Below are 57,671 nucleotides of genomic sequence, written 5' to 3' on the forward strand. Positions count from 1 at the left end.
CCAGAGCGGAGGCCGGCCCAGGAGCGGGGGCGCACCGTCGGCGAGCCGATGCGCTTAAGTCGCTGGATCCCTACCGGGCGGCTGCGGGCCGGCTAGCCCCGACAGTCAAAGGCGGTCATGACGGATCGGAGTAGCGGCAAGAACCGGTGCCCGCCGCGATGCGCGAGCTAGCCGAGCCGTTCGCGATGTGCCCCTCGGCCCATGCATGGCGAACCCGCGTCTTCGCCCCAAAATGCCGGCTCATCCGCTCTTGCGGCCCGGTCGTTGCCGGCTGCGATGCATGCGCGCGGAAAAACAAAAGGCCGGCAATCGCTTGCCGGCCTTTTGCTTTCTTATAAGTGGCGCGCCCGGAGAGATTCGAACTCCCGACCACCAAGTTCGTAGCCTGGTGCTCTATCCAGCTGAGCTACGGGCGCGCAGTCGAAGAAGTATGACGGAACCGCTGCAAATCGTCAAACCTTTCGATGCGTTTTCTGCATCCGATTTCGTCGTCGAAACCACCGAACGGCGAAACCATCCGCAGACAAAAGCCGCCCCAGGGCGGCCTTCGTTGCAACTGGCGGAGACTGAGGGATTCGAACCCTCGATGGAGCTTTTGACCCCATACTCCCTTAGCAGGGGAGCCCCTTCGGCCTCTCGGGCAAGTCTCCGCGGAAACACGTACAGCCTTTGCGGGCGGGAAGCATAACGGCTCGTCCCGCGCGCGGCAAACTTTTTTATCAGCCTGCCGCGTTTTTGCCCGAATCGTCGGCCGGTTCTTCGCCGCGCTGGATGCGCTGGTAGATCTCTTCGCGATGCACAGCGACATCTTTCGGTGCGGTAATACCGATACGCACCTGGTTGCCCTTGACGCCGAGCACGGTGACGGTCACCGAGTCGCCGATCATCAGGGTCTCACCGACGCGACGCGTCAGGATCAGCATTGGAAAACCTCCTCGTGCCGGCAATTCGTTTGCCGGCGTTGGCGACATTCCGCACGAACCATCACGGAAAGCGCTTACAGTTTTGTACACAAACGTGAACCATCTTAGCCAGCGGCCAAAATCGGCCGCAAGCGATAGAAGTCACTGTTCGCCGTTCAGATTAACCTACTCTCAACCCAGCCCGCGACACCAGCCAGGGCCTGAGACAAGGCCGGACCGTCATCTCCGCCGCCCTGCGCCATGTCGGCGCGGCCGCCGCCCTTGCCGTTGATCTGACCGGCAACGTGGGCGAGCAGTTCCCCCGCCTTGACCTTGCCGGTCGCGCTTCCATTCACTCCTGCGACCAAAGCCGCCTTCCCCTCGCTGGCACCCGCCAGCAGGATCACCGCGTCGCCCAGCTGCTGCTTGAGGCGGTCGACCGCCTCGCGCAGGGCCTTGGCGTCGAAGCCTTCCAGGCGGGTCGCGATGACTTTGACCCCCTGGATCTCGGCCGCCGAGGCGGCCAGGTCGGAGGCGGCCCCGGAGGCCGCCTTCGCCTTGATGGCTTCGAGTTCGCGCTCGAGTTTCTTCTGCCGGTCCAACAGCGACCGCAGCTTGTCGGACAGGTCCGACGGGTTGCCGCCGAGCAGGCGAGCGGCCTCTTCCAGGCGCTGCTCCTCCTCGGCGACGTGGTCCAGGGCGCCCTGCCCGGTCAGCGCCTCGATCCGGCGCACGCCGGCCGATACGCCGCCCTCGGCGAGGATCTTGAACAGGCCGATGTCGCCGGTGCGCGACACATGGGTGCCGCCGCACAGCTCGGTCGAGGTCTGGCCCATGCGCAGCACGCGCACGCGGTCGCCGTACTTCTCGCCGAACAGCGCCAGGGCGCCGAAGTCCAGGGCCTCCTGCATGCCCATCTGGTGCACTTCGGCCTCGTGGTTGCCGCGCACTTCGGCATTGACCCGGCGCTCGATCTCGGCCAGTTCGGCGTCGGTCAGGGGCTGGAAATGGGCGAAGTCGAAGCGCAGGCGGTCGGGCGCGACCAGCGAACCCTTTTGAACCACATGGTCGCCCAGCACCTGGCGCAGCGCGGCGTGCAGCAGGTGGGTGGCGGAATGGTTGAGCACGGTGGCGGCGCGGCGCGGGGCGTCGACGGCGCCGAGCACGCGGTCGCCGCGGCGCAGGGTGCCGGCGCTCAGGCGGCCGACATGGCCGTGGAACTGGCCGGCGAACTTCTGGGTGTCGCGGACCGCGAAGCGGGTGCCGGCCTCGTCCAGCTCGCCGGCGTCGCCGACCTGGCCGCCGCTTTCGGCGTAGAACGGGGTGCGGTCGAGGATCACCACCGCCTCGTCGCCGGCCTCGATCAGCTCGACCGGGCGGCCGTCCTTGAGCAGGGCCACGACCTCCAGGCCGCCTTCGGTCAGGCGCTCGTAGCCCAGGAACTGGGTCGGCGCCAGCTGCGCGGCCAGTTCGGCCGGCATGGTGGTGGCGTTGCCGAACTTGCCGGCCTCGCGCGCGCGGCGCTTTTGTTCTTCCATGGCGGCGTCGAAGCCGGCCATGTCCACCGACAGGCCGCGCTCGCGCGCGATGTCGGCCGTCAGGTCGACCGGGAAGCCGTAGGTGTCGTACAGGCGGAACGCGTCGGCGCCCGGGATCGCGTCCTGGGAGCGCGCGGCGACCTCGTCGAAGATGCGCATGCCCGAGTCCAGGGTCTCGGCGAAACGCTCTTCCTCGGCCTGCAGGGCGCGCTCGACCAGCTCGCGCTTGGCCGGCAGTTCCGGATAGGCCTCGCCCATCACTTCGACCAGGGCGGCGACCATGCGATGGAAGAAGGGCTGCTTCTGGCCCAGCATCCAGCCGTGGCGCAGGGCGCGGCGGATGATACGGCGCAGCACGTAGCCGCGGCCTTCGTTGGAGGGCAGCACGCCGTCGACGATCAGGAACGCGCAGGCGCGGATGTGATCGGCGATCACCCGCAGCGACTTGTTGTCGAGATCGGTGGTGGAGGTGAACTCCGCGGCGGCCTGGATCAGGCGGCGGAACAGGTCGATTTCGTAGTTGCTGTGCGCGTGCTGCAGCACCGCGGCCAGACGCTCCAGGCCCATGCCGGTGTCGACGCAGGGCGCCGGCAGCGGCACCAGGCTGCCGTCGGGCTGGCGGTCGAACTGCATGAAGACCAGGTTCCAGATCTCGATGTAGCGATCGCCGTCCTCGTCGGGCGAACCCGGCGGGCCGCCGGCGATGTGCTCGCCGTGGTCGTAGAAGATCTCGGTGCAGGGGCCGCAGGGGCCGGTGTCGGCCATCTGCCAGAAATTGTCGGAAGCGTACGGCGCGCCCTTGTTGTCGCCGATGCGCACGATGCGATCGGCGGGCACGCCGATCTTCTTGTTCCAGATATCGAAGGCTTCGTCGTCGGTGTGGTAGACCGTGACCAGCAGGCGCTCGGGCGCCAGGCCCCAGACGCCGGTCAGCAGTTCCCAGGCCCAGGCGATCGCGTCTTCCTTGAAATAGTCGCCGAACGACCAGTTGCCCAGCATCTCGAAGAAGGTGTGGTGGCGCGCGGTGTAGCCGACCTGGTCGAGGTCGTTGTGCTTGCCGCCGGCACGCAAGCAGCGCTGGACGTCGGCCGCGCGCACGTAGCCGAGCTTCTCGCTGCCGAGAAACACGTTCTTGAACTGGACCATGCCCGAGTTGGTGAACAGCAAGGTCGGGTCGTTGGCCGGCACCAGGGGTGCAGACGGAACGATGGTGTGAGCCTTGCTGCGGAAGAACTCGAGGAAATCGCTACGGATTTCGTTGGTGGTTTTCATGCCTGACGCGCGAACTCGATAGGACCGGGCCGGACTGGCGGTCCAGGGCCTCTGCCCTCACGATGGGGGCGTCGACTGGAACAGGCAACCCAAAACCCGAAAGCCGCGTAGCCTAACAGGCTCCGGGCCCGGTTGCGCGGGGTCCGCAGGCGATTTGGGCTTGCGTTCAGTCGTCCGGATCGAAACGAGTCGCTTTTCGCACCCGTTCGCCGTCGAAACCGCGGCGCATCAGGAAGTCGGCGGCCTTGCGGCGCAGGGCCAGATCCCCGTCCAGAGCGGCCCCGAAGCGGCGCCGGACCAGGTCGCGGGCGTTTTCCAGCCAATCGCCCTCATAGCTGTCCAGCGCGCGGGCTATGGCCTCGCCGTCCAGGCCGTGGGTGGCCAGCTCGGCGCGGACCCGGACCGGGCCGTAGCCGCCGCTGGCCCGGCTGCGGACCAGGCTTTCGGCGAACCGGGCGTCGTTCTGCCAGCCCAGGCCCGACAAGGCCTCGATGGCGGTCTCGACCTCGGCGGCGTCCATGCCGCGCGAGGTGAGTTTGCGTTGCAACTCCTTCCTGGAATGCTCGCGCCGGGTCAGCAGACCCAGGGCGCGTTGGGTCGGGCTCTGCTCGCGAGCGCCGCGGCGACGCCCGGCGCGGCCGCCCTCGGGGCGGTCGGCATCGGCGGGGCCGGAGTCGGGCTCCCGATCCTGCGGCGGTTCCTCGTGCATGTCCGCTGGCTCTCAAGCGCGCGGCGCCGGCGTCGGCCGCCGGCGCCCGCTGTTTCAGTCGTCCAGGCCTTCGGTGTCGGCCTCGTCGCGCTTGACGTCGGTCGGCACGAACTTCTCGCGCAGGGCGGCTTCCAGGCGGGTCGCGACCTCGGGGTTCTCCTTGAGGTACTGGCGGGCGTTTTCCTTGCCCTGGCCGATACGCTCGTCGCCGCAGCTGTACCAGGCGCCGGACTTCTCGACCAGCTTGGCTTCCACGCCCATATCGATCAGTTCGCCCTCGCGCGAGATGCCTTCGCCGTAGAGGATTTCGGTGACGATCTGCTTGAACGGGGGCGCGAGCTTGTTCTTGACGACCTTGATCTTGGTCTGGTTGCCGATGATCTCGTCGCCCTTCTTGATCGCGCCGATACGGCGGATGTCCAGGCGGATCGAGGCATAGAACTTGAGCGCGTTGCCGCCGGTGGTGGTTTCCGGGCTCTGGCCGGGCATCATCACGCCGATCTTCATGCGCAGCTGGTTGATGAAGACCACCAGGGTGCCGGAGCGCTTGATGTTGCCGGTGAGCTTGCGCAGCGCCTGCGACATCAGGCGGGCCTGCAGGCCCGGCAGCTGGTCGCCCATCTCGCCTTCGATTTCGGCCTTGGGGGTCAACGCGGCGACCGAGTCGATCACGACGATGTCCACCGCCGCCGAACGCACCAGCATGTCGGCGATCTCGAGCGCCTGCTCGCCGGTATCGGGCTGCGACAGCAGCAGGTCGTCGACGTTGACGCCAAGCTTGGCGGCATAGATCGGGTCCAGCGCGTGCTCGGCGTCGATGAAGGCGGCGGTGCCGCCCTTCTTCTGGCACTCGGCGATGGCCTGCAGGGTCAGGGTGGTCTTGCCCGAGGATTCCGGGCCGTAGATCTCGACCACGCGGCCCTTGGGCAGGCCGCCGATGCCCAGGGCGATGTCGAGCATCAGCGAGCCGGTGCCGATGACCTCGGCGACTTCGACCGCACGGTCGCCCATGCGCATTACCGAGCCCTTGCCGAACTGCTTCTCGATCTGGCCCAGGGCGGCCGACAGGGCGCGCTTCTTGTTCTCGTCCATCTTGGTGTCCTTCAAAGGGTCGGTGTCGTGTTGGAAGTCAATGTAGAGGACGCGGATCGCATGGATTGAGACCGTCGCGCCTTCGATGGAAATTTATTTCGCCGGACCGGGCCGGCGCAGCCGGGCGACCGCCCATGCGTCTGTCGGATTTCTCCGCATGCGCCGGCAGGGAATCCCGACGCGGCGATCCGGGGGCGGCGGCGCGGCGGATGCGAGCGATCATCGCGGCGCGCTCAGCGGTTGGGCCGGACCAGGCCGCAGTACAAGCCCTCGATCGCGAAATCCTGATCGGGCTGGACCTCGATCGGCGCGTAATCGGGATTGCGCGGCAGCAGGCGGATGCGGTCCTTGCCGATCTTCAGCAGCTTCACCGTGATCTCGTCGTCGATGCGCGCGACCACGATCTGGCCCGAGCGCGCGTCGCCGGTGCGGTGCACGCCGATCAGGTCGCCGTCGAAGATGCCCTCGTCGCGCATCGAATCGCCCTTGACCTTGAGCAGGTAGTCCGGCGACGGGAAGAACATGTTGCGGTCGAGCAGCACGTAATTGTCGGCGTCGAGCTGGGCGCCGGAGCCGATCGGCCGGCCGGCCGCGACCTGGCCCAGCACCGGCAGACGCAGGGCCTCGTCGTTGGCGGCCGCCAGGGCCAGCCGGCCCTGCTGCGTGGGCGGCGGCTGCAGCACCCGGATGCCGCGCGCGCGGCCCGGGGTGCGCTCGATCGCGCCCGCGGCCTCCAGCGCCTCCAGGTGGTACTGCGCGGCGCGCACGCCCTTGAACCCGAACGCCTTGGCGATCTCGGTCTGGGACGGCGGCAACCCCTCGGCTTCGATCCGTTCCGCGATCAGCGCGAGCATGGCTTGCTGGGTATCGGTCAGGTCCATGGTTAGCAGTATTACTACTAACAACCCCTGCGGGCAAGACCGCTTATCCGGATTTTATTTGACTAAGTCAAATATATTGCCGACATTGCAGACGCCCCCCCCTACCCACTTGCCCGCCATGGCCGCCGAGGTCGAAACCGCCCAAGTCGATGCCGTCCGCGCCTTCAACCGCTTCTACACGCGCCAGATCGACGTGTTGCGGGAGGACCTGCTGGACAGCCCCTACTCGCTGACCCAGGCGCGGGTGCTGTTCGAACTCGCGCAGCGCGAACCGGTGGCCGCGCGCGTCATCGGCGAGACCCTGGGCCTGGACCCGGGCTACCTGAGCCGGATTCTGCAAGGCTTCGCCGAGGCCGGGCTGGTGGAGAAGACACGCTCCGAGCAGGACGCGCGCAGTTTCGTGCTCACCCTGTCGGCGCTGGGCCGGCAGACCTACGCCGGGCTCGACCGCAGCTCCCACCAGGCCACCGCGGACATGCTGGCGGCCCTGTCGCCGCTGCAGCGCGACCGCCTGCTGCAGGCGATCGGCGAAACCGAGCGGGCGCTGTCGCCGCAGGCGCTGCCGCCCGCGCAACGGGTGTCGATCCGCGAGCGGCGCATCGGCGACATCGGTTGGGCGATCGAGCGCCATGCCCGCCTGTACGCGGACGAGTACGGCTGGAACAGCGAGTTCGAAGCGCTGGTCGCCCAGTTGTTCGCGGGCTTCGCCGGCGAGCACGATCCGCGCCGGGAGCGCTGCTGGATCGCCGAACTCGACGGCGAACGGATCGGCTGCGTGTTCGTGGTGCGCAACCAGGACCAGGCCGATACCGCGCAGCTGCGCTGCCTGCTGGTCGATCCGCGCGCGCGCGGGCTCGGGGTCGGCCGGCGCCTGGTCGACACCTGCCTGGCGTTCGCGCGCGCGGCCGGCTACGCGCGCATGCGCCTGTGGACCAACGACGTGCTGAGTTCGGCGCGCAGGATCTACGAGGGCAGCGGCTTCCGCCTGATCGAGCAGTACCCGCACCGCAGCTTCGGCCACGACCTGGTCGGCCAGGTGTGGGAGCGCGATCTGGATTGAGCGGGAACCGGCGCATGCGGCGCCGGTCGGGTGCCGCGGGCCCGCAGGCTCAGCTCGCCAGCGCCAGCATGCCCTGCAGCGACGCGGCCACGGTCTGGCGGCGCACCGCCTCGCGGTCGCCGGCGAAGTGGAAGACCTCGGCCTGCGGGTAGCCGCCGCGGCGTTTCCAGGCGATCCAGACCGTGCCCACCGGCTTGTCCTCGGTGCCGCCGCCGGGTCCGGCGATGCCGGTGACCGCTACGGCGAGGGTGGCGCCGGTGTTGGCCAGGGCGCCGGAGACCATCTCGATCACGGTCTCGCGGCTGACCGCGCCGAACTGCTCCAGGGTCTGCGGGCGCACGCTCAGCAGCGACTGCTTGGCCTCGTAGCTGTAGGCGGCCATGCCGCATTCGAACCAGCCCGAGGAGCCGGCGATGTCGGTCAGGGTCTTGGCGATCCAGCCGCCGGTGCAGCTTTCGGCGGTGACCAGCATGTGGTGGTGGCTGCGGGCGGCCTCGCCGACCTGTTCGGCGAGGTCTTGCAGGGCGGCATCGGAGACGTCGGTCATGCGCGCACTATAACGGCCCGCCGCGGCCGTGCTTTGCGCGATCGGGCAACGCTGGGTCGCGTGCCTGGAACGGCGCAGGGTGCGGAGTGCGGGCCATCGCAGCCGCCGCTCCCACAGAAGGCATCTGTCGCGCTGCCTTACTGAAGGGCGTCGCTTCCAATCCCACCGAAGGCATCGTCGCCCCGCCCCATAGAAGGAGGGGCGCTTCTATCCCACGGAAAGCGTCGTCGCCCCTGCCCATAGAAGGCTTCGCCCCATCCCACAGAAGGCGTCGCGCCTGCCCCACGGCAGGCTCGGGCGCCCCGGAAACGACGACGCGCGGACCTTGCGGCCCGCGCGTCGCGGTGTGCGCCCAGCTTCCGGCCGGCGCTGCGCCGGCGCGAAAAACGCTGCTGACTCAGTAAGACACCCGGAAGGTCACGCCGTAGGTGCGCGGCGCGCCGAGGAAGGCGTTGAACGAGTTGAAGGCGTTGTTGGGCAGCGGCGACACGTTCTGCAGCGGCGCGTCGAAGCCGACCTGGGCGTATTCCTCGTCGAACAGGTTCTGGCCCCACAGTTCGATCATCCAGCGGCGGTCGCGGCGGCCGATGGCCACGCGTGCGTTGACCACCGTGAACGCGCCCTGGTCCTTCTCCGGGTCCAGATCGGAGCCGGTGTTGTAGTCGGACATGTACTTGGCGCCGACGTTGAAGCGCGCGACCAGGTCGCTGGCGAAATTCCAGTCGTAGGTGATCGAGGCCGAGCCGGACCAGTACGGCGCGAAACTGACCTGGCTGCCGGGCAGCTTGTACAGCGCGCCGGCCGGCGCGGTACCGCCCGGGGCGATGAAGTCGCCGCCGGGACGCTCGTCGCCGTAGCGGGTGTCGGCATAGGTCAGGCCGCCCTGGATCATCAGGCCCTTCTGCGGCTGCCACAGCACTTCGGTGTCGATGCCCTGGGAGATCACTTCCGGGATCGAGCGCACCACGAAGCTGGTGCCGAGGAAGCTGTTGAGCTGGAAGTCCGAATAGGTCTGGTGGAACAGGGTCGCGTTGAGCAGCAGGTTGCCGTCGGCCCAGGTGGTCTTGGCGCCCAGCTCGAAGCTGTTGACGAACTCGCCCGGGAACGAGGTGTCGTTGACCGGCACGATGCCCTGCCCCGCGCTGGACAGGCCGTTGGACGACTGCACGCGATCGAGGTTGAAACCGCCGGCCTTGTAGCCGCGCGCGCCCGAGGCGTAGGTCATGACGTGCTCGTTCCAGCGGTAGGCGACCTTCAGCGTGCCCGACCACTCTTTCTCTTCGCTCTCCTGATGGGTCGCGCGGCCGTTGTGCAGCGGGTTGGCCCAGGGCAGGCAGCTGAAGCCGACGATGTTGCTGATGATCGCGGCCTGCTGCGCGGGCGGCAGCGAGGCAAACGGCAAGCCGCGCCCGGTCAAGGCCGCGGCGATGCGGCCCTGCGCGGCCGGACTGACCTGGCCGTTGGGACCGAAGTAGGAAGCGCAGCCGATGCTGCCGTTGGGATTGCTGTAGCGCGAATCCAGTTCCTTGTCTTCCTGGGTGTAGCGCAGGCCCATGGTGATATCGAGCGCGTCGGTCGCGTGCCAGGTGTTGTTGGTGAAGAAGGCCTTGCTCTTGGCGTTCTGGCGGTACTTGTCGTCGGCGCCGAAGCCGGCGAAGGCGGTGCCGAACGGACGCCCGGTGGTCTGCGACAGGAAGGTCGCCGCGGTCGGCGACTGCGCCAGGGCCGGGTTGATCAGGGCCAGCAGCGCGGTCGACAGATAGGGCTCGTAGGCATTGCCGATGCGGTAGGTCTCGTTGCGGTTCAGGTCTTCGTCGGAGAAGAACAGGCCGAACATCCAGTCGATCTTGTCGGTGGACCCGGTCAGGCGGAACTCCTGGCTGAAGGTCTTGAACTCGGTCAGCGATTCGTCTTCGTCGGCGTTGCGATACAGCAGGTCGGCGCTGGTGAAGTCGAAGTCCAGGCCGTTGATCGCACGCCACTCGCGCTTGGCGGTGATCGAGGTCAGGGTGGCGTTGTTGAACCAGGGCGTGATCCAGTTGACCTCGGCCGAGACGCCCTTGTCCTTCATGTCCTGCTCGGTGCTGCGGTTGCTGTAGGCCACGCGCGCGAACGGGTCGGCGACCGGGGCCACGCCCGAGTCCGGCGACAGCGCATCGATGATCGCGCCGGTGGCGCCGCGCACCGTGGTCACGGCGGCGCAGCAGTTCTCTTCGCGGCTGGTGAAATCGCCGATCAGGTTGATGTCGAGGTTCTCGGTCGGCTCCAGCAGCAGCTGCGCGCGCAGGGTGTGGAAGTTCTGGTCGAAGTCCTCCTTCTCCAGGCGCGGGCCGGCGCCCGTGCGCACGTCGATGAAACCGTCGCGCTCGCGCTGGGCGCCGTAGATGCGGAACGCGGCGTTGTCGCCGATCGGCGTGTTGAACGCGCCGGCCAGGCCGAGCGCACCGTAATTGCCGACGGTGAGCTCGCCCTCGACGCTGGTGTTGTAGTCGGGGCGGCGGGTGATGACGTTGATCACGCCGGCCGAGGTGTTCTTGCCGAATACCGTGCCCTGCGGGCCCTTGAGCACTTCGATGCGCTCGATCTCGCCCAGGTCGCCGAAGCCGACGCCGTTGCGCGGGCGGTAGACGCCGTCGATCACGATGCCCACCGACGACTCCAGGCCGGCGTTGTCGCCGACGGTGCCGATGCCGCGGATGCGCGCGGTGGTCTGGGCCTCGCTCTGGGTGCTGGTCACGGTCAGGCCCGGCACCAGCACCTGCAGGTCCTTGACGTCGCGCACGCCGGTGTCCTGCAGCAGCTGCTCGGGCAAGGCGGTGATCGCGATGGGCACGTCCTGCAACGCTTCCTCGCGCTTCTGCGCGGTCACGGTGAGGCCGGACAGCGTGGTCGCCTCTTCCTCGTCCTTGGCGCCCGCGTCGGGCGGCGTCTGCTGCGCGTACACCGGCACCGCGGTCATCGCCGCCAACGCGGCGGCTACCGCAAAAGCGAGACGCCGACGCCCATGGTTCCGTGTTCCCTGGCTAGCCGACTTGCGTGCACTCATCGCGACCTCCCCTGACATTGTTAAACCGCCGGCACCTGCCGGCGGAGACCTGGCCCTGCGAATTGAAGACCTGCGCGACTCGGCGCGGCGCGCCCCTAGCACGCCCCCCCTGTGCGGCCCAGCGTCAACGGCGTCGCGGTTACGACATACGCCGGATCATTGACGCTGCGCACAATAAAGAAAGATAGCGGAAGCTAGCACGCCCGTCGCCACCGTCATGCGGCGGAGCAGCAATCGCACGACCGTTCGTCCAACAACCGCGAGCAAGGCCGCGGACACGCCATCGGACTCGGCACGGGCGGTCGCAGGAACACCACCAAGGGCGCTGAGACGCAGGTGCTTCGGCCCGGGACGGTCGTTCATTGCCGCTGCGCGCCGCCCGGCGCGCAGCCATCGCGCCGCGCATCGCATCGCATCGCAGGGCGGGGCCGAACGGCGAACCCGCCATCTGCCATCGCCGCAGCAAGCGGCACCCGACCGCGAGGAACCGGCGCCGTCGGGTTCGCCGACATCGGACACGCGCGGGCGATCGCCCGCGCAGCGACTTGAGCGCCGCTGCGCTCCGCTCGGATCGGACTGGGTTCGTCGATGGCGACCCCGCCCCATGCGCATCCGGGGCGGCCTGCCGGCCCGGTCGAAGCCGTCGATCCGGCCAGGCTGATTGAGCAATTCAAGTCATTGTTTTTTGGGACTCCAGCGCTGGCGACTTCAGCTTCCCCGCCGGTCGTTGGTAGCCATCGGGATTTGCCGACTGCCACCGCCACGCATCGCGGCACATGGCATGCAGGTCCAGGCGCGTCCGCCATCCGAGCAGGCGATGCGCGAGCGACGGATCCGCATAGACCTGCGCGACGTCGCCCTGGCGACGCCCCACGATTTCGTAGGGGATGCGGCATCCGGATGCCCGTTCGAAGGCGTGCACGAGTTCCAGCACGCTGATTCCGCGGCCGGTACCCAGGTTGACGGTCAGGTTGCCTTCGCCACGCATCAGGTAGTCCAGCGCGACCACATGGGCCTGCGCCAGGTCCAGGACGTGTATGTAGTCGCGGATGCCGGTGCCGTCGGGGGTCGGGTAGTCGTCGCCGAAGATGCTCAGCTTGCTGCGCCGCCCCGCGGCGACCTGGCAGATATAGGGCATCAGGTTATTGGGAATGCCCAAGGGATCCTCGCCGATCAGGCCCGAAGGATGCGCGCCGACGGGATTGAAGTAGCGCAGGCTGGCGGCGCGGAAGCTGGCGTCCGTGTGGCACAGGTCGCCGATCAACTGCTCCATCACCAGCTTGGTGCGGCCATAGGGGTTGGTCACGTCCAACCGGGCCTGCTCGTCGATCGGAACCCTCTGCGGATCGCCATAGACGGTGGCGGACGAGCTGAACACCAGCCGTGCCACGCCTGCCTCCCGCATGGCCCCCAGCAGGTTGATCGTGCCGCAGATGTTGTTGTCGAAGTACGCCAGCGGCCGCGCAAACGACTCGCCGACGGCCTTGAGCGCGGCGAAGTGCATCACCGCATCGAAGCGATGACGCCTGAACAATCGGCTCACGGCGGACCGGTTGCGCAAGTCCAGGCGTTCGCACTCGACCGGTGCGCCGATGATGCGCTGCAAGCGCAACAGGACGCGCGGCGAACTGTTCGAAAAGTTGTCGGCGACGACGACGCGATGCCCATGCTCCGCCAGCGCAACGCAGGCGTGGCTGCCGATGTAGCCGGCGCCACCGCACACCAGGACGCACATCGATGTCTGGCCGGCCATCTGGGTTCGCCTTCGCTGCCCTGGTTTCGGGGACAACGCGGAACACGGGTCCGGGCGTCCAGCCTTGCGATCGCCCGCCCCGGCGCCCCCGCGCTCGTCGCCCTTTGTCCGCGATGGCGCCCGGCTAGCGTTAACCACTAGACCGGATACCCCAGCACGGGCTCGGTAGTCGACCATCAGGGGAGGTCTGCTTGGCAAGCAATGCCCCATTGGCCTCGCCGGACGAGGCCCGCATCGCGATACTCGGCTTGGGCTACGTGGGCCTGCCGCTGGCCGTGGCGTTCGGCAAGCGGTTCCCGACCGTCGGCTTCGACATCGACACCGCGCGCGTGGCCGAACTGCAGGCCTATCGCGACCACACCCGCGAGGTCACGGCGGAAGAGCTGCGCGAGGCATCGCTGCTGACGTTCGACAGCGATCCGTCGGCGCTGGCCGGCTGCAACGTGTTCATCGTGACCGTGCCGACGCCCATCGACGAGTACAAGCGTCCCGACCTGCGTCCGCTGGAGTCGGCCAGCCGGACGGTGGGCCGGGCGATCGGACGCGGCGGCATCGTGATCTACGAGTCGACGGTGTATCCCGGGGCGACGGAGGAGATCTGCGTCCCGATCGTCGAACGCGAGTCGAAGCTGGCGTTCAACCAGGACTTCTATGCCGGCTACAGCCCGGAACGCATCAATCCGGGCGACCCGCAGCACCGCCTGGAAACCATCATGAAGGTCACCTCGGGCTCGACGCCGGAGGCCGCCGCGCTGGTCGACACCCTGTATGGGCGGATCATCAAGGCGGGTACCCACCGGGCCTCCAGCATCCGCGTCGCCGAGGCGGCAAAGGTCATCGAGAACATCCAGCGCGACGTCAACATCGCCCTGATCAACGAACTGGCCCTGCTTTTTCATCGTCTCGACATCGACACCCACGAGGTGCTCGAAGCGGCCGGCACCAAGTGGAACTTCCTGCCGTTCCGTCCCGGCCTGGTAGGCGGCCACTGCATCGGCGTGGATCCCTATTACCTCACCCACAAGGCCCAGCAGATCGGCTACCACCCCGACATGATCCTCGCCGGGCGCCGCATCAACGACGGCATGGGCAGCCATGTCGCGCGCCGGGTGGTGAAGCTGATGCGCCAGCGCAACCATGACATGACCCGGGCACGGGTGCTGGTTCTGGGCCTGGCTTTCAAGGAGAACTGCCCGGACCTTCGCAATACCAAGGTGGTCGACATCGTCCGCGAACTTCATTGCTACAACGCCCAGGTCGACGTTCACGACCCCTGGGTCGACGCCGGGCATGCGCACGAGGAATACGGCGTGGACCTCGTCGCCGAGCCCGAGCCTGGCCGCTACGACGCCATCGTGCTCGCGGTGGCGCATGCGGAGTTCGTCGCCATGGGAGCGGATCGGATCCGCAGCCTGGGCATACCCGGGGCCGTGCTCTTCGACGTCAAGCGCGCCTTGCCGCGCGCCAGCGTCGACGGCTGCCTGTGATCGCCATGCGCGTTCTGGTCACCGGCGCGGCGGGCTTCATCGGCGCAAAGCTGAGCCAGACCCTGCTGGCGCGAGGCGACGAAGTGCTCGGCTTCGACGACCTCAACGCGTATTACGACCCGAGCCTGAAACAGGCCCGCCTGGCGCGCCTGCTGCCGCAGGCGAATTTCCGCTTCGTGCTCGGCTCGCTCGAGGACCGCACGGCCGTGGACGCGGCCTTCGCCTCGTTCAGACCGCAGCGGGTCGTGAACCTGGCGGCGCAGGCCGGCGTGCGCTACTCGCTGGAAAACCCCCGCGCCTACGTCGACAGCAACGTCGTCGGATTCCTGAACATCCTGGAAGCCTGTCGCCACCGCGCCATAGAACACCTCGTGTACGCGTCCTCCAGTTCGGTGTACGGCGCCAATCGCAAGCTCCCGTTCTCGGTCGACGACAACGTCGACCATCCGGTGAGCATGTATGCCGCGACCAAGAAGGCCAACGAGCTGATGGCGCACACCTACAGCCATCTGTTCGGGTTGCCGACGACGGGGCTGCGCTTCTTCACCGTCTACGGCCCCTGGGGTCGGCCGGACATGGCGCTGTTCCTGTTCACGCGCAAGATCCTCGCCGGCGAGCCGATCGAGCTCTTCAACCACGGCCGTCACAGCCGCGACTTCACCTACATCGACGATATCGTCGAAGGCATCGTCCGCACGCTCGACCGGATCCCGATGCCCGACCCGGACCGGGCCGCGGCGGCGCCCTCGCCCGCCAGTTCCGGCGCGCCCTATCGGCTCTACAACATCGGCAACCACCGACCCGTCGAACTGCTGCGCTACCTCGAGGTGCTCGAAGACTGCCTGGGGCGCAAATCCGAGCGACGCCTGCTGCCCATGCAGCCGGGCGACGTGCCCGATACCTGCGCCGACGTCGAAGCCTTGCGCCGGGATGTGGGCTACTCGCCGTCGACTCCGGTGGAAGTCGGCGTCGCTCGCTTCGTCGATTGGTACCGCGACTACTACGGGGCCTGAAGGAACGGGTCTTGTCCAACGTTGGATTTGGCCGGGTGCGTCGGCGCCCGGCGTTGTTCAAGAGGGGTCAATCGGAGAATCGCCATGCGCCTCGCAGCCTCCCTTCGGGCTTTGGTTCTGCCCCTTCTGCTTGCCGGTTGCGCCAGTTCGGGGCACCTCGCGTCGGGCGCCCCGCCGGCCGCCGCTCCGGTCGCGGACGCATACCAGATCGGCGTCGACGACCTCGTCCAGGTTTCGGTCTGGCGCAATCCCGAGCTGGGCGTCACCGCGCCGGTCCGACCGGACGGCAAGATCTCGGTTCCGCTGGTCGGCGACATCATGGCCGGCGGCCGTACGCCCGACGCCGTCGCCAAGGAACTGCAGGGAAAGCTCGCGGCCTTCGTGATCGAGCCCCAGGTGACGGTGATCATCACCGAGCTGCGAAGCCATGAATACCTGTCGCGCGTGCGGGTCACCGGTGCGGTACGCACGCCGGTTTCGATTCCCTACCGGCAGGGCATGACCGTGCTGGATGCGGTCCTGGCGGCCGGCGGCGTCACCGAGTTCGCCGCGCCCGACCGTTCCAGCCTGCACCGCAAGAACGGCGACGGCGCGCAGGCCTACGGCGTGCAGCTGGACAACATTCTCAATGCCGGTGATCTCAGCACCAATTACAAGGTCGCTCCCGGCGACGTGATCACGGTACCGGAGCGCGTCTTGTGAACAATCCCTACGGGCAACCGCTGTTGCCAGGCACGTCGGCGGAACGCCTGCCGACGCTGACCATGCTGTCGCTCGCCCGAAGGGAATTCCGGCGCTACCTGTTGCCGCTCGCCACCATATTCGCCGCCATAGCCCTGCTGTTCCTGACCTGGGGCCTGCTCAATCCGTCCACGTACAAATCGTCGGCGATGGTGCTCGTCCAGGACAACACCCCGATCGCGCCGCTCATGCAAGGGCGCACCACCGCCCCCAACGAGGTCGCCCGCGCCGTCATCTCGCGCGAAGTTCTCTTCGGGCACCGCGTCATGGACGACGTGCTGAAGGCCGGCGGTTGGCTGGAAGGACATCCCAGTCCGCTGCAGAAGCAGGAGTTGATCAACTCCATCATCAACAGCACGGACATCGTGGTCACCGATCGTGCCCAGACACGTTCGACGGACCCCAAGCTCAGCCTCGTCAAGATCACCTATTCGGATTCCGATCCGAAACGCGCCTACGCGGTGACCAAGCGATTCTCCGAGGCGCTGATAGAACAGGTGCTGGAATCCAGGGCGCGCGCTAGCCGTTCCGCGTATCAGTTCATCGATGCGCAAGTGGAGAACTACCAGCGCGCATTCTCCGAAGCCGACCGCAAGCTGCGCGACTATCGCAGTTCCAACCCGGACGCCATGCCTGGCGTCGATGCCGATGTGTCCGCGCGCATCGCGGAGCTGCGCCGGGCGACCGACAACGCCAGCATGGATCTGGCCGACGTCGGTGCGCAGGAGCGCCAGGTGATGAGCCTGCTCTCGCGAGAAAGCCAGCTCAACACGATCTCCCGCTCCACCCAGACCAACGTCCAGCTCGCGACCCTGCAGGCGGAACAGGATCGTCTGATGCTGTCCTATACGGCCCAGCATCCGGACGTGGTCCGGGTCCGCAACCAGATCCGCGAGCTGCGGAACAATCCCGGAACCAATTCCGGCGGGATGGCCGTGCTGCCCGGCGGCACCGCATCGATGAACCCGGTCTACCAGCAGCTTCGCACCCAGCTGGCGGAAGTCCGCCGCCAGGGCGCCGCCTCGGCGTCGCGCCTGGCCACGGCCCAGGCGCTGCTGCGCGAGGAACTGGAACGCAGCCGCCGGATCATCGGCGCCGAAGGCACCGTCACCGCCCTGACCCGCGTACACGACGTCAACAAGGAAATGTTCGACGACCTCCTCAAGCGCCGCGAGAACGCGCGCGTTTCGATGAGCCTGGACGCCGACGGACGCAGCCTCGGCTTCCAGATCCTGGAGCCGGCGACGACCCCGCTGCAGTCCACGGGCTTGCGCCTGATGCATTTCGCCGTGGCCGGCCTGCTGCTGGCGACGGTCGTCCCGCTGGTACTGCTGTCGATGCTGGTCAAGCACGATCCGCGCGTGCGGTCTCCGCTGCAGATCGAACGCGACGCGGGACTTCCGGTGCTCGGGGTCATCCCGCTGCACCTGACGCACGACCAGACCGAACAGCACGCCAAGCGACTCAAGCTGGGATCGATCCTGTTCGCGGCCGTGCCCTTGATCTACGGCGTCGTGTTCGTCCTGAAAATGACGGATGTCCTATGAACGACTTCAATCGCCACGCAGCAGACGCATCGGCCAACATGACTGACATCGGACATGGGAACAAAAGCGTGGCGCGCCGCGAAGGGGGCACGAGCCTGACGCCCGAACAATTGATCGAGCGCTCGATCATCCCCTTCGCCGACGGCGCCAACCGGCAACTGGTCAACGCCTTCCGGGAGCTGCGCACCCGCCTGCTGGCGACCACGGCGGACAACTTCATCACTTTGGTCGCGCCGGTCGGTCCGGGCTGCGGAGGGAGCTTCGTGGCCCGCAATCTCGCGCTCACGGTCACCCTCGACCAGGAGCGGAGCGCGTTGCTGATCGATTGCAACCTGCTGCATCCCGTCCAACACTCCGTGATGAAGATCAACGACTCCCGCGGCGGCCTGATCAACTACCTGGAGGACCCGGACGCCGACGTGGAGGACATGATCTACAGCACCGTCATCCCGCGGTTCAAGCTGATTCCGGCAGGACGGTCGGCCTACAGCGAGATGGAGACCGAATACTTCTCCTCGTTCCGCATGCGTCTTCTGCTCGACTCCCTGCGAAGCAGCTACTCCGACCGCTACATCTTCCTGGACAGCCCGCCGACGCTCGGCGCGCCCGACGCGCGCATCCTGTCGGAACTGGCGGACGTGGTGGTCCTGGTCGCAGGATACGGCCGGAACACTCCCGCCGAGATCGCGGCGGCCGCCGCCAATTTCGATCCCGCTAAGTTCGCCGGCGTGATTTTCAATGAGAGCGCCTGATCGCCGCGGTGCGACCCCAGATCCGCCCCGGACGCGCGCGCGCCGGACCGGGCTGCACGTGGCGATTATCGCGGCGACCGCGTTGGCGGGAAGTGCGCAGGCCGGACAACTCGACTACCGCTTCGAGCTGGAGGCGCTGCACAGCGACAACATCAATCTGAGCGAGGACAACCAGGCGACGGAAACGGTCCTGGTGCCCCGCTTGAATTTCGAGTTCAAGGAATCAGGGGCATCGGTCGAGCTGCAGGCACGCGGCCAACTCGAGCGTCGCCACTACTTCGGCAGCCGGTTCGACGACGAGACCCGCAGCGAATTCGCCGGGCAGCTGAACTGGTCGCTGCTGCCGAAACGGCTGAACCTGGTTCTGGAGGACTATCTGAGCGAGGAGCCGATCGATATCCGTGGCGGGCGGTATCCGGGCAACCTGCAACGGGTCAACATCTTCCTCGGCGGCCCCAGCTTCTTCGCTCGGCTGGGCGATGCCACCCGCTTCCAGCTGGACCTCAGAGGGGTCAGCACGCATGCCGAAGTGGCGCCCGACTTCGACGGCAAGCGCCACAGCGCGGCCGCTTCCCTGCAGCGCGACCTCACCCCCACGTCGAAAGCTTCGCTTAACCTGATCTCCACGAAAGCCGAGTTCGACGACGCCCCGTTCGCCGTCGATTACACGCGACACGACGCCTTCGTCCGCTACGAAGGCAGGCTGCGCAAGGTCGAGTACGAGTTGGACCTCGGCCATTCGCGCCTGAACCGCGACATCGGCGAAGACCCGACGACGACGGTCGCGCGGGCTACGGTGCAGTGGCAGCCCGATTCGCGAAACCGCGTTCGCCTGCGCGCCCGCCATCAGTTCGCCGACCAGGTCCAGGATCTGGTGGTCCGACTGCGCGAGCCCGACGAGAGCCTGGTTCCCGACCTGGTGGACACCGCCTCCTCGCTGGTGTCGTCCGGCGTGTACCGGCAGCGCGACGTCGAACTCGACTATCGCTACAGGGGCGAGCGCGCCGGCTTCCGCGTACGTCCGCTGTACAGGCAGTTGCGCTATATCGACCGCGCCGACGCCAATCGAACCGAACGCGGCGTGTTCTTCCAGGTCGACTATCGCTTGCGTCCGCTGGTCACCGTGTTCCTCACCGGTTCATTGCGCGACCGCGAGTTCCTGAGCCGGAGCGAGGAGGACCGCGACCGTGCGTACAGCCTGGGCGTCAGTTATCAGATGACGCGGCATTGGGGTTGGCGCGTGGAAGCGATCCGGAACGAACGAGAGTCCAATGTGCCGGATCAGGAATACACGGAGAACGCCCTGCTCCTGGCGGTCTGGTGGCAACGTTGACGGAGGGGCCCGGCGCCATGCTCGAAGTTCTGTTCTGGGGGTCGGTCTGCCTGTTGGCGTACGTCTACGCGGGCTATCCGATCCTGGCGATCGCCATCGCGCGCATCCGCCCGCGCGAGTCGCGCAAGCAAGCCATCACCCCGTCCGTCACCGTGATCATCACGGCCTACAACGAAGAGAAGGACATCGCGCACAAGGTCCGCAACGTACTGGCTCTGGACTACCCGCAGCAGCAGATCGACGTCATCGTCGCCTCGGACGCATCCAGCGACGAGACCGATCGCATCGTGCGCGACCTCAAGGCCCGCAACGTGCGCCTGCTCCGCATCGAAGGACGCCAGGGCAAGACCGCCTGCCAGAACGCGGCCGCGGCAGCCGCGTCCGGGGACATCCTGCTCTTCACCGACGCCACGACCCGAATCGAAACCCATGCCCTGCGGGCGATGACGCGCAATTTCCACGACCCTTCGGTGGGCTGCGTCGCCGGACGCCTCAGCTATGTCGCGCAGCAGGACGATGCCACCGGCCAGGGCGGAACGTCCTACTGGAACTATGAAATCATGCTGCGGATGGCGGAAAGCGAGCTCGGTTCGCTCATCGGCGTCTCAGGCTGCCTGTATGCGGTCCGCCGTTCCGCCTATCGCGAGATCGCGCCGGAGCTGATCAGCGACTTCGTCGTCGCGATGGTGGTTCGGGAGCAAGGCCTGCGCACCGTGCTCGAACCCGATGCGATGTGCTACGAACAGACCCTGGACCATCCCGAGCGCGAACTGGCCATGCGCGTGCGCGTCGGCATGCGCAGCCTCTCGGCGCTGGCCAGCCAGAAGCGTTTTCTCAACCCGCTCAGATTCGGCGCATTCGCCTGGCAACTATGGTCTCACAAGCTGCTCAGGTACCTGTCGCCGGTGTTCTGGATGCTCGCCCTGCTCGCCAACCTGGCGCTGGCGCTGCAGGGCCGCTACCTATGGCTGCTGGCCCTGCAACTGATGTTGTTGTTCTCGGGCCTGCTCGGATTCACGTCGCTGCGCCTGGCGGGGAAGTCGCGCTTGCTCGCGAAACCCTATTACTTCCTGCTGACCAACCTGGCTTCCGCCCTCAGCCTGTTCCGGTTTCTGCGCGGCGAACGCATCGTGACCTGGACTCCCCAGCGCTGAGGGAAAGCGCCCTGCCCCGGCCCCGCTCGACCACTGGCCGTCGCTGGCGCCACGCAACGTTGTTTTCACTGAACACAGGTCGGGTAAACGACAATGCGGGCGCGGGCAAGCCATGAGTTCATCAGCTCCGAAGGCGCCTCGGCCGCGATGCTGCAGCACACGCACGGCGCGGCCTACGCGGCGGTCCCGCAGCAGCCATTGCAGCGGGTCGTGTACGTGGTCTCGCAGTTTCCCAGTTGGTCCGAGACCTTCATCGTTCGCGAGATCCGCACCCTGGTCGAGGTCGGGGTGGACGTACGCATCCTCTCCCTGAAGCACTCCGCCGAAACCATGATCCAGGCGGACGCCGCGGCCTTGCTGGATCGCGTTCGCCAGCCGCTGGGCCTGCTGCCGACCCTGTGGAATACCCTGCGGGTTCTGTTCGCGCACCCCATCCGAACCTGCGGCGCCGCCGCCACCATCGTCGCAGACACCTGGCGCACTCCGGCGGTGCTGGCCAAATCGCTGGCCACGCTGGTCCGCAGCCTGAGCCAGATCCCCTGGCTCCAAGCGTTCGACCCGCAGTTCATCCACGCGCACTGGTCGACGTATCCGACAACCTCGGCCTGGGCGCTGGCGCGCGTGATGAAACGCCCATTCGGTTTCACCTGCCACGCGCATGACGTGTTCAGGAACCACCAGCTGCTGCCGCGCAAGATCGCCGACGCGGCGCTGGCGGTCACGATCTCGCGCCACAACGTGGGCTGGCTGGATCGCAATATCTCCGCGCTGGCACCGCGCAAGCTGAAGGTCGTGCACTGCGGCGTCGACTTGCGGCAGATTTCCGTGAGGACGCAAGAGCCGTCCGGAAACAGGATCCTGGGCGTTGGCCGCCTGTCTCCCGAAAAGGGTTTCCATACGCTGATCGAAGCCCTGACGATCCTGCGCGACAACGGCACCCCATTCCATTGCACCCTGATCGGCGAAGGCCCGGCCCGCGAGGACCTGCTGAGCCTGATCGATCGCCACGAGCTGCGGCGACAGGTGGATCTGGCTGGAGCGCAGCCGCAGGAATACGTGCGCACGGCGCTGGAACTGGCCACGATATTCGTTCTCCCCTGCCAGATCGCCGCCAACGGCAGCCGCGACGGCATTCCGGTGGCCCTGATGGAAGCGATGGCCGCCGGTTGTCCGGTCGTCAGCTGCCCGGTGTCCGGCGTACCGGAACTGATCGGCAACGAAGTGCATGGATTGCTGGCGACCGAGCGCGACCCCGCCTCGCTGGCGCAGGCGCTGCAACGATTGCTGGACGACGCGCCGCTGCGCAGGCGACTGTCGATCGCGGCACGGCAGCGCATCGAAGCGGAATTCGACGCCCGCAAGGAAGCCCTCAAGCTGCATGGCCTGATGACAGGAGCCATCAACCATGCGGCGTGACCGGCTGCTGGTGGTTATCGACGGCATGGAAGTTGGCGGCAGCCAGCGCCAGGTCCAGCATCTGCTCGCGAGCCTGGATCGCCAGCGATGGGAACCCGAGCTGGCGTTCTTCCGTTGCGATTCCTTCCTGGCCGACGCGATCCGGCGCGACGGCATCGTGGTGCACTACCTGCCGAAGCGCCGCCGGATCGACCCTGCCTTCCTGCTAGCCTACGCGCGCCTGTTGCGGCAGCGCGACTACGCCATCGTTCACGCCTTCTCGCTGACGGCCGAATGGTCTACGGTCCTCGCGCGCCTGTTGTCGCGCCGGCGGCCGGCGCTGGTCGCGTCCGAGCGCAGTTTTGCGCTCGACAGGCCGGCCTGGTTCTGGTGGCTCAAGCGCCTCGTCCTAGGCCAAAGCGCCGCCGTCATCGCGAACTCGAAGGCGGGCGCCCACGCCACCGCCCGCCGCACCGGAGCGCCGAAGGCGATGTTCGCGACCATCGCCAATGGCGTCGGCATTCCGGCGAGCCTGGCCGGCGACGAACGTGCGGCGATCCGGCTCTCGCTCGGCGTACCGGATGGGCGCTCGTTCGGCCTGTTCGTCGGCAGGCTCGTATCGGTCAAGAACCTGCCCTGCCTGGTCCGCGCCTTGGCGACGATGCGGCCGGGCGAGCGCCCGTGGATCGCGCTCGCCGGCGACGGGCCGCTGCGGATGGCGATCCAAGCGCTCGCTGCGGACCAACGCGTGGACGCGGATCTGTGTTTCCTCGGTGAGCGCGCCGATACGACCAGACTGATGCAGGCCGCCGATTTCCTGGTCTTGCCTTCCCATTTCGAAGGGCTCTCGAACGCGCTGCTGGAAAGCATGGCCGCCGGCTGCCCGGTGATCGCTTCGGCCGTGGGCGGCAATATCGAGCTGATCGACGACGACCGCACCGGGCTGCTGTTCCGCCCCGACGACACCGAGGCATTGCGCATCGCGATCTCGCGCATGGCAGACCCGTTGCTGCGCTCGCGGCTCGCGCAGGCGGCCACGCAACACGTGATCCGGCACCATAGCCCGCACGCGCTCAGTGCCGCGACATCGGCCGTCTACGAACGCTGCCTCCGGCCGCGAGGTCCCGCCGCCAACGACGCGCTCGCACGCCCCGCGCGCGGCCAGGCGAAATGAACGCCGAACTCGTATCCCGGGCACATGCGACCGGCATCGCCGGCGAGGCGAACTGATCCGATGCGTCTGCTTTATGCCATTCCTATCGTCCTTCTTCCGAATACGGCGCACCTGCCAGCGGATGTCAGCGTCGGCACTTCGGTCGCCCTGCTCGTGATCGCGATGCTCATGGGCGGGCGAGAACCCGCCTACTTGATGCGTCCTGGCTATCTCGTTCCGCCCTTGCTCGCGCTGTTCCTGGCCATGCTGATCGGCTTCATAGCGGCGCATTGGCACGACCTGGCCAATGCCGAGAAGGACTTGCGCGAAGCCAAGGTCGCCGTCCTGTACCCCTTGCTGTACATCGCCTATCGCAAGTGCGGCTTGGACATGAAGCAGACCAGGCAGCTGATCCTGCTGGTGCTGCTGGTCGCCGTGGGGGCAGGACTGGAAGCCGTGCTGCAGGGGCTGTCGTTCAATCTGGGCGAGTTTTCCGAGACCCAGCGTGCCACCGGCCCCTTCGGCCAGATCAAGATGGCGAACCGCGCGGGCGTGTTCTTCGCGATGTTCCTGCCGATGCTGTTCGCGCCGATCCTGCAATACCGGCAGCGCCGGTGGGTGCGTTGGGCGGCGTTCGCAGGCAGCGCGATCCTGGCGATGGCCATCCTGCTGACCTATTCGCGCCAGTCCTACCTGATCGGCCTGTTCTCGATCATGATCCTGCTGGTATCGCGCAGCATTCCGGCGGCGATGCTCGCCGCCCTGTTGATCGTGGCGACCTCGGCGACGTTGCTGCCCGGCAGCGTCGTCGACCGCGTCCAACAGACCCAGCAGGTCTCCGGCACCGGCTCGGTGACCCTCGACGTCAGCACCACCAGCCGTTTCTCGATCTGGAACGGCACCATCGACATGCTGCGCGACCATCCCGCCGGCGTGGGCCTGGGGCGCTTCAGCGAGCATATCGGCGATTACACCAACTACGCCGGCAAGGACGCGCACAACGGTTTCCTGCTCACCCTGGCCGAGTGCGGGCCGCTGGGGCTGCTGGCGCTGCTTTGGGTGTTCTGGCGGCTCTGGCGGCTGGCGGCTTCGCTGCGCCGCTCCGCCGCGGCCGCCGCGCCCTCGCAAGCGCGCACGCTCGAATTGGGCTTCACCTTCGCCGTCCTGTCGATGGCGCTCGGCAACCTGTACGGCAGCCCCTTCTTCGACAGCGTCATCATGGCCAACTTCTGGATCCTGTGCGGGCTGATGGAGCGCTACGGCATCATCAAGGCGCACGTGAGCCAGGAGGCGGAGATTTCCAGCACGCCCAACCCGATGCCGGTTCCGGTCGGTCAACGCTTCCCGCTCGCGGCCCGGGCGTTGCCGCGGCTTGCGGGGGCTGCGAGGGCCCGGCGCCTGTTCCGTTGAGGTCCGAGCGCGGGCAAGGGGAAACAGCATCAGCATCCGCCGCCACCAATGCAGTCGTACCGGAAGCAGGCATCGGCGAACGCCACGGTTGGCGCTCGCGGCGTTTGCGTTCGCGTCCCTGACCGCGTGCGCGGACGAAGCCGAACCCGCATCGGAACTGTGTCCATCGGGCCGTCCCGGCCGGTCCGACATCCCGATAGCGACGACGTCGGCAGGCGGAACCACCTATTACGTTCGCGCCGACGGCGGCGATGCCCGCCAGTGCAACGGTCGCGCCGACGCCGCCTATGCCGGCGGCGGCGGCGCCGGCGATTGCGCCTGGAACAGTCCTGCCATCGCCCTACCCGCCTCCGGCCCTGCACGCATCGCCGGCGGCGACACCCTGATGATCGGCGCCGGCGCTTACCAGATCGGCAGCGGCGGGGCCATGCAGGCCGTACCCAGCGGTCCCGGCCGCGCGAATCCGACACGCGTGCTGGGCAACCCGGGCGCGGCTCCGAAGCTGATCGGCGTCGCGGGCACGCATCGCGTGCTCAACCTGGACGGCAGTTCGAACCTGGAAATCGGCCATCTCGAAATCACCGACGGCAGCGACTGCGTCCACAGGCATCCCGACCCCGCGGCGGCCTGCACCGGCTCCATGCCCTGGGCCCGCGTAGGGCTGTACGCCCGAGCCTCGCGCAACGTCTGGCTGCATGACCTCGACATCCATGGGCTCGCGGCCCGCGGCATCAACGCCGGCGGCATCGGCGACTGGACGCTGGAGCGCGTCAAGCTCAACCGCAACGGCACAGCGGGCTGGGATGGGAACATCGGCGACGGCGGTTCCAACTCCGGCAGGATCGTCCTGCGCGACGTCGAGATCGCCTGGAACGGCTGCGGCGAACGCGTGGCCAGCGGCGAGCCGTGGGCGTGCTGGGCGCAACAGACCGGCGGTTACGGCGACGGCCTGGGCACCACCGACACCGGCGGGCAGTGGCTGATCGAAGACGCCTTCGTCCACCACAACACCTCCGACGGACTCGACCTGCGCTATATGGACGGCGCCGACGCGACACGGGTGACGCTGCGTCGCATCCATGCCGTGGCCAATGCGGGCAACCAGGTCAAGCTGAGGGGCAACTCCCTGATCGAGAACTCGGTGCTCGTGGGCCACTGCAGCTTCTTCAAGCGCAAGTTCTTCATGAGCGATCGCGACCTGTGCCGAGCCGATGGCAGCACGCTGCAACTGGTGACAACCGGCCACGACAGCGCGATCGTCCGCCGCAACACCATCAGCGGCGAGGGCGCGGTGCAGATCGGCCGCAGCGAGGGCGATCCGACCGACCGCATCAGGATCAGCGACAACCTGGTGATCGGATCGGCGTACTACCTGCAGCCCGCCAAGCTGACGGGGTTCAGCGGCGGCAAGACCTGGGCCGTCACCCAATACGCGGGCAACATCGCCTGGAACGTGCGCGACTGCCCCGGCGACACGATCTGCGATCGCAACCCCCGTCTGGCCAACATGACGCTGGCCGCCTTCGACGCCCGACCGCTCGCCGGCAGCCCCGCGAACGGCAAGGCCGGCGCGGTGGCATGCGGCAAGGCGCCGATCCACTAGGGGCGGACTCCAGCATGGGCCTGACCGACAAGATCTACGCTCGTCTCCCGCAACGGGGCCAGGACGTCGCCGCCTCGGCGTTCGGTCTCTATCGCCATTGGCTGCGCTCGGGGCCGGGATACGGCGAGCTCCTGCAGGGATACCGCGACCGCGACGCCTGGCCGTTCGAGAAGTTCGCCGCGTATCAGGCGGAACAACTGAAGATGCTGCTCCGCAATGCCGCCGCCCACATTCCTTACTATCGGCTGACCTGGAGCGACGACGAAAAGGCGGCGGCGCGCGCAGGGCGCCTGTCGGAGCTTCCGCTGCTGTCCAAGGATCCGATCCGCAGCAACCCGCTGGACTTCGCCCGCGACGACGTACGCCCGCTATTGCGCTACCGCTTCCTCACCAGCGGTTCGACCGGCACGCCGGTACAGACGCTATGGACGGCCAGGGAGGCGCGCGACGCCAGGGCGCTGCGCGAAGCGCGCTCCGCCAACTGGGCGGGGGCTTCCTTCAGCGAAGGCCGTGCGACCTTCTCCGGCCGCATCGTGGTACCCGATGCGAACAGCAACGGCCCTTTCCACCGCTACAACCGGGTGGAAAACCAGGTTTATTTTTCGGCCTTCCACCTGAGCCGCGAGAACGCCGACCAGTACGTGGAAGCGCTATGGCGCCACAAGACGCAGTGGCTGACCGGATACGCCGTGTCCTACTACCTGCTCGCGCGCCACATCCTGGACCGCGGGCTCCGCGTTCCTCCATTGAAGGCCGTGGTGACGACCAGCGAAAAGCTCAGCCCGGACATGCGCGCGATCATGCAACGGGCTTACGGATGCCGGGTGTTCGAGGAGTACGGGACGGTCGAGAACGCCGTCTTCGCCAGCGAATGCGCGTACCAGCGCCTGCACCTGAGCCCGGATGCGGGCGTCGTCGAGATCCTGCGCCCCGACGGTGGCGCCTGCGATCCCGGCGAAGCCGGCGAAGTCGTGGCCACCGGGTTCGTACGACGGTACCAGCCCTTCATCCGCTATCGCGTCGGCGACATCGCCTCGTGGGACCCGGAACCCTGCGCCTGCGGACGCCAGATGCCGGTACTGAAGGAAGTGCTCGGGCGGGTCGAGGATGTGGTGGTCGGACCGGACGGGCGCCAGATGGTCCGGTTCCACGGGATCTTCGTCGGCCAGGACCATATCGTCGAAGGCCAGATCGTCCAGGAAGCGTTGGACCGCATCCGCGTGAAGGTCGTGGCGGCCGCGGCTTTCGACCAGACCGACGCCGCCGACATAGAGAGGCGCGTACGCCAGCGCCTGGGAGACGTGACCGTGATCGTCGAGCCCGTCGAATCGATACCGCGATCCGCGAACGGCAAGTTCAAGGCCGTGGTGTCGCAGCTGAAGGCGAACGACTGATGGACGACAGCCTGCGTCCGTCTAACCAGGCGTCGGGGATCGGCGACGCATCCTCGCAACGCCCGCAGGCGGGACAAGCCATGACGTTTGCGCAATACCGGTTCCTGCTGCTTTCGGATCTGTACCGGATCACCGGACACTCGAAGCGGGCCTCGCTGCTTCGCTACGTCTTCCACGGCGAATCGTACCGATACAACTTCTGGATGCGCACCTGCGCATACGCGAAGAGCCGGCCCCTGCTGCGCTACACGCTCTATCCGTTCGCGCGGCTGGTGCTCGGGCACCTGGTCTACAAATTGGGAATTTCCATCCCTGCCGGCACCTCCATCGGCAGCGGCTTCTACATCGGCCACTTCGGCGGCATCGTCGTCAGCCAGAAGGCCACGATCGGCCGCAACTGCAACATTTCCCAGGGCGTGACGATCGGGCGGGCGAACCGCGGCAGGAATCAGGGCTATCCGGTCCTGGGGGACAACATCTACATCGGTCCCGGGGCGGTGATCGCCGGCAGCGTCCGTATCGGCAACAACGTCGCGATCGGCGCCAACTGCGTGGTCACGACGGACATCCCGGACGACTCGGTCGTGGTCGGCGTGCCGGGCAGGATCATTTCCCAGGAAGGCTCGGCCGGTTACGTCAACAGGACCGATTACGACGACAAGTTCGGCTAGGGCCGGACCGCCTTTTCGCCGCCCAAAATCGGCGGCGCACCGCCGATCGCGAACCCGCCCTGGCCGCGCCTCGTGCCGGCCGAGCGGGGGCGTCTGCGTCCGCCAAAACGTCCGACGAGACGGCCATTCAGGCCGCTGTCTCAGCACAAAATGCGACGCAACCACCCCAGACCTAGTCAGCCAAATCGGCGGCGCGTGAAGGCATGCCGGTTCCTTGGCACGCTCTATTCCGGGTCAGTCGGGGGCGGCTCCTCCGCGACCCCGCCGTAGCGCGCTTAAGCTCGCAGCGGCCGAATCGGGCCGCGACTTTGCGCAAACAGGGCAGCGGAACCCCTGTTCAGCATTTATGTCCCAGAACCCCAGCTGAATATGACCAGCCGCGTCAGGTTCTGCGTCACAAAAGACGCTCTTGGTCGATCTCTGACGCGTGAAGATCGCGTGAACTGTGACGTAGCGCACAAAACACCCTTCCCCCCGTCCCTAGCATCCGCCCCCGGCCACAAAGGAGGTGCCACCACATCCCATCCCGAACCCTACGGAGTTGCAAGACTAAATGTCCCCATCCCCCCTTCGCAGCCGCAAGCTGCCCAGAGCCCTCCTTTCGTTCCTGCTTCCCTCGCTTGGCTTTGCCGCTATCGGCTCCGCCCAAGCCGCAACCTTCTACGTCCGCACCGATGGTGGCGATGCCGCCCAGTGCACCGGCCGCGCCGATGCGGCCTATCCCGGCAGCGGAACCGCCCAGGCCTGCGCCTGGAAGAACCCCAATATCGCCATGCCCTCCTCGGGTAGCGCGCGCATCGTGGGCGGCGACACCCTGATGATCGGCGCCGGCAGCTTCCAGATCGGCAGCGGCGGTTACATGCAGAAAGTCCCGAGCGGTCCGACCGCGTCCTCGCGCACCCGCATCCTCGGCAAGGCCGGCACCAAGCTGGTCGGCGTCGCCGGCACCCACCGCGTGCTCAATCTCGACGGCAGCTCGAACGTCGAGATCGGCAATCTCGAAATCACCGACAACAGCGACTGCGTCTACAACCACTCCAATGCCGCAGCGACCTGCACCAGCGCCATGGCCTGGGCGCGCGTGGGCGTGTACGCCACCGCCTCGAACAACGTGTGGATACATGACGTGAACGTGCACGGCATGGCGGCGCGTGGCTTCAACGCCGGCGGCCTGTCCAACTGGACCCTCGAACGCGTCAAGATGAACAAGAACGGCAGCGCCGGCTGGGACGGCAACGTCGGCACCGGTTCGAACTCGGGCCAGATGGTCATGCGCGACATCGAGATCGGCTGGAACGGCTGCGGCGAGCGCGTCGCCACCGGCGAGCCGTGGGCCTGCTGGGCGCAGACCACCGGCGGCTACGGCGACGGTTTCGGTACCGTCGACACCGGCGGCCAATGGCTGATCGAAGACGCCTTCGTCCATCACAACACCTCCGACGGCCTCGACCTGCGTTACATGGACGGCGCGGACACGACCAACGTGACGCTGCGCCGCATCTACTCGGTCGCCAACGCCGGCAACCAGGTCAAGATCAAGGGCAACTCGCTGATCGAGAACTCGGTCCTGGTCGGCAACTGCACCTATTTCCACGGCAAGTACTACATGGCCGAGGGCGATCTGTGCCGCGCCTACGGCAGCACGCTGCTGCTGATCCTGACCGGCAACGACACCGCGACCGTGCGCCACAACACCATCGCCGGCGAAGGCGATGCGCAGATCGCCTATGGCGAAGGCGCCTCCAGCGACAAGGTCAACATCCAGAACAACCTGGTGGTCGGCTTCCCGTACTACGCCAACAGCTCCACGGCGACGCTGTTCAGCGGCGGCAGCGCTCCGGCGGCCAAGACCTTCTCCGGCAACATGGCCTGGAAGGTGCGCACCTGCCAGACGGGAACCACCTGCACCCAGGACCCGAAGCTGACCAACATGACCCTGGCTGCCTTCGATGCCGAACCGCTCGCCGGCAGCCCGGTGACCGACAAGGCCCCGACGATCAGCGGCGTATCCACCGACTTCGTCCTGCAGCCGCGTCCCTCGGGCGCCGCCAACGACGTGGGCGCCTACGAGGTCCAGGCCGGCTCCACCCCTCCGCCGCCGACTCCGACCTGCACCCGCGCGGCGCCGACCCTGACCATGACGGGCCCGACCGCCGCGGTCACCGCCGGCACCGAGAACCGCTACACGCTGAACCTGAAGAACAACGACAGCAGTGCCTGCGCCAGCACCTCGTTCGCCCTCGCCCGCAGCGTTCCCAGCGGCTGGACGGGCGAGCTGTCGACGACCGCGATCGCGCTTTCTCCCGGCGCCAGCGGCACCGCGACCCTTGCCGTGATGTCCAAGACCACGGCCACCGCCGGCAACTACGGCATCGGCGCGGGTGCCAGCAGCGCCAACGGCACGATCCATACCGCCAACGCCTCGGCCATTTATGCCGTCGGCGCCGCCGCCGCTACCGGCCTGACCGAAACCGTCAGCACCAGCAAGGCCAGCTACAAGGCCGGCGAAGTCGTGTCCATCACCGCCCGCGTCCTCAAGAACGGCGTGGCGGTCTCGGGCGCCAACGTCGCGTTCGACGCGCTGAAGCCCAACGGCGTCAACCATGTGATCCTGAGCGCCACCACCGACGCCAACGGTTATGCCCGCGTGTCCTTCACCTCCGGCACGGGTCCCAGCTCGATCGGCACCTACAAGCTGTCGGCCGTGGCCACCTCCGGCAGCCTGAAGAGTACGGCGACCACGACCTTCTCGGTCTACAAGTAAGCATCCGCAGCGACCCGACGAAGAGCCCCGGATTTCCGGGGCTCTTTTTTTTTGCGACGCGTGACGCGCCGCTCGTCGGAGGGATGGCCTCAGCGCGGCCTAGCGAGCGCGCGCTTCATGGATGCGCGGGCTCCTCGCGCCGATGGCGCCAGCGGTAGTACGCCAGCCCCGCCCACTCGTGCAGGGCCAGCTCCGTGTTGGCCAGCGCACTGGTTCGCGGAATCAGCGCCCATGGCAGGCGCGAAGGCAAGCCGCGCGCATCCGCGCCCAGCGGGCACACTTCGAAGCCCGCACCGGCGAACGCCGCGCGAGCGCGCGGCATGTGGATCAACGAAGTCACCAGCACGATGCGCCGCGGCAGCGGCGGCGACAGGCGTGCGGCATGACGAGCGTTTTCCCAGGTATCGTCGGATTGGCTTTCCACGCGCAGGGCCGTCGCTGGCACGCCCTGCATTCGTGCGTACGCCGCCATCAGTTCGGCGACGGCGACGCCTCCGCGCGGCCCACCGCCCTCCAGCACGAGCACGCGCCCTTCGCGCGCGCGCCACCACGCGACCGCGCGATCCATGCGTCGCCGAGAAGCCAGGTTGAGCACCGAAAAATCGCCATGGCTGCGTGGGCGACCGTCGGTGCCGCCGCCCAGCACGACGGCGACCGATGGCGCTGCGTTCCGGCAGGCGAGCGGCGCCGCGAGCGGCGCTTGCAGCGGCTTCACCAGCAGGTTGGCCGCAAGCGGCGTCATGGCCGCTAGCGCGGCGGCCGCCAGCGCAACGGCCGCGATCAACGGCCAGCGGCGGCGCCGGCGGCGATGCCACGCCCAGGGCGTCGCCACGCCCGCGAGCAACAACCATGCGAGCGGCGATAGCAGCCAGGTCGTCACCTCATCGCGACCGCGTCATCAGGGCCATCGCCATCCGCCGCAGTTTCCGGTCCAGCGCCATGACCGGCAAGGCATACAGCGATGCGAACAGCAATCCGGCGACGGACAGACGGGCCCAAACGGCGTGCAACCCGAACAGATCGGTGCCGCGCGCCACGCCCACCAACACCGCCAGGCAGGCGAGCGACACGACGACCGCACGCAGCTCCGGCAGGCGCGCCAAGCCCTTCGGGCAGATCGCGAACTGCGCGGCGGCCAAGGCACCGTAGGCGATCACCGTGGACCAGGCCGCCCCCATGTAACCCATGCGGGGGATCAGAACCAGATTCATGACGACGTTCAGCAGCGCCGCGCCCAAGGTGATGATCAGCACCTGCATCGTCTTCTTCTTCAGTTGCAGGCCGTAGTTCGAGATGGCGAGCACGGCGTAGGTCGATACGGTGATTCCGATCACGACGAACACTTCGCCCGATGCGGCCTTGTCGTGCCCGCTCATCGCCACCAGCAGGTCCTGCCCCGACACCAGCAGGATTCCGATGATGGCCACGACCGCGTAGGTCATCGGCAGCAGCACTTTTTCCTTGAGCGCACGCACGGCATCGCTGCCGCCGGTTTCGTAGGCGCGCATGACCACCGGCGTGAAAGCCTCTGATAAGGTCGCGTCTATGAAAACGTTCAGCTGCATCGCGAGCGCATAGCCGATGGCATAGATGCCGACCGTCGCGAAATCGCCGGTGATCTGCTTGAGCAGGAAGCGGTCCACGTTGGCCAGGACGCTGAAAGCCAGCTCATGCGCCATCAGCGGAAGCCCGTAGATCAGGCCGCCACGTACGGCGCGCCAGTCGATCGCGTCGCGCGCCACCTCGACGTTGCGGTACATCCAATGCGCGAGCCACGCCAGCAGCAGCAAGGTGGCGACGATCTTGCCGCCGTATACCGCCAGCGCGCTTCTTTGCACCAGGATCACGGCGGCCAGCACGAACACCAACTCGAGCATGCGCCCGATGACGCGCATGGCCATCACGATATCCGAGCGCTCGCTCGCGCGTATCACCATCTGCACGATGTTGACGGCCGCCAGCATCGGCATCATCAGCACCGCGCACCAGACCAGCGGGGAGAACGTGCCTGCCCCCAGCCAGGACCAGAGCACGAGCACGGACACCCCGGCCAGCCATATCGTTGCGGACAGCATCAGCGGCAGCAGCACCATGTTGGTGCCGAACTCCTGCATCCGCCGCTCGCTCCCGTCGTAGGGGTAGAAGCGCACGATCGCGTGCGGCGTGCCGAGCTTGATGATCGCCACGCCCAGCAGCATCAGAGTGTCGTAGTACCTGAGAATGCCGAACTGAGTGTTGTCGAGGAACCGGGTCAGGATCGGGAACGAGATGAAGCCCGCCAGCATCACCAGGCCGTTCGAGATCGAATAGCGCAGATAATGCGTAACGATGCCGGGCCGCTCCCTGGGCACGGCGCGAATGTCCTCGTCCGCGTCCGGCGCGCGCTCCGTCGAACTATTCATCTCGTATGACCACGATCGCCATGAAGGAACACTCGCATCACCGTGGCGGAGCGCCCGGATGCGCCGGGCCGCTGGCCGGAGGTTGCGCGGGGGAAGCCAGCGGCCCCGTCGCGGGGGGAAAAGGCGCGCGATCGCGCGTACCGGCAGCGGCCCGCTCATCCAGCACTTCCACGTATGCCGTCCCGTTCGGCGGACGCCCGAGGACGTCCAGGACCTCGACGCTGCCCGCAACGTTGTAGGTATGGCAGCCATCGACGCTACGCGTCAGGTGAGGGGCGAGCCGCGAAAGTTGCCGTTCGCGATAGGTGGTGGGCCCCAGCTCCAGCACCTCGTTGAACACGACGGCATTGCCGTAGCCGGGCCCGCAATCCTGGGCTGGCCGAATCAGGCTGCCGCCGCGCCGGAACAACCGCCCCGCCATGCGGGCGCGACGTACGTCGCAGACGATGGGAGACGCCGGATGCGGCGCATACGGCCCCTCGAGCCGGTCGGCGACGAACAGGAACAGTTCGTCGCAGGTGTTGTTATCGTTCTCCGCGACGTTGGCGAACAGGTACCAGCGACCGTCGTGGTGGTGCAGGGTCGGATCCACGCAGACGCGGCCGGTGACCAGGTCCTGCACCCTGGCCCATCCCAAGGGGAAATCCGTGGCCCGATACAGGCTGACGCGCCGGTCGTAGCCGGACTCGACCGTCATGTACCACTGTCCCTGCCATGCGAAGACTTGCGGGAAAGACAGATGGCCAGGCTCGTCCAGCGCGACACCCAGCGCGCGCGCTCCTCCCGCGGTCAGTTCCACGCAAGCGATGGTGGCCTTCTTCAGGCGCGGATCCAGCATCTCCTCCACGAACAGCAGCCTGCGGTCTTGCGCCATCACTACGCAGGGATCGCCCCACCATCCCTTCGGCGCTTTCAGCAGCGCGTGCGATCCGATCGCCGGCGCCCAAGGATCCAGCGGCGTTCCGTCCAGGCGCAGCACCAGCGTCCAGCCGACGCGCGCGTTGCGGAACCAACCCGTCAGCCAGCGCGGAGAAGCGCGCAGGATCGACAGGAAAGCGCGCAGTCCCGCAGCCCGTCCGGCCGGCGCCTCCGGCTGAAGCGCCAGCGTCGCCATCGAATGGGAGCCGGCGGCCAGGTCTGCCTGGGCCATGCGGTGCAAGCCGCGCAGCAACAGGGCCGGCAGCTTGCGGAATGCATCCTCGCGCTGTTTGAGAAACGAAGTCGCGCGAGTCCTGCCCCAACTGGCCGCCAGCTCTACGGGAGCCCGGTTCGGCTCGTGCAGGACCAGGGCCATACGCGTCGCCGTTTCACGGCGCATCATCGGGCCGAGCAGCGAGAGCCCCGCGTTGCGCTCGTCCAGCAAGCTCGCGTCGACGTGCCAACATGCGCATTCCAACTGAGCGGCCAGCGTGGACGCCCAGGATTCCGTGCCGAGCGCGATGACGAGATCGGGCCGCAAGCCGCCGATGCGTTCCGGCACAGGGATGTCGTCTCCGGGGCCGACCGCCGCACGACCGGCTTCCCCGCCGGAATCGGCCGGCATCGGCACCATCGCCAGGCTGCGACTGCCGCCGAGCACGGCATGCTCGAACGCGAGCAAGGCGCGAACGCTTGCGGGAATCCCGGACACCTTCGACAGGGCCGCGTCGGCATCGGCCAGAGTCGTCAGCTCGATCCAGTCGTAGCCGGCTATCAGGCCATGGAATGCCCGCACCCACCCCGGCACCCGGGGCGGCCCCACCAGTGCCACGCGCAAAGACCGCTGCGCGCCCGCCGGTGCGGGATACAGCGGGGTCCGCTCTTGCGTGCCGATATCTTTCATCCGGTCCGATGCCCTGGCAGTCGGCTCATCCAGCCCGTGATCGTTTCGATCAGGCGTTCGCGCTGCGCCCGCCCGAAATAGGTGTGATCGCAATCGGGCCAGTAATGCATCGTCACGCGCGGGTCGCGCGCCGCGGCGCCGAAGGTCCACTCGAACTGGCGCGGATGCAGGAACCGATCGGCGAAGCCGCCGCTGAAGATGCACAGCAAGCGGACATCTCGCGCCACCATCGCCGCGAACTGCTCCCTGGCCTGCGCGTGGCCGGGCCAGGTGCGAAAGGCGTTCGAATCCAGACCGGCGTTCGCGCGCATGCGTCCGCGCAGCTTGCGGGCGAAATGCCGCCATTCCCTGGGCAGGCGACGCAAGAGTTCCAGCGCCCGGGCGTAGTAATACCAGGGGCCGGCGAAGCACAGGCCATCCAACAACAACACCGCCGACACGCGCGGATCGATATTGGCGACGTCCCAGCCCGTATCGGCGGCGCTGCAGATTCCGCCCACCGCGAAGCTGCGACAGCCGTGCATGGCCTCGAGTCGGTCGAGCGCGGCGATCGTCGCCTGGGTGGCGTCGCATTCCGGCATGCGCGGCGCTTCGCCCACGCCCGGGATGTCGTAACGGAAGGTCCGAACCCCCTGTTCCGCGAGCCGCTGGGCCAGCAGCGCGTGCAGTCGGAACGGCCCGGATCGCGGTTGCAAACCCGCGCTCGGCAACAGCAGGGTCGGCCCGGTCCCCGGAGCGCCGCTGAGCACGCCATGCAATCGCCCGTCGGGGCCGAAGCGCACGAACACCTCGTCGGCCGCGGCCGCCTCTACGGGATGGGCGTCCAGCACCGCATTCATGCCCATGTTTCCTCGCGGACGGCCCGCCCCAGCTTCGCGACCAGTTCGCGGACCGGAGGGGTGAGGAAGAACGTCGCATCCATCGCGGCGCCTACATTGAAGCTGGGAGCATTCGCCGGTAACGGCAGGGTCTTCGCGACGTCCATGCCAAGCTCCGCCGGCCCGTCGCGGACGATCGCCCATACCGGCACCCCAGCCCGACGCATACCGTCGTCCAGGCGCGTTTTTCGAAGCTCGGAACGCAGGCGCGACGGAGCGGGAAAACCCATCAGCTGGCCGTCCGACGGATCGGTCGCGCGGGCAACGCCGGCACGCGGCGGCGGGCGCACCGCGCGTTCTCGCGTATCGCCCTCCATCAATTCCCGCAGCCAGGCAGCGCCATCGACGATCGGCTCCCAAAGCAGGATCAGATCGACGGTGCCGCCGCGCTCGAGCCATCCGGGCAATGCCAGCGCGCCGCCGCGCCATGCGATCAGGACCAGTCGCTCGACCTGCGTCCTTTCGCGCAGCGCGGCCACCGCCAGTTCGAGATCCCGGCGCATCGAATCGAGATCCAAAGCCTCCCCCGTGCCCGCGGAATCGCCGGTGCCATGGAAGTCGAAACGCAGGGTCGGCAAGCCCAGAGCCGCCAGTTCGGCGGCGACCTCGGCGACGAAACGCCGGCTGCGCGGCAGTTCATGCAGCAACGGCGGCACCAGGACGATACCGATCGAAGGCGCGCCCGACGCACCATGGAACGCCGCGTACAAGCGGCGCGACGGCGGTCCGAGCCAGAACGGTTCCCAGCCATCGAGGCTCATCGCGATCGCCTCCTCGGAATCTCACGACCGCGGCCGAACGTGGCGAAGTTCATGGGCCGGACCCTTCTCTCAATCCGAACAGCCGTCGCAAGCCGCTGCTGATGCGTCCGCCCACGCCGTTGGCGGGCACGGCGCCCTGGCCGGGAACGGGCAGGCCCGCCGCGACCTGGGCCAGGGTCTCCGCGCCCAGGCGGATCAGCTTGATCCGCTTGCCGGTGTCGCGCTCGACCCGATTGGCCATCTGCACCGCGAGCATCGAATGGCCACCCAGTTCGAAGAAATTGTCGTCCGGGCCCGCGGGCAGGCCCAACAACTCGGACCAGATCTCAGACAGGTAACGCACGCGTTGGTCGGCTGCCGCCCCAGTCGCGCTCGGAGAAGGCGAAACCGCCTCCTCTTTAGCGACTGGCGGCAGCAGCGCGTTCCGGTCGATCTTGCCGTTGGGCAAGAGCGGAATCTCTTCCAGCACGACGAAATGCTGCGGCAGCATATAGGCCGGCAGCAGCTCGCGCAGGTGCGCGCGCAGCGCCGCTTCCTCTATGCTCGCACCCGGCGCGGCGACCACATAGGCCACCAGGCGCTGGTCGTTCGCGCGGTCCTCGCGCACGATCACGAGCGCGCGGGCGATCTCCTGGCGCGTGGCGAGATTGGCCTCGATCTCACCCAGTTCGATGCGATAGCCGCGCACCTTGACCTGATGGTCGAGACGTCCCATGTGCTCGAGATTGCCGTCCGCGCGCCAGCGGCCGCGATCCCCGGTGCGATACAGCAAGGCGACGCCATCGCGCCCAGGCGCCTGCGCGGAGCTCGCCGTATAGCGATCGGCGACGAAGCGTTCGGCGGTCAGCTCAGGGCGTTGCAGATATCCCTTGGTGACGCCTTCGCCGCCGATGCAGATCTCGCCCGGCACGCCGAACGGGCAAAGCCCGCCCTGCGCATCCAGTATCCACACGCTGGTATTGCCTATCGGCCGTCCGATATGGATGTCGGGCGCCTGTCCGTCGGCGGCCGGGACGATGCGCGCACAGGTGGACCACACCGTGGTTTCGGTGGGGCCATAGACGTTCCACAGCGATCCGCAACGCGACAACAGCGATGTCGCCAGGTCGATCGCCATCGGTTCGCCGCCGCACAGAGCCTTGAAGCAGGGCCCGCCGTTCCAGCCCGCGTCGATCAGCAGGCGCCAACTCGAGGGCGTGCCCTGCATCACCGTCGCAGCGCTGCATTCCAGCAACTTTCGCAGCGCGGCCCCGTCGCCGACGGTTTCGCGATCCGCCAGCACGATCTGCGCGCCCACCGCCAGGGGCAGCAGCAGTTCCAGCACCGCGATGTCGAACGACAGCGTGGTCACGGCCAGCAGCCGGTCCTGCGCGACCAGTCCAGGCTCGCGGCGCATGCTGTCGAGGAAATTGGACACGGCCCGGTGCGGCACGACGACGCCCTTGGGGCGACCGGTGGACCCGGACGTGTAGATCACGTAGGCCGGATCCTCGGGCTGTGCGGCGTATTCGTCGCGGCCTGGCCGTGTCGTCGCGGCCGCCGCCAGTTCGGTCGCATCATCGTCGAACAGCAGCACCGGCCTGCCGCGCAGATCGAAATGGCCGGCGTGCTCGCGGGTGGTCAGCAGCATCGCGAGCCCTGCGTCGGCGGCCATGTAGGCGAGGCGTTCGCTCGGGAACTGCGGATCCAGGGGCACATACCCCGCACCGGCCTTGAGGATGCCCAGCAACGCAGCCAGCATGTCGGGACCGCGATCCAGCGCCAGACCCACCAAGGCGCCGCGACGGACGCCATGGCCGCGCAGCGCGTGGGCGACGCGGTTCGCGCGAGCCTCCAATTCGGCATAACTCAAGGACGCCTGGCCGCTGCGCAGCGCGACCTGGTCCGGCGTACGATCGCACTGGGCCTCGAAGTACTCGTGCATCCTGCAGTCGCGGTCGTAGGCGATCTCTGCCGGCTGCAATGCCGACAGTTCCGCACGCGCGACCTCATCGACCAGCGGCAGGCTCGCGAAGCTCGCCGTCTCGCGCTCCGTTGCCGCGCGCAGCAAGGCTTCGTAGGCGCGCAACCAGCGCCGGATGGTGGCGGCATCGAACAGGTCTCGGTTGTACTGGCATTCGAGTCGCAGCTGGCCATCGATCTGCACGGCGTTCACGAACAGCTCGAACGTCTCGAAGCTGCGCGGATTGCTGTCGAATTCCATGGACAAGCCGCGAAACGCGGTGGATTGCTGGTCCATGGCCTGGTCGAGGTTGAACAGCACGCTCACCAGCGGTATCCGCGCCGGATCGCGCCGCAGCCGCAACTTTCTGAGCAGCGTTCCGAAGGTGTAGCGCTGGTGTTCCAGCGCATCGAGCAACATGGACTGCGCGTCGTCGATCGCATGCGCGAACGACTTGGCCGGATCGAGTTCGAAGCGCAGCGGCAGCAGGTTGACGCAATGCCCCACCAAATGGTCGGCGCCGCACACCGCCTGCCCGGCCGCGGGGATCCCGACCACCACCTCAGATTGCGACGACAGGCGCGACAGCAGCGCCGAGAAACCCGCCAGCAGCGTGGCGAACATGCCGACGCCGCGGGCCGCGCCCATCCGGCGCAGGGCCTCCAGCAAGCCGCCATCGAGTACGTGGTCCAGGCGTGCCGACGCGAAGCTACGGCTCGGTGGCCGCGGCCGGTCCGTGGGCAGCTCCAGCACCGGCGCACCGGCGGCGAAGCGCGAGAGCCAATACGCCTCGTCGGCCGCATGGGCCGCATCGCCCTGATGACCGGCTTCGGCCAGTGCGTAATCGACGAACGAGGATGCTTCCGGCAACGTCGGCGCCGTCGTCTCGAAGCGTTTTCCGTACAGGGCGCCAAGCTCGCGCACGATGGCCCACCACGACCATCCGTCGCAGACGATGTGGTGCGCGGTCAACAGCAGAAGATGATCGTCTTCCGCCAGGCGCAGCAACTCGGCGCGGAACAATGGCCCCTGGGCCAGCTCGAACGGCGTTTCCACGGTCCGCCGAACGCGCTCGTCGACCGCCGCCTGCCCGACGACCGGCCGCACCGACGCAAGATCCTCGATCGACAGCGGCAAGGCGTATCGCTCCAGCACGCGGAAGCTGTATCCGTCCGGCCCAATGCTGGCACGCAAGGATTCGTGCCGATCCACCAGTTCCTGCAGGGCCTCGCGCAGGAACCCGACATTCAGCTCGCCGTGGAAATGCAGCGATACCGATAGATTGAAGGCCAGCGACGCTTCCCGCCCTAGCTGATCGGCCAGCCAGATCTCGCGCTGCGGCTCCGTGGTGGGCGCCACGCGCGCGAGCGACCCGTGGCCGGCAGATGCGTGCGTCGCGGCTTCATCGCCGGGCAGCGCGGAGGTTGATGCGTCCATCGAAAGCCCCGGAGCGGCGAGCGGCCGATGCTCTGGCTGCGTCCGTTGCTCCGGCTGGCGGTGCGCCAGGTTCGTCGCGCTGTCCGGGGCGGATGTCCCGGCCACTGGCGCCGGCGTGCTCGCGGGCTCCGCCGGCAGCTGCGCATCCAGCATCGCCGCCAGGCGTTGCAGGCTGCTGCATTCGCTCATCAGCTGCCGGAACGTCAGTTTGACCGGGAATGTCTTCTGCAGGCGCAGCGCCACCTGGGTCAGCATCAGGCTGTCCAGGCCGAGCTCGATGAAATTGGCCTCGGTATCGACCTCGGAAAGATCGAGCCCGACCACGTCCTCGAAGAGGCCGGAAAGCTGGGCGACCAGCCGCGCATGCCGGTCCGGCGCTGCCGCCGTGGCCGCCACGGCAGCATCCTCGACGGTGCGCGCGGAAGCCATGTCAGGCTCGTGCGGGATCGCGTGCGTGGCAGCCGTGCCGGGAAGTCGCACGACGTTCGAGCCGGCCGCGGCCTCGACCCAGAAGCGCTGACGCTCGAACGGATAGGTGGGCAGCCGCACGCGCCGGCGGCCGTGACGGCGGTCGAACGCGGCGATGTCCAGCGGCGTGCCACGACACCATAGCTGGCCCGCGGCGGCAAGGAAACTGGCGGTTTCGACGGCGGGATCGTCGGCAAGCGTGGGCACCGCCATGGCCTGCTGCTTCGACATGGCGGGGTGCTGGCGCGACAAGGCGCTCAAGCTGGCGCGCGGCCCCACTTCGAGCAGCACGCGCGACGGCGTTTCGAGCACCTTGCCCAGTGCCGTCGCGAAGCGGACGGGCTCACGCAGGTGCGACGCCCAGTAGTCGGGAGACTTTGCGGATGAATCGTCCAGCCAATCTCCGGTCGCGGTCGAGACGATCGGAATCGAAGGCGCGGACAGCTTCAAGGCAGCCACTTCGGCGCGGAACGGAGCCACCACGGGTTCCATCATCTGCGAATGGAACGCATGCGAGGTGCGTAGGGCACGACAGGCGACACCCTGGGCTTCGAGTTCGGCCTGGAAGCGCGCGATCGCGTCCAGCGTCCCGGCGACGACCACGCTCCCGGGCGCGTTCTCGGCGGCCAGCGACAGATCGTCGGGCTTCCTGGCCAGCAGCTCGTCCAAGCCCAGCCGCACCGACAGCATGCCGCCGGCGGGCTGCGCCTGCATCAGCGCGCCACGCCGCGCCACCAGCTTCAGCGCATCCGGCAAGGCGAACACCCCCGCCAGCGTGGCGGCGACGAATTCGCCCACGCTGTGTCCGATCATCGCCGCCGGCACGATACCGTGGCTCATCCACAGCTGCGCCAGCGAGTATTCGACCGCGAACGTCGCCGGTTGCATGATCGCGGTGGGCAGCAGCGCCTCCGGATCGTCCGAGAAAACGCGTTCGCGCAGGTCGAAGCCGAGTTCGGCGAGCAGGGCATCGGCGCAAGCGTCGAACGCGGCCCGGAATGCCGGCTCCGTCTCGTACAGGCCGCGGCCCATGGCCGGATAGGTCGCGCCCTGTCCGGGGAACAGGAATACGACGCCGCCCGGCCGCGCAAGCTTGCTGCGCGCCGCGGCAGCGGCGACTTCCGGACTGCGCAGCTGCGCCGCCGCGCCAGCGGCATCGTCGGCAACGACCGCAATGCGATGCGCGAACGCCTTCCGGCCTACGGATAGCGTCCACGCCACGTCGGCCAGATTGATATCCGGCTCGCCATCAAGATGCTCGGCCAGTTGCGTCGCCGCGCGCGACAGCGCCGTCGGCGTGCGCGCGGACAGCACGATAAGTTGCGGCCCCTTCGCCAAGTCCGACGCCGGCAGCTGCGGCGCCTCCTCCAGCACGACGTGCGCATTGGTGCCGCCGACGCCAAACGAACTCACGCCCGCGCGACGCGGGACGTCCGTGGCCGGCCAATCGGTCAGAACGTCGTTGACGACGAACGGCGATCCGCAGAAGTCGATGGCCGGATTGGGAGACTTGAAATGCGCGGTCGCCGGAATCCGTTGCTCGGCCAAGGCCAGCGCGGTCTTGATCACGCCGGCCGCTCCCGCGGCTATGACCAGGTGACCGACGTTGCTTTTCACCGATCCGATCCTGCAGAAGCCGCGCTCATCGGTACCGCGACGGAAGGCGCGCGTCAGGCCCTCGATCTCGATCGGGTCGCCGACCGGCGTTGCGGTGCCGTGGGTTTCGACATAGCCGATGCTGCGCGGATCCACTCCTGCGCGATCGTGGGCCATGGAGATGACCGCTGCCTGGCCCTCGCTGCTGGGCGCGGTGAAACTGGCCTTGCCGGCGCCGTCGTTGTTGACCGCGCCGCCGCGGATCACCGCGAACACCTGGTTGCCGTCCGCCACGGCATCGGACAGGCGCTTGAGCAGCACGATCGCCGCGCCATCGCTGAACACCGTGCCCTGTGCGTTCGCATCGAACGGCCGTGTGTGGCCATCGGGCGACAGCATCGATCCTTCCTGGTAGAAATAGCCGCTACGCGGCGGACAAGTGACGGTGATGCCGCCGGCCAAAGCCATGTCGCAATGGCCGAGCGTCAGGCTGTCGATGGCCTGGCAGATCGCCACCAGCGAGGTCGAACAAGCCGTATGCACGCTGACCGCGGGCCCGGTCAGGTTGAGCTTATGCGCGACCCGGGTGGCGATGAAGTCCTTCTCGTTGTTCAACATCACCTGGAAGGCGCCGACCTTGTCGACCAGGTCCGGGTGCGCGCTCACATGCCGCTGGAAATAGCTGGCATTGAACATGCCGCCGAACACGCCCACCGGGGTCGGGGTCGCGTCGGGCACGTGGCCGGCGCGCTCCAGGCATTCCCAGGCGAGCTCCAGGAATATCCGCTGTTGCGGGTCCATCAGTTCGGCTTCCTTCGGACCGATGCCGAAGAAGGCCGCGTCGAACTGCTCGACACCGTCGATCACGCCACGCGCGGGCACATACGCCGGATCGTCGCGATCCTGCGCGCCGACCGCGGGATCCAGATCCTCGGGACCGAAGACCGTGATCGAATCGCGTCCCTCGCAGAGGTTGCGCCAGAACGCCTCGACATCCGCGGCGCCGGGAAAGCGCCCCGCCATCGCTACGATGGCGATGGGTTCGGCCACCGCCCCGCAAGCCTGCTGCCGATGCGCCGACGCATAACGCGCAGGATCGATCTGCGCGGCGCCGCCGCCTTCGAGCGAGCCGGCCAGCATCGCCGGCGTCGGATACCGGAACAGCTGCGCGGTCGGGATCACAGCGGCGTGCGTACCGGCTTGCTGAAGCCGTTGCAACAGCCTGGCGGCCAGCATCGAATCGCCGCCGAGTTCGAAGAAGTTGTCGTGGCGCCCGACGCCGTCGACGGCGAGAATTTCGCCGAATGCGGCGCAAAGCGACGCCTCAAGCGCGCCGACGGCGGGTTCGAACGCATGGACGAGTTCGGGCCGCTGCCGCGCCGGCGCCGGCAACGCACGACGGTCGAGCTTGCCGTTCTCGGTCAATGGCAGCGCGTCGAGCTGGACGAATGCGCCGGGAATCATGTAGTCCGGCAGGGCGGTCGCGAGATGGGCGCGTAGCGAGGCCTGGGAGGCGTGCGCGTCGGCGGCAACGACATAGGCCACCAACCGCGCCTCGCCGTCCGCGCGGTCGTCGAGCGCGATCACGGCGCAGGCCCGGACGGATTCGTGCCGCGCGAGCACGCTCTCGATCTCGCCGGTCTCGATGCGGAAGCCGCGGATCTTGACCTGATGGTCGCTGCGGCCCAGGTATTCCAGATCGCCGTCGGCGAGCGGGCGAGCCAGGTCGCCGGTCTTGTACAAACGCACCGACTCGCCGTGGGGCGACTGCCAGTCGAAGAACCGCTCGGCGGTCAACTCGGGGCGATTGAGATAGCCGCGACTGACGCCGGCACCCGCCACATGGATCTCGCCGACCTCGCCGACGGCGACCGGCGCCCGTTCGGGATCGAGCACATACAGGCGAAGATCGGGAATGGGAGCGCCGATCACGCTGCCCGCTTTGCGCTCCAGGTCCGCGCGGGCTATCGGCCGATAGGTGACATGGACCGTGGTTTCGGTGATGCCGTACATATTGATCAATCGCGGCGAGCGGTCGCCGTGACGCTCGAACCACGGACGCAACATCTGCAGTTCCAAGGCTTCGCCTCCGAACACCACGTAGCGCAGCGACAAACCGGAAGGCTCGGCGGCGGACGCGAGATCGGCCTGGATCAGCCCGCGGAACGCCGATGGCGTCTGGTTGAGCACGGTTACGCGCTCGCTCGCCAGCAGCGCAAGAAACACTTCCGGCGACCGGCTGGCCAGGTAAGGCACGACCACGACGCGTCCGCCGTGGATCAGCGCGCCCCAGATCTCCCACACCGAAAAATCGAAGGCGTGGGAATGGAAGAAGGTCCACACATCGTCCGGGCCGAATTCGAACCAGGGCTGGGTCGCGACGAACAGCCGCGCAACATTGGCGTGCGTGATCTGGCAGCCCTTGGGCTTGCCCGTCGAACCGGAGGTGTAGATGACATAGGCGAGATTCTCGAGTCGCGCGAGCGGCTCGGGGTCGTGCACAGGCTCCGCTGCGAATTCCGTCCAGTCGCTATCCAGCATCAAGCTCGTCACGTCGGTCGCCGGCAGCGCATCCTTCTGCCCTGTCGATGTCAGCAGTACGGCGGGGCGCGCGTCCTCCAACATGAACCGCACGCGATCGCGCGGATAGGAGGCATCTATGGGCAGGTACGCTCCGCCCGACTTCAGGATGCCGAGCAGCCCCACCACCATCTCCAGCGAGCGCTCCAAGCCGATCGCCACCAACGTCTCCGGCCCCACTCCCAGGGAACGCAGGCGATGGGCGAGCTGGTTGGCTCTGGCGTTCAGTTCGCGATAGCTCAGGCTGGCGCCGTCGCAGCTGACGGCGATGGCATCCGGCCTGGCGGCGGCCTGCTGTTCGACCAGTTGCGGTATGCAGGCCAACGGACGGTACTGCGAAGAACCATCGGATAGCTTGTTCATTCCCGTCTTTCCCCTGCCCGCGCCCGCAGCGCTTGGCGAGCCCACCGTGATGACATCCCAGTCGTATCCCCCGGTTCTGTACCCGGCAGGGTAAGGATCGCGCGCTGATGTCATGACGAACGTCGTGGGGGTGCTCATGCGGCCATGCGCGAATCGCGGGAAAATCGGCGCCCCAGCCCGTTCCGCGCGCTACCATAGGGCCACGGGAGGTCTCCGATGAAAGCCGACCTGACACAGCTTTACTCCGAGCTGGGGCTGAGGCCCAACTGCAGCCTGGAAGAACTTCAGCTTGCCTACCGCCGGCGGATCTCCGAGCTGTACCCCAGCCGTCCCGGTGCCAAGTTGCAATCGCAGGAATCGGCTTACCTGTGCGACCTGATCGGTCTGTACACCACGGCGACCCGATTCCATCGCCGCTACGGGCGACTGCCGGGGGAAGCGCCGCATCGGATGGGGCGCGGCGGTCCTTCGCACGCCGGCGTATCGCGCGCCTATGTCGTCTACAGCCCACGTCCTTCCGAGCATAGCCCGCCGGCGCCGTCGCGGGCCGCATTGGCGCTGGCCGTCGCGCTCCTGGTTCTACTGTTCGTCCTGCTGGCGCTGGCTTCGGGAGAATGGCTGAGGTAGCGGCCCCGGATCGCGCGTCCGGATCCGCCGGCGTCCGCATGCGAAGAAGGCGCTGCATGGCCCGCGATGTCCGCAGATGCGGCCTGGGCTCGTTCTCCATGAGGTAGGCGCGAACCGACAGCCGTACCACGCAGGCGACAGGCAAAACGATGAACGCCAGGAAGATCCCGCTCGACCCACGGGCCGTCACCTGGCCCCTGTCCCTCGCGGCGGTCCTGCTCGTGGCCGCCAACATGAGCATGCAGGCCTACCGCCTGGTCGCGCACCAGGAGCACGTCGTCGGCCTGGCGATGATCAGCATGGACGGAGAGAACAACCTCCCGGCATTGTTCTCGACCCTGCTGCTGTTCTGCGCCTCGCTGACCCTCGCCTTGATCGCGGTGCTGGAAAGCCGGCACGAGGGCGTCGACGTATCGAAGTGGGCGATTCTCGCCGCCGGTTTCATGCTGATGGCCGTGGACGAGGCCTTGTCGTTCCATGAAATGCTGATCGCGCCCTTGCGCGCGCTGCTCGGCGGCCGGCAGCTGGGCATCTTCTTCTTCGCCTGGGTGATTCCCGGCCTTGCGCTGGTCTGCGTGCTGGGCGCGTTCTTCCTGCGCTTCCTGTTCCGCCTGCCGCGCAGGACGGCGGTCGCCTTCGCGATTTCCGCCGCGGTCTACCTCGGCGGCGCCCTGGGCATCGAACTCATCGAGGGATGGTGGCGCGAGGCGCACGGCCATAGGAACCTGACCTATCACGTACTCGTCAGCCTGGAAGAAGGCATGGAGATGGCAGGCGTCATCTTGTTCATCCATGCGCTGCTGGGCTATATCGCGGAACGTTTCGGCGAAGTGCGATTGGCTTTCGTCGGCGCACGGCACAAGGCGGACCGGTCCGAATCTTCGGGCTGATCACGAAACGCAGGCAACCGCCCGCCGGCGGGGTCAGCGCGAACCGCGGCGAAACAGAACCACCTCGACCGTCTGCAGCATGATCAACAGGTCGAACACCAGTCCGTGGTTCTTCACGTAGAACAGGTCGAACGTCAGCTTCTCTTCGGCATCCCGCACCGAGGCTCCGTAGGGATAGCGCAGCTGCGCCCAGCCGGTCAGGCCCGGTTTCACGCAATGGCGGACGTTGTAGTAGCGCACTTCCTGGCTGAGCATGTCGACGAACTGCGGCCGCTCGGGCCGCGGACCGACGAAGCTCATCTCCCCGAGCAGGATGTTGAACAGCTGGGGAAGCTCATCCAGGCGCGACAGGCGGATGATCCGTCCGACACGGGTGGTGCGATCGTCGTTCTTGGTCGCCCACTTCGCCACGCCATCGGATTCGGCATCCACGCGCATGCTGCGGAACTTGATCAGCTCGAACGTGCGCCCGTTCTCTCCGATGCGCGTCTGCCGATACAGGATCGGACCGCGCGACTCCAGCGCGATGCACGCGGCCACCAGCAGCATGAACGGCCAGGCGACCAGCAACAGGGCGCAGGCCGCGGCCAGATCGAAGAACCGCTTGTTGAGGCGGCGCGGCATCGAGTGGTCGAAACCGCCCGAGAACGCAAGCCACGAAGGATCCGCAACGTTCAACTTCACCATGCCGGCCTCGCGCTCGAAGAACGTCGACAGGTCGGTCACGGTGATTCCGCGCTGCGCGCAGGTCAGCATTTCCTCCATCGGCAGCGCGCCGCGCCGCTCATCGGGCGCGACGACGATCTCGTAGACGTGCAACCACTCCGCCATTTCGGACAGGGCGAAATCCGTGCTGAGCAGCAGTTTCTCTGGCACCACCACGGGCTGACCCGGCACCGGCACGAAACCCACCACCACGAAGGACCTACGGTCGGATCCCCGCCGCAGACGACTGTTGATGAGGTCGGCGTTCTTGCCCGCGCCGAACACCAACACCCGACGCCTGAACACGTCCGTCTTGAATACCCGCTCGACGATCAGGCGCAGCGCCGTCACCGCGATCAGACCGATGGCCAGCGCCAGCGCCAGCACGCCGCGGCCGATGTAGGCCATCGGAACCAGGTAGTACAGCACCAGCAAGGCGATGCCGCCGAATGCGAAAGACAACAACAACCGGATCAGGAACTCCATCCGGCTGTGGCGCACGTGCACCTGGTACAGGCCGAACGCCACCATCGACACGGTGATGAAGGCCGCGAACACGAACGCGCGCACCGGCGCCCACTGAAAGAAGGTGAACAAACCTTGCGACGTCTCCAGGAAGCGCAGCCATGCCGCCACCATGACCGACAGGATCAGCAGCCAGGTCTCGCCCAGCCAAAGCAGCAGCAATGCTCGGTTCTTGCGACTGGCCAGCGCGATGCTCATGGCGCTATCCGCCCCTCGTGCAATGCACGCGACGACAGCTGCCCCCTGTTGGTTTCCGCGCTGGATCGAGATCGCTGAAGCGAAAGTACGCTACCGGGTGATCCTTCATGACGCTTTACCTGCCGATGCGTAGCCCTCACTCCTGGCTACCCCGTTTCCGGGCAAAGGACGCTCGCTCTCCAAACGGGCTGGCTCTACCTGAGCAACGAGAGAATCGCGGCGTTCCGGCCGTCGAACGCGATCGGATCGTCGATTCGACGCATCGGCTCCGGATCGTCGCGCCGCGGCCCGGACGCGGCCGGGTGTTCGTGACTGCGGCGTTCGGCGCACCCGCGGCGGCGCGGGGCCGACGCGCGCCCCCGCCATGCGGCGTCAACGCGACGACAACCGCCGATCCCAGACGCGGTTGGAGGCTTCTTGGCCCGGGCCGTATTCGAGCTTCAGCCAGGCGTCGCTGGAACGGTCGTAAAGGGCCACGACGGTCAGCGGAGTGCCGGGGCCATAGCGATCGAGGTAGGCCGTGCCCCGCGCGTCGATCCGCAGATGGCGGCCGTCGCCCTGGACGGTGGAGACGCTGTCCAAACGGAGCCAGGCCGAGGGCTTGCGCAGCTCCCGGGCCATGTCCGCGATCACGATGGCTTCAAGCCGCTGCACCAGATGCGGGTCGTTGAGAAGGTCGCGCTCTCCTGCGGCGACGCCATCGATGCTGACTTCGGGATAGCTCGTCCTGCGCAGGCGACCGTCGTAGCGCAGGCCGAACCGGAAGTCGATCCAGCCCTGCGTGCCCACGACCTGCGCGTCGCCGGAGCCGCTGATCGCACGCTCGTCGGCGCCGATGGTGCGGACGTCGACGACATCCAGTCGCAGCTCCACGGCACGACCGCCTAGCCGCGCCGATAGCGCCTGGATCAAGGGGCCGGCGATCGAGTCGCGGATGGCTTCGGTATTCGGCGCCGCGGCGGCGGCTCCCATCGCATGCGGCGAGGCGTCCGGCAGGGCCGCCTGTTGCGATGCCGGCTGTGCGCCCACATTGCCGCCGGCCCAGAAGCAGGCCAGCAGCACGGCGGCATGGAGTTTCTGGCGCATGACATCAGGAACAACGCGATCCAAGGACGCTTTCGGACCGCGGGACGAAGCAGACACACCGAAGATCGGCGGCGCAGTGGCCGCGGTGCTCAGTGCCGCCCACTTGCGGGCAGCCAAACCATACTCATGCGTATGTACAATGCGAAGCCGCGAACAGGGCCGCTCGCGACCTCCCGACGTACCCTGCATTGGAGACCGCGCCCCGCCCGTCCGATCGACCGCCACTGCGAAACCCAACGCTGCGTCGCGATGGCCGTCGAAAACCGCATAGCGCCATCGGGCCCTATTCGGGGCAAAATTGACGGCCTTGCCCGTGGCGCCGTCCGCGGGGACAGGTGCGAACCGGAGCGGTTCCTCGACCCGGGTGGTCATGAGCGCCTCCTTTCTGGCACGTGTCCGCGCTCGACCGCTCCCAACCGAACCAGAGATTCGTAAAGCCTTGAATCAGATGCAGAACAATCAAAAGAGCGGTCCGGCGAAGGGCCACGAAGAGCACACGCCGCTGATGAAGCAATACATGTGTGATTAAGTTTTCTGGCTGTTTTTGAGGGTTTCTCCAGAAATTTCGACTTGGAGCTACACGGGAGCACCCTCCCGAGCGTGTCCTGCTTACCGGCCTTTAGCCATTGAGCGACAGCCACGCTGACACCTGGTCTTTAAGCGTATGCAGTTGCATGTCATAGTCATCCGGCCAGTCGGAGAACGCCTTGGACCGAATGGCCTCTAGCACCTCGCCGGGTACACGTGGGTCCTGATACTGAAAGAGATCGATGGCGGCTTCTAGCTGTCTTGTTGCAGTGTGTAGCTGCATGTCGTAGTCGTCGGGCCACTCCGCCAACGCCTTAGAGAAGATGCCATCGACGAAGTCGCTGGGCTCAAGCGAACCGTAAAAGCGATGAAACTCCAGATAAGCTTCCAGCTGCTTATCGAGCGTGTATTTTTGCATCGCGAAGTCATCAGGCCAGTCTTTCCTGACCCTCTCCAAAATACGGGCACGCACCTCATCGGGAACTGCCATACTCCCTCCTTCGAAGGGTCACTTAGCAGACAATCTGCCACGCGCATCGTATTTGCATCAGGGCTGGGAGCAGCGACATTGGCTGCCCAAACCGCTACGAAAGAAGCGAACGCCTCGACGATCACTGCGCCCCAATTAAGCCCCTAGATGATCCAGGCTCCAAGTAATCCTAGGCTTAGACAGATAGACATGCCCGGCCTCAGTCATGAATAGTCCACCGACTTGGATCGCTCGGACCAACTTCAGCGCGGCTAGAATCGTCGGTGCCAGCTCGCCCGACACTTCAGGAGGAAGCTCATGATCACCAGAGAGGCGCCACTCCACGCGCTGCAAGAGCATGTGGCGCTCACCGAGATCAAGCGTGGCTTTCACGCCCAATCCACCACTGAGAAATGCCTGTTGTTGGGGGAAGAAATCGGCGAACTTTTCAAAGCGGTTCGAAAGACTTCTGGGCTGGCTGTGGATCCTGAATCCGAGGTCAAGGATGTCGCTTACGAACTTGCGGACATTCTCAATTATCCCCTTGCAATTGCAAATCGCTACCAGATTGATCTTGGCGAGGCATTCGTAGCAAAAGAGCAACTAAACGGAGCTAGAACCTGGCTCCCATCGCCCACGCCCACGCCCACGCCAACCTCAGGCTGACGAGGCGCGCGTCGCAATCGGCATTTGCCGTCACCTCGGCGGCCGCAACAGAAAGCAGAAGCTCACGCGTGCGATCCTTGCTCTTGCATCTGCATGATGCCTATTACCGGCGCTCGTAGCCGCGCCAGTGAGCTTACTTCCAGATGACGCCACAGCGTACAGCCCTCCCTGTATCGCTTTCGCAACGACGCACCTCCAAGCTGCTCGCCTCTTCCTTCCGCAGCATCGGGAGACCACCATTTTTGGTGGGCGGCCCCAGCCATCCCAACTGAATGCCTTTAAGCTCTGTGCTTCCCGTTTGGCGCAGCCAGCGCACCCAGTTCCGAGCCTCATCCAAACTGGCAAACACGATGTCCTCTTTTTCCGCGTGGTTGTAGAGGTTGTAGTCCTTGCCTGTGCGCTGGATGGTGAAATACACACGAGCCAAGGCGGCGCGGTCGACGAGTTCAATTTTCGCAGCGCCAGAAGCGTCGATTTTGCCGTAGGAGGCCACATCATCGCCCTCAATCACGGTATCGCCGCCCTTGCTGACCCGACGAAGGACGCCACTAGCGTTAAGGCTGGCCTCAATCGGATCTACCGAGCCGGCATATTTGCGCACACATCGCGCCAGCGTAATCGCACTCGCGTTAGTTTGGGCGGTGCCATCAGCGGCGAACAGACCGCTGGTTGAGTAGATCCATTCCTCGCCAACGGCCGGGGCATTTGGCGCGGCGGGGTTCAGCTCCAGCGTGAAATCCGCGGTGAGGTTCCCGAAAAGATCCAGGCCTACGGACCCTTGCTGCACCAGTGCCGCACCGGGACCTGACAACGAACCGGTGATGGGCGTAAAGCGCCGGGACGATGCCACCGTTTCCTCCAATTCCCGGCTCTGCGTAGCCGTCAAATTCAAGGTGCTGAGCATTTCTTTGGCCGGCGCGATCGCGGTTGCAGCAACGGTCGTCTTGTCGCTGTCAAAATCTGTCAGCCCGGCCGTCTGGCTTTGCTTCATCCGCGTGGTGCCCAACGCTACGGTTTCGTGTTGGGTGTCGAAGCGATTCCAACTAACGAACCTGGCCCTTTGTGGGTCCGCGAGCGTTAACACATACGCCATGGCGTCCAAACGCGTCGACGGTTCGGCGTGACGACCGGCCAGTGACAGAACTAGTCGACGCTCCATACGGATAGGGCCAGGATCGCTGCATGCCTTAGACGGCTTCTCGCCAAGCTTTAGCAAGCCGGCTACCAGTTCTTCCGAAGACTTCGCCGAAGCCCCTACTTGGCCAATCAGCTCGGCCTGCCCCCGATCGCTCAAGCGAGAAATAAAGGGCGCCGATGCTGGGCTCGGTGGAGGACTGGTCACGAACCCCGCCACCGTGTAGTTACCTGTCAGCAGTTCAGACGGCGTCGCCGGCGCCGCCTGCCCTCCTTGGATCGTCAGCTTGGTCGCCATCGCGGTCGTTTCGATAGATCTATAGTGCTTTATCAGTTGCGGTCGGAACGAGCAGCCCGAACTAGCGAGCAGGAACGCCGCACTAATGAAGATCATCTCTCTGCGCATGTCAGCCTTCCCCGATGTAGGTGAAGGCGTAAATTCCCCCGGTGTAAACCTGCCCCGTCCCTTGAGGTGACAGCGACTTGCATTGCTTGAGGCTTGCCTCCCAGTCCTGGGCAGGCAGCATTCCTGGGTTGCCCTTAACCCATAGCTGTCGTTTCAGCTCTTCGATATCAGAGGTTGCGTTCCTGACAGGCCAGTATCCTGGAACGGCATCCAACTCGTAGTCGAGCATGATGCCGAAGTAGTTAAGCCCTAGCTTGGCCGGCTTCTGCTGCGCCTTTTTTTCCGTCTTCGCCATTTGATCCTCCTTGAACATGACGCGCGGCACCTCTGCGCACCATAAGGGCGGGCGCCGGACTGATAAGAGGAAATCCCCCAGCAGCACCCCTCGCTGCTCGGCAGAGCCTACACCTGGACAGACGAGATTCGCGAGCCCCTAAGCGGCCTTCGATCGCCGGATACCGATTTGGCCGGACGCCCGCTTCCTTGACGTTGGGCTTTTAAGATCAGCCGAGTTACCAGGGGAGCAAGCAGATTGCAGCTTATATTTCCGCAATTGAGCTTATGCGCCGGAAGTTTGGACACAAGTCGGGGAGCATTTCTGTGCCCTGTGAGCGCACGAAATCGACGCCCCCCCTCTTGAAAACACGCGCTCCAACTGCGCAATATCAGACCGGGACATCGTCACATCATCGTGCGGCGACATGGCGCAGGGGGCGTCAAAGCATGGAAGAGCTACGCATTGTTCTACTCAGCGGCCCATTTAAGGCCGGGAAGTCCTGCGTCACCGCCGAGCTTGTGAAGGCATATGGCTTCCAGAAGATCAGTTCCAGTGACTACTTACGAACATTAATCCCTGATCTCGCTCAACTGGATGAGGCGGAGACCCGCTTACGGCTTTAGCCCGGCAGCAACGCGCTGAAGCTTGGCGTATGCTCGCCCGCAAGGGGAGCGTCCAATGGGCGCTAGGCCGCAGGACTGGCCAAGGAGTAAAGGAAGTGGCAAAGCGTTCGTCTGGTGGCGGGGCCATTGTGTGGCTTGTCCTCGGGGCACTGGTGCTGATCCTGGCGGTGCCCATGGAGGTCTGGATTGGCATCGGTGTGCTCGGCGTGTTGGGGTGGATCGGCTATTTGTTCATCCGGTTTCTGGTCACCCAGGCCAACGAAGCCAAGCCCCCCTCTCCCCAGACACTAGACCAGCACGAACCTACGCTGGCCGAACTGACCGCGAAGCGCCCGACGCATGCTACTGCTCGGGCGCCGGCCGCACCTGCGATACCCGCTCAATCCGCCAGACCGAGCCCGACCACCGTCCCGCCGCCCCTGCCGAGGGCCCGTGCACAGGACGCGGACGAGTTCTACACCGTTCCCGCAAGCACACAAACGCGCCCCTCGTCCCATCCCCTCCCCGAGCTTCCCTCGGGCTTCGGGGACGGTCGTTGGGTTCCCCGCGGCGAGCATGTGCGGGTGGCTGGCGTGGACCTAATCGGGGGCATGATCTATGTGGGCTCCCGACTGGAAGCCCCCAATGGCGCGATCGACCCGTGCCTGATCAATGGCTACCTCACGGTGGCCAAGGTAGGCAATTACCGCCAGCGCCAGATGGGCTATTGGCCCAGCTATTCGGAGGCCAACGCGAATGAGCGGCGTGCTTACCTGACTTGGCTGGCGGAGGGGCGCTCTCACCCCGACTGCGATATCGGCTATGTCTTCCTGTTCTTTTATGGCTTGGAACGACGAATCATCGTCGATGCGCACGACCCGGCAGCCAAGGCCGATTGGCCGGCGATTACTAGTGAGCTTCGACGGCTGCTTGCGATCTACGGGGAAAAGTCGAATTCGTTCAAGCGCTATGCCGGCGAGCTGCTGAGCTGGATCGAACTTGGCCAAGCCTCTGGCCAGCTCTACGACCAGCCCATCCCCGAGTTTCCAAGGACCTACGAGCTTCCTCCGTATGTGCGCCTAGCGCTGGGTCAGGCCTCACTGGCGCGGGCTCCCCTGCTGGCCTCTCTGGCGCTGGCGTGGCTGCGATTGAGCCCGGAGACCCAGCTGCGCACGGCCGCTACCCGCTGTCCCGATGAGTTTGAGCGTCTGTTTATCCAGCGCTACCACGAAGTTATGGGCGCCGGGCTCGTGTTGCCCAAGAACCGGACCAAGCTGAAATTCAGCTACCAAGCCGCGTCGTCCGGCATGCGCGGCGCCAACATCTCCCTGACCTTCGGCGACACGCCGGATGTCACGGCCCTCACCGCCCCCATCCAGAAGCTGGCCGAGATCGCTAACCAGTGCACCGACGAACTCGGAGCTTACAGCCGGCTAGTCGGCAAAGACCCTGACGCCGCCGGTGGCCTTGAGGGACTGTTGCTACTGCCTGCCAGCCTGTGGCCGGCCGCCACTCAGGCGCGTCTGCGCAGCCTTACCGACCGGATGCGCGAGGGCCGCCTGTCGCTATCGCTGAGAGCTTTGCTGGACACGCTAGGTGCGGGCAAAGGCCCCATCAGCCGCGATCGCGTTCGGGCGCTGGCTCGGGCACTGGAAGGCGCTGAGATCGGCCTCGAACCACATGTGCTGGCTGGAGCCAAGGCACCTGGGGAAACGGACACGGTAGTTCTGTTCGCTCAGCCGATGATGGACGCCTTAGTGGGATCGGGCGCGCACTACCAGACGGCCGCCCTCACGCTACAGCTGGCCTCAGCGATGGCTCAGGCCGATGGGGAGTTCAATGAGCGCGAGATCGCTCACCTGCGGTCCGAGATCGAGGCGTGGTCGCACGTGACGCCCGCGGAGCGTCGCCGGCTGCAGGCACACCTGCAATGGCTGACCGGGTCGCCGCCCACCCTGGCGAGCATGAAGAAGAAGCTGGAGCCCCTCCCGCTCTCGGCCCGAGAAGCCCTCGCCGCGTCCATGGTTGCTCTGGCCCAGTCCGACGGCTTTGTGTCGCCGGAAGAGGTCAAGTTCCTGGAGAAGGTTTACAAAGCGCTGGGCGTCGAACCCAAGCGGGTCTTCAGCGATGTCCATGCAGTCGGTGCCGGCGGCGCGCCCGTGTCCACTACTCAGGCCGAGAAGCAGGGCTTCCGACTGGATACTGCCCGCATCGCCGCCCTGCAAGAAGACACCGCTCGTGTCTCTGAGTTGCTCTCGAAGATCTTCGTCGAAGAAGCCGTGGCCGCTCCGCCACCTGTGGCCGCTGAACCCGAGCCGGCACCTGAAGCCCCTACCCTGCTGGGCCTCGATGACAGCCACGCGGCGCTGCTGCGCCTGCTGCTGTCCCGACCGGAATGGACGCGGGCCGAACTGGAAGATGCAGCGGCCGACCTGGATCTGATGCTCGACGGTGCCCTGGAACAGATCAATGAGGCGGCATTCGATGCCTTCGATGAGCCTCTGTGCGAAGGCGACGACCCCGTTGCTGTGAATACCGAACTCCTAGAGAAAATTGAAGCATGACCACGCCCATCCGCCCCAAAGATCGCGACACCGTCATCCAATCCCTGCGTGCCGGCGTGGTTCCCCGCGCGGGCCAGCACTTGATCCAGGTCGCTCGCGGCCGCGAGATCGAAGCCCTGGTTGCCGACATCGACCGTGTCGCCGATGGTGGCTCCTCGTTTCGCTTCGTCATTGGTGAGTATGGCGCCGGCAAGACTTTCTTCTTGAACCTCATCCGCGCCATCGCAATGGAACGCAAGCTGGTGGTGGCCGGCGCGGACCTCAATCCGGATCGGCGGTTACATGCCACTTCGGGGCAGGCCCGCTCTCTGTATGCCGAGCTGATGCGCAACTTGGCCACCCGCACTAAACCTGATGGCGGCGCTTTGGCCGGGGTGGTGGAGAAGTTCATCGCAACGGCCAAGTCCGACGCCAAGGCGCAGGGCAGCACGTCGGAACAAGTGATCCGCTCGAAGCTCGAACAGCTCTCCGAGCTCGTCAATGGCTATGACTTCGCCGATGTCATCGCCGCCTACTGCAAGGGTGCTGAGGAAGGCAACGAGCAGCTGAAGTCCGACGCGATCCGTTGGCTGCGCGGTGAATTCTCGACCCGGACCGACGCCCGCGCTGCGCTGGGCGTGAGGAGCATCGTCGACGACGCCTCCGTCTACGATCAGCTCAAGTTGGTGGCACGGTTCGTGCGCCTAGCCGGCTACTCGGGCCTGTTCGTGTGCCTGGACGAGCTGGTTAATGTCTACAAGCTGTCCAATGCGCAGGCGCGAAGCTCTAACTACGAGCAGATCCTGCGCATGCTCAATGATTCGCTTCAGGGCACCGCGGTGGGTCTGGGCTTCGTCTTGGGCGGTACGCCCGAGTTCCTGATGGATCCACGCCGCGGCGTTTACAGCTACTCCGCGCTTCAGAGCCGCCTGGCCCAGAATGCCTTCGCTACCGGGGAGCTGGTCGACTACACGGGACCGGTCCTGCGTTTGTCGAGCCTGACGCTGGAGGATTTCTACCTGCTGCTGGGCAAGATCCGTCATGTCTACGCCGCGGGCGACAGCGCGCGTTATCTGCTCCCCGACCCGGCCATCGCCACCTTCATGGAGCACTGTGCAAATCGCATCGGTGACAGCTTCTTCCGCACGCCTCGCACTACGATCACCTCGTTCATCAACCTGCTCGCCGTCCTGGAACAGAACCCTGGCACGGAGTGGCAGAGCTTGATCGGCGAGGTCACGATCGAGGCCGATCACGGTGGGGACAGTGATCTGTCCGTTGATGTGGATGCCGACGACGAGTTGGCGTCGTTCAAGCTCTAACCCGGCAATGTCAGTCTCTCAAGCGTTCCTGCAGCTGGATGCCCGGATCCAACACTATCTGTGGTCCGAGGGCTGGGGCGCGCTGCGCGATGTCCAGGAACTGTCTATTCCGCTGATCCTCCCGGGCGACCAGGACGTGATCGTCGCGGCCAGCACGGCCTCCGGCAAAACCGAGGCTGCGTTCCTTCCGGCGTTGACCCATCTGCTACAGCAGCCCCAGCCGGGAC

At 66.6% G+C, this 57,671-nt stretch carries 40 protein-coding genes and 2 tRNA genes (1 of these 42 running past the window's edge); 21 read left to right on the plus strand and 21 right to left on the minus strand.

What is annotated here, in order from left to right; genetic code table 11:
* Positions 1-339: 339 nt before the first annotated feature.
* The 7 genes from V1318_RS04090 to lexA form a co-directional block, all read right to left on the minus strand.
* Positions 340-416, minus strand: a tRNA-Arg gene (locus V1318_RS04090).
* 141 nt (positions 417-557) lie between these two features.
* A tRNA-Ser gene (locus tag V1318_RS04095) sits at positions 558-650 on the minus strand.
* A gap of 69 nt (positions 651-719) precedes the next feature.
* Positions 720-923, minus strand: coding sequence for a carbon storage regulator CsrA (csrA, locus tag V1318_RS04100; RefSeq protein WP_055899964.1), 204 nt, complete (start codon positions 921-923; stop codon positions 720-722).
* Positions 924-1,078: 155 nt separating this feature from the next.
* The gene (gene alaS / locus V1318_RS04105) at positions 1,079-3,712 is read right to left on the minus strand and encodes an alanine--tRNA ligase (protein WP_332937901.1); all 2,634 of its coding nucleotides are present in this window, start codon (positions 3,710-3,712) and stop codon (positions 1,079-1,081) included.
* Between the two features lie 166 nt (positions 3,713-3,878).
* A complete protein-coding gene (gene recX, locus V1318_RS04110) occupies positions 3,879-4,421 on the minus strand; it encodes a recombination regulator RecX (RefSeq protein ID WP_332937902.1) in 543 nt (180 codons plus the stop codon).
* Positions 4,422-4,475: 54 nt separating this feature from the next.
* Positions 4,476-5,513, minus strand: coding sequence for a recombinase RecA (gene recA, locus V1318_RS04115; protein ID WP_332938345.1), 1,038 nt, complete (start codon positions 5,511-5,513; stop codon positions 4,476-4,478).
* Positions 5,514-5,746: 233 nt separating this feature from the next.
* Entirely contained in the window at positions 5,747-6,394 is a 648-nt protein-coding gene (gene lexA / locus V1318_RS04120) for a transcriptional repressor LexA (RefSeq protein ID WP_332937903.1), read from the minus strand.
* A 118-nt stretch (positions 6,395-6,512) separates the two neighbouring features.
* Here lexA and V1318_RS04125 point away from each other — a divergent pair, with 118 nt between their 5' ends.
* Positions 6,513-7,454 carry a bifunctional helix-turn-helix transcriptional regulator/GNAT family N-acetyltransferase gene (locus tag V1318_RS04125; protein WP_332937904.1) on the plus strand — a complete coding sequence of 314 codons (942 nt, stop codon included), beginning with the start codon at positions 6,513-6,515 and terminating at the stop codon, positions 7,452-7,454.
* A 49-nt stretch (positions 7,455-7,503) separates the two neighbouring features.
* Here the strand turns inward: V1318_RS04125 and V1318_RS04130 are convergent, their stop codons facing one another.
* From V1318_RS04130 to galE, 3 genes are all read right to left on the minus strand, one after another.
* On the minus strand, positions 7,504-8,001 hold the full coding sequence (locus tag V1318_RS04130) for a CinA family protein (protein WP_332937905.1): 498 nt from the start codon (positions 7,999-8,001) through the stop codon (positions 7,504-7,506).
* Positions 8,002-8,398: 397 nt separating this feature from the next.
* Positions 8,399-10,960 carry a TonB-dependent receptor gene (locus V1318_RS04135; protein WP_332937906.1) on the minus strand — a complete coding sequence of 854 codons (2,562 nt, stop codon included), beginning with the start codon at positions 10,958-10,960 and terminating at the stop codon, positions 8,399-8,401.
* A 757-nt stretch (positions 10,961-11,717) separates the two neighbouring features.
* Positions 11,718-12,782, minus strand: a complete 1,065-nt coding sequence (gene galE, locus V1318_RS04140) for a UDP-glucose 4-epimerase GalE (protein ID WP_332938348.1) — start codon at positions 12,780-12,782, stop codon at positions 11,718-11,720.
* Between the two features lie 209 nt (positions 12,783-12,991).
* On the opposite strand from galE, the gene V1318_RS04145 reads away from it, so the two are divergent.
* From V1318_RS04145 to V1318_RS04210, 14 genes are all read left to right on the plus strand, one after another.
* Entirely contained in the window at positions 12,992-14,287 is a 1,296-nt protein-coding gene (locus V1318_RS04145; RefSeq protein ID WP_332937908.1) for a nucleotide sugar dehydrogenase, read from the plus strand.
* Positions 14,288-14,292: 5 nt separating this feature from the next.
* The gene (locus V1318_RS04150; RefSeq protein ID WP_332938349.1) at positions 14,293-15,300 is read left to right on the plus strand and encodes an NAD-dependent epimerase; all 1,008 of its coding nucleotides are present in this window, start codon (positions 14,293-14,295) and stop codon (positions 15,298-15,300) included.
* 84 nt (positions 15,301-15,384) lie between these two features.
* On the plus strand, positions 15,385-16,002 hold the full coding sequence (locus V1318_RS04155; protein ID WP_332937910.1) for an XrtA/PEP-CTERM system exopolysaccharide export protein: 618 nt from the start codon (positions 15,385-15,387) through the stop codon (positions 16,000-16,002).
* A complete protein-coding gene (locus tag V1318_RS04160; RefSeq protein WP_332937911.1) occupies positions 15,999-17,588 on the plus strand; it encodes a hypothetical protein in 1,590 nt (529 codons plus the stop codon). The genes V1318_RS04155 and V1318_RS04160 overlap by 4 nt, the downstream gene beginning before the upstream one ends.
* On the plus strand, positions 17,585-18,340 hold the full coding sequence (locus V1318_RS04165) for a polysaccharide biosynthesis protein (RefSeq protein ID WP_332937912.1): 756 nt from the start codon (positions 17,585-17,587) through the stop codon (positions 18,338-18,340). Before V1318_RS04160 ends, V1318_RS04165 begins: the two co-directional genes overlap by 4 nt.
* 58 nt (positions 18,341-18,398) lie before the next feature.
* Positions 18,399-19,673: an outer membrane beta-barrel protein gene (locus V1318_RS04170; RefSeq protein WP_332937914.1), complete on the plus strand. Its 1,275-nt coding sequence runs from the start codon at positions 18,399-18,401 to the stop codon at positions 19,671-19,673.
* 17 nt (positions 19,674-19,690) lie between these two features.
* Positions 19,691-20,827, plus strand: coding sequence for a glycosyltransferase family 2 protein (locus V1318_RS04175; RefSeq protein WP_332937916.1), 1,137 nt, complete (start codon positions 19,691-19,693; stop codon positions 20,825-20,827).
* A gap of 93 nt (positions 20,828-20,920) precedes the next feature.
* Positions 20,921-22,243 carry a glycosyltransferase family 4 protein gene (locus V1318_RS04180; RefSeq protein WP_332937917.1) on the plus strand — a complete coding sequence of 441 codons (1,323 nt, stop codon included), beginning with the start codon at positions 20,921-20,923 and terminating at the stop codon, positions 22,241-22,243.
* On the plus strand, positions 22,233-23,396 hold the full coding sequence (locus V1318_RS04185) for a glycosyltransferase (protein WP_332937919.1): 1,164 nt from the start codon (positions 22,233-22,235) through the stop codon (positions 23,394-23,396). Before V1318_RS04180 ends, V1318_RS04185 begins: the two co-directional genes overlap by 11 nt.
* Before the next feature lie 195 nt (positions 23,397-23,591).
* Complete coding sequence (locus V1318_RS04190; protein ID WP_332937921.1) at positions 23,592-24,785, plus strand: O-antigen ligase family protein; 1,194 nt, start codon at positions 23,592-23,594, stop codon at positions 24,783-24,785.
* A complete protein-coding gene (locus V1318_RS04195; RefSeq protein ID WP_332937924.1) occupies positions 24,748-26,388 on the plus strand; it encodes a hypothetical protein in 1,641 nt (546 codons plus the stop codon). Before V1318_RS04190 ends, V1318_RS04195 begins: the two co-directional genes overlap by 38 nt.
* 14 nt (positions 26,389-26,402) lie before the next feature.
* A complete protein-coding gene (locus V1318_RS04200) occupies positions 26,403-27,782 on the plus strand; it encodes a hypothetical protein (protein WP_332937925.1) in 1,380 nt (459 codons plus the stop codon).
* The gene (locus tag V1318_RS04205; protein WP_332937927.1) at positions 27,782-28,453 is read left to right on the plus strand and encodes a serine acetyltransferase; all 672 of its coding nucleotides are present in this window, start codon (positions 27,782-27,784) and stop codon (positions 28,451-28,453) included. The genes V1318_RS04200 and V1318_RS04205 overlap by 1 nt, the downstream gene beginning before the upstream one ends.
* Positions 28,454-29,225: 772 nt before the next feature.
* Positions 29,226-31,217, plus strand: a complete 1,992-nt coding sequence (locus V1318_RS04210; protein ID WP_332937930.1) for a choice-of-anchor Q domain-containing protein — start codon at positions 29,226-29,228, stop codon at positions 31,215-31,217.
* Positions 31,218-31,332: 115 nt separating this feature from the next.
* On the opposite strand, the gene V1318_RS04215 is transcribed toward V1318_RS04210, so the two are convergent.
* The 6 genes from V1318_RS04215 to V1318_RS04240 are packed head-to-tail and all read right to left on the minus strand — an operon-like array spanning position 31,333 to position 45,466.
* Positions 31,333-32,097 (minus strand): YdcF family protein, encoded by a 765-nt coding sequence (locus V1318_RS04215; protein ID WP_332937931.1) that lies wholly within the window; start codon positions 32,095-32,097, stop codon positions 31,333-31,335.
* A 1-nt stretch (position 32,098) separates the two neighbouring features.
* Positions 32,099-33,619, minus strand: a complete 1,521-nt coding sequence (locus V1318_RS04220; RefSeq protein ID WP_332937932.1) for an oligosaccharide flippase family protein — start codon at positions 33,617-33,619, stop codon at positions 32,099-32,101.
* A gap of 37 nt (positions 33,620-33,656) precedes the next feature.
* Complete coding sequence (locus tag V1318_RS04225) at positions 33,657-35,441, minus strand: hypothetical protein (RefSeq protein WP_332937934.1); 1,785 nt, start codon at positions 35,439-35,441, stop codon at positions 33,657-33,659.
* Positions 35,438-36,280: a hypothetical protein gene (locus tag V1318_RS04230; protein WP_332937935.1), complete on the minus strand. Its 843-nt coding sequence runs from the start codon at positions 36,278-36,280 to the stop codon at positions 35,438-35,440. Before V1318_RS04230 ends, V1318_RS04225 begins: the two co-directional genes overlap by 4 nt.
* Positions 36,277-37,080, minus strand: a complete 804-nt coding sequence (locus tag V1318_RS04235; protein ID WP_332937938.1) for a hypothetical protein — start codon at positions 37,078-37,080, stop codon at positions 36,277-36,279. The genes V1318_RS04230 and V1318_RS04235 overlap by 4 nt, the downstream gene beginning before the upstream one ends.
* Before the next feature lie 49 nt (positions 37,081-37,129).
* Positions 37,130-45,466 (minus strand): amino acid adenylation domain-containing protein, encoded by an 8,337-nt coding sequence (locus tag V1318_RS04240; protein ID WP_332937940.1) that lies wholly within the window; start codon positions 45,464-45,466, stop codon positions 37,130-37,132.
* A 216-nt stretch (positions 45,467-45,682) separates the two neighbouring features.
* Here V1318_RS04240 and V1318_RS04245 point away from each other — a divergent pair, with 216 nt between their 5' ends.
* Both V1318_RS04245 and V1318_RS04250 read left to right on the plus strand, forming a co-directional pair.
* Positions 45,683-46,093: a J domain-containing protein gene (locus V1318_RS04245; RefSeq protein ID WP_332937942.1), complete on the plus strand. Its 411-nt coding sequence runs from the start codon at positions 45,683-45,685 to the stop codon at positions 46,091-46,093.
* A 149-nt stretch (positions 46,094-46,242) separates the two neighbouring features.
* Positions 46,243-46,983 (plus strand): hypothetical protein, encoded by a 741-nt coding sequence (locus tag V1318_RS04250; RefSeq protein WP_332937945.1) that lies wholly within the window; start codon positions 46,243-46,245, stop codon positions 46,981-46,983.
* Between the two features lie 33 nt (positions 46,984-47,016).
* On the opposite strand, the gene V1318_RS04255 is transcribed toward V1318_RS04250, so the two are convergent.
* The 3 genes from V1318_RS04255 to V1318_RS04265 form a co-directional block, all read right to left on the minus strand.
* Entirely contained in the window at positions 47,017-48,411 is a 1,395-nt protein-coding gene (locus tag V1318_RS04255; RefSeq protein ID WP_332937947.1) for a TIGR03013 family XrtA/PEP-CTERM system glycosyltransferase, read from the minus strand.
* Between the two features lie 372 nt (positions 48,412-48,783).
* Positions 48,784-49,521, minus strand: coding sequence for a hypothetical protein (locus V1318_RS04260; RefSeq protein ID WP_332937948.1), 738 nt, complete (start codon positions 49,519-49,521; stop codon positions 48,784-48,786).
* A gap of 595 nt (positions 49,522-50,116) precedes the next feature.
* The gene (locus V1318_RS04265) at positions 50,117-50,515 is read right to left on the minus strand and encodes a hypothetical protein (RefSeq protein WP_332937950.1); all 399 of its coding nucleotides are present in this window, start codon (positions 50,513-50,515) and stop codon (positions 50,117-50,119) included.
* 297 nt (positions 50,516-50,812) lie between these two features.
* Here V1318_RS04265 and V1318_RS04270 point away from each other — a divergent pair, with 297 nt between their 5' ends.
* A complete protein-coding gene (locus V1318_RS04270) occupies positions 50,813-51,160 on the plus strand; it encodes a MazG nucleotide pyrophosphohydrolase domain-containing protein (RefSeq protein ID WP_332937952.1) in 348 nt (115 codons plus the stop codon).
* 133 nt (positions 51,161-51,293) lie between these two features.
* On the opposite strand, the gene V1318_RS04275 is transcribed toward V1318_RS04270, so the two are convergent.
* Together V1318_RS04275 and V1318_RS04280 are read right to left on the minus strand one after the other, a co-directional pair.
* Positions 51,294-52,592: a hypothetical protein gene (locus V1318_RS04275; protein WP_332937954.1), complete on the minus strand. Its 1,299-nt coding sequence runs from the start codon at positions 52,590-52,592 to the stop codon at positions 51,294-51,296.
* A gap of 109 nt (positions 52,593-52,701) precedes the next feature.
* The gene (locus V1318_RS04280) at positions 52,702-53,013 is read right to left on the minus strand and encodes a hypothetical protein (protein ID WP_332937956.1); all 312 of its coding nucleotides are present in this window, start codon (positions 53,011-53,013) and stop codon (positions 52,702-52,704) included.
* 682 nt (positions 53,014-53,695) lie between these two features.
* Between V1318_RS04280 and V1318_RS04285 the strand changes: the two genes are divergently transcribed.
* The 3 genes in view from V1318_RS04285 to V1318_RS04295 are tightly spaced (at most 7 nt apart) and all read left to right on the plus strand, a layout consistent with a single transcriptional unit that may run on beyond the window.
* Entirely contained in the window at positions 53,696-56,143 is a 2,448-nt protein-coding gene (locus tag V1318_RS04285) for a TerB N-terminal domain-containing protein (RefSeq protein ID WP_332937958.1), read from the plus strand.
* The gene (locus tag V1318_RS04290) at positions 56,140-57,444 is read left to right on the plus strand and encodes an ATP-binding protein (RefSeq protein ID WP_332937959.1); all 1,305 of its coding nucleotides are present in this window, start codon (positions 56,140-56,142) and stop codon (positions 57,442-57,444) included. The genes V1318_RS04285 and V1318_RS04290 overlap by 4 nt, the downstream gene beginning before the upstream one ends.
* 7 nt (positions 57,445-57,451) lie before the next feature.
* Positions 57,452-57,671, plus strand: the 5' portion of a protein-coding gene (locus tag V1318_RS04295; protein WP_332937960.1) for a DEAD/DEAH box helicase. 1,997 nt of this gene lie beyond the right edge of the window; the window shows 220 of its 2,217 coding nt (coding positions 1-220); the start codon lies at positions 57,452-57,454; its stop codon lies beyond the right edge, outside the window.

Source organism: Lysobacter sp. CCNWLW3 (assembly GCF_036697405.1).
In the GTDB taxonomy this organism is placed as follows: Bacteria; Pseudomonadota; Gammaproteobacteria; order Xanthomonadales; family Xanthomonadaceae; genus Lysobacter.

Excerpts from the sequence above, each read along its gene's own strand:
- csrA (WP_055899964.1), bottom strand. The coding sequence starts at position 923 with ATGCTGATCCTGACGCGTCGCGTCGGTGAGACCCTGATGATCGGCGAC.
- alaS (WP_332937901.1), bottom strand. The coding sequence starts at position 3,712 with ATGAAAACCACCAACGAAATCCGTAGCGATTTCCTCGAGTTCTTCCGC.
- recX (WP_332937902.1), bottom strand. The coding sequence starts at position 4,421 with ATGCACGAGGAACCGCCGCAGGATCGGGAGCCCGACTCCGGCCCCGCC.
- recA (WP_332938345.1), bottom strand. The coding sequence starts at position 5,513 with ATGGACGAGAACAAGAAGCGCGCCCTGTCGGCCGCCCTGGGCCAGATC.
- lexA (WP_332937903.1), bottom strand. The coding sequence starts at position 6,394 with ATGGACCTGACCGATACCCAGCAAGCCATGCTCGCGCTGATCGCGGAA.
- V1318_RS04125 (WP_332937904.1), top strand. The coding sequence starts at position 6,513 with ATGGCCGCCGAGGTCGAAACCGCCCAAGTCGATGCCGTCCGCGCCTTC.
- V1318_RS04130 (WP_332937905.1), bottom strand. The coding sequence starts at position 8,001 with ATGACCGACGTCTCCGATGCCGCCCTGCAAGACCTCGCCGAACAGGTC.
- V1318_RS04135 (WP_332937906.1), bottom strand. The coding sequence starts at position 10,960 with ATGACCGCGGTGCCGGTGTACGCGCAGCAGACGCCGCCCGACGCGGGC.
- galE (WP_332938348.1), bottom strand. The coding sequence starts at position 12,782 with ATGTGCGTCCTGGTGTGCGGTGGCGCCGGCTACATCGGCAGCCACGCC.
- V1318_RS04150 (WP_332938349.1), top strand. The coding sequence starts at position 14,293 with ATGCGCGTTCTGGTCACCGGCGCGGCGGGCTTCATCGGCGCAAAGCTG.
- V1318_RS04155 (WP_332937910.1), top strand. The coding sequence starts at position 15,385 with ATGCGCCTCGCAGCCTCCCTTCGGGCTTTGGTTCTGCCCCTTCTGCTT.
- V1318_RS04165 (WP_332937912.1), top strand. The coding sequence starts at position 17,585 with ATGAACGACTTCAATCGCCACGCAGCAGACGCATCGGCCAACATGACT.
- V1318_RS04175 (WP_332937916.1), top strand. The coding sequence starts at position 19,691 with ATGCTCGAAGTTCTGTTCTGGGGGTCGGTCTGCCTGTTGGCGTACGTC.
- V1318_RS04180 (WP_332937917.1), top strand. The coding sequence starts at position 20,921 with ATGCGGGCGCGGGCAAGCCATGAGTTCATCAGCTCCGAAGGCGCCTCG.
- V1318_RS04185 (WP_332937919.1), top strand. The coding sequence starts at position 22,233 with ATGCGGCGTGACCGGCTGCTGGTGGTTATCGACGGCATGGAAGTTGGC.
- V1318_RS04190 (WP_332937921.1), top strand. The coding sequence starts at position 23,592 with ATGCGTCCTGGCTATCTCGTTCCGCCCTTGCTCGCGCTGTTCCTGGCC.
- V1318_RS04200 (WP_332937925.1), top strand. The coding sequence starts at position 26,403 with ATGGGCCTGACCGACAAGATCTACGCTCGTCTCCCGCAACGGGGCCAG.
- V1318_RS04205 (WP_332937927.1), top strand. The coding sequence starts at position 27,782 with ATGGACGACAGCCTGCGTCCGTCTAACCAGGCGTCGGGGATCGGCGAC.
- V1318_RS04210 (WP_332937930.1), top strand. The coding sequence starts at position 29,226 with ATGCCCTCCTCGGGTAGCGCGCGCATCGTGGGCGGCGACACCCTGATG.
- V1318_RS04220 (WP_332937932.1), bottom strand. The coding sequence starts at position 33,619 with ATGAATAGTTCGACGGAGCGCGCGCCGGACGCGGACGAGGACATTCGC.
- V1318_RS04225 (WP_332937934.1), bottom strand. The coding sequence starts at position 35,441 with ATGAAAGATATCGGCACGCAAGAGCGGACCCCGCTGTATCCCGCACCG.
- V1318_RS04230 (WP_332937935.1), bottom strand. The coding sequence starts at position 36,280 with ATGAATGCGGTGCTGGACGCCCATCCCGTAGAGGCGGCCGCGGCCGAC.
- V1318_RS04235 (WP_332937938.1), bottom strand. The coding sequence starts at position 37,080 with ATGAGCCTCGATGGCTGGGAACCGTTCTGGCTCGGACCGCCGTCGCGC.
- V1318_RS04240 (WP_332937940.1), bottom strand. The coding sequence starts at position 45,466 with ATGAACAAGCTATCCGATGGTTCTTCGCAGTACCGTCCGTTGGCCTGC.
- V1318_RS04245 (WP_332937942.1), top strand. The coding sequence starts at position 45,683 with ATGAAAGCCGACCTGACACAGCTTTACTCCGAGCTGGGGCTGAGGCCC.
- V1318_RS04250 (WP_332937945.1), top strand. The coding sequence starts at position 46,243 with ATGAACGCCAGGAAGATCCCGCTCGACCCACGGGCCGTCACCTGGCCC.
- V1318_RS04255 (WP_332937947.1), bottom strand. The coding sequence starts at position 48,411 with ATGAGCATCGCGCTGGCCAGTCGCAAGAACCGAGCATTGCTGCTGCTT.
- V1318_RS04265 (WP_332937950.1), bottom strand. The coding sequence starts at position 50,515 with ATGGCAGTTCCCGATGAGGTGCGTGCCCGTATTTTGGAGAGGGTCAGG.
- V1318_RS04270 (WP_332937952.1), top strand. The coding sequence starts at position 50,813 with ATGATCACCAGAGAGGCGCCACTCCACGCGCTGCAAGAGCATGTGGCG.
- V1318_RS04275 (WP_332937954.1), bottom strand. The coding sequence starts at position 52,592 with ATGGCGACCAAGCTGACGATCCAAGGAGGGCAGGCGGCGCCGGCGACG.
- V1318_RS04280 (WP_332937956.1), bottom strand. The coding sequence starts at position 53,013 with ATGTTCAAGGAGGATCAAATGGCGAAGACGGAAAAAAAGGCGCAGCAG.
- V1318_RS04290 (WP_332937959.1), top strand. The coding sequence starts at position 56,140 with ATGACCACGCCCATCCGCCCCAAAGATCGCGACACCGTCATCCAATCC.